Origin of the sequence: Streptomyces sp. NPDC102451, assembly GCF_044765485.1 — a bacterium.
In the GTDB taxonomy this organism is placed as follows: Bacteria; Actinomycetota; Actinomycetes; order Streptomycetales; family Streptomycetaceae; genus Streptomyces.
In genome coordinates this window covers 114874-169353 of record NZ_JBIWKD010000005.1, presented here as the reverse complement: position 1 = coordinate 169353, position 54480 = coordinate 114874, and the positions used below count along the sequence as shown (strand labels likewise).

The 54480-nt window shown below is 69.5% G+C and carries 59 protein-coding genes, 2 tRNA genes and 1 riboswitch (2 of these 62 cut by a window edge); of the genes, 25 read left to right on the top strand and 36 right to left on the bottom strand.

What is annotated here, in order from left to right:
- The 3 genes from ACIRD8_RS13675 to ACIRD8_RS13665 form a co-directional block, all read right to left on the bottom strand.
- A protein-coding gene (locus ACIRD8_RS13675) for a multidrug efflux SMR transporter (RefSeq protein WP_329205818.1) crosses the window boundary here: on the bottom strand, positions 1 to 221 show its 5' portion. 100 nt of this gene lie to the left of the window's left edge; only the first 221 of its 321 coding nucleotides appear in the window; it begins with the start codon at positions 219 to 221; the stop codon falls past the left edge of the window.
- 45 nt (positions 222 to 266) lie between these two features.
- Positions 267 to 335, bottom strand: a riboswitch (guanidine-III (ykkC-III) riboswitch).
- 66 nt (positions 336 to 401) lie between these two features.
- Complete coding sequence (locus tag ACIRD8_RS13670; protein ID WP_051834804.1) at positions 402 to 737, bottom strand: co-chaperone GroES; 336 nt, start codon at positions 735 to 737, stop codon at positions 402 to 404.
- Positions 738 to 813: 76 nt separating this feature from the next.
- Positions 814 to 1161, bottom strand: a complete 348-nt coding sequence (locus tag ACIRD8_RS13665) for a DUF3618 domain-containing protein (protein WP_403989926.1) — start codon at positions 1159 to 1161, stop codon at positions 814 to 816.
- Positions 1162 to 1290: 129 nt separating this feature from the next.
- Between ACIRD8_RS13665 and bcp the strand changes: the two genes are divergently transcribed.
- The 5 genes from bcp to ACIRD8_RS13640 all read left to right on the top strand — a co-directional run bounded on the left by bcp (position 1291) and on the right by ACIRD8_RS13640 (position 4993).
- Positions 1291 to 1758 (top strand): thioredoxin-dependent thiol peroxidase, encoded by a 468-nt coding sequence (bcp, locus tag ACIRD8_RS13660; RefSeq protein ID WP_403989924.1) that lies wholly within the window; start codon positions 1291 to 1293, stop codon positions 1756 to 1758.
- Between the two features lie 129 nt (positions 1759 to 1887).
- On the top strand, positions 1888 to 3384 hold the full coding sequence (gene proP, locus ACIRD8_RS13655; protein WP_403989922.1) for a glycine betaine/L-proline transporter ProP: 1497 nt from the start codon (positions 1888 to 1890) through the stop codon (positions 3382 to 3384).
- A 144-nt stretch (positions 3385 to 3528) separates the two neighbouring features.
- Positions 3529 to 4188 (top strand): HNH endonuclease signature motif containing protein, encoded by a 660-nt coding sequence (locus ACIRD8_RS13650; RefSeq protein WP_403989920.1) that lies wholly within the window; start codon positions 3529 to 3531, stop codon positions 4186 to 4188.
- Entirely contained in the window at positions 4185 to 4847 is a 663-nt protein-coding gene (locus ACIRD8_RS13645) for an HNH endonuclease (RefSeq protein WP_403989918.1), read from the top strand. Before ACIRD8_RS13650 ends, ACIRD8_RS13645 begins: the two co-directional genes overlap by 4 nt.
- Before the next feature lie 62 nt (positions 4848 to 4909).
- A tRNA-Leu gene (locus ACIRD8_RS13640) sits at positions 4910 to 4993 on the top strand.
- A gap of 48 nt (positions 4994 to 5041) precedes the next feature.
- Here the strand turns inward: ACIRD8_RS13640 and rdgB are convergent.
- The 4 genes from rdgB to ACIRD8_RS13620 form a co-directional block, all read right to left on the bottom strand.
- Positions 5042 to 5644 (bottom strand): RdgB/HAM1 family non-canonical purine NTP pyrophosphatase, encoded by a 603-nt coding sequence (gene rdgB, locus ACIRD8_RS13635; protein WP_403989916.1) that lies wholly within the window; start codon positions 5642 to 5644, stop codon positions 5042 to 5044.
- 21 nt (positions 5645 to 5665) lie between these two features.
- Complete coding sequence (locus ACIRD8_RS13630; protein ID WP_403989914.1) at positions 5666 to 6058, bottom strand: hypothetical protein; 393 nt, start codon at positions 6056 to 6058, stop codon at positions 5666 to 5668.
- Between the two features lie 102 nt (positions 6059 to 6160).
- On the bottom strand, positions 6161 to 6898 hold the full coding sequence (rph, locus tag ACIRD8_RS13625; protein WP_203186528.1) for a ribonuclease PH: 738 nt from the start codon (positions 6896 to 6898) through the stop codon (positions 6161 to 6163).
- A 147-nt stretch (positions 6899 to 7045) separates the two neighbouring features.
- Entirely contained in the window at positions 7046 to 7318 is a 273-nt protein-coding gene (locus ACIRD8_RS13620) for a PTS glucose/sucrose transporter subunit IIB (RefSeq protein WP_275117140.1), read from the bottom strand.
- Between the two features lie 182 nt (positions 7319 to 7500).
- Here ACIRD8_RS13620 and ACIRD8_RS13615 point away from each other — a divergent pair, with 182 nt between their 5' ends.
- Both ACIRD8_RS13615 and ACIRD8_RS13610 read left to right on the top strand, forming a co-directional pair.
- Positions 7501 to 8760, top strand: coding sequence for a PTS transporter subunit EIIC (locus ACIRD8_RS13615; protein ID WP_403989911.1), 1260 nt, complete (start codon positions 7501 to 7503; stop codon positions 8758 to 8760).
- A 254-nt stretch (positions 8761 to 9014) separates the two neighbouring features.
- Entirely contained in the window at positions 9015 to 10280 is a 1266-nt protein-coding gene (locus ACIRD8_RS13610; protein ID WP_403989910.1) for a PTS transporter subunit EIIC, read from the top strand.
- An 83-nt stretch (positions 10281 to 10363) separates the two neighbouring features.
- On the opposite strand, the gene ACIRD8_RS13605 is transcribed toward ACIRD8_RS13610, so the two are convergent.
- On the bottom strand, positions 10364 to 11116 hold the full coding sequence (locus ACIRD8_RS13605; RefSeq protein WP_403989908.1) for an MBL fold metallo-hydrolase: 753 nt from the start codon (positions 11114 to 11116) through the stop codon (positions 10364 to 10366).
- A 172-nt stretch (positions 11117 to 11288) separates the two neighbouring features.
- Between ACIRD8_RS13605 and ACIRD8_RS13600 the strand changes: the two genes are divergently transcribed.
- The gene (locus tag ACIRD8_RS13600) at positions 11289 to 11783 is read left to right on the top strand and encodes a type II toxin-antitoxin system PemK/MazF family toxin (RefSeq protein WP_403989906.1); all 495 of its coding nucleotides are present in this window, start codon (positions 11289 to 11291) and stop codon (positions 11781 to 11783) included.
- Positions 11784 to 11869: 86 nt separating this feature from the next.
- On the opposite strand, the gene ACIRD8_RS13595 is transcribed toward ACIRD8_RS13600, so the two are convergent.
- The 7 genes from ACIRD8_RS13595 to clpS all read right to left on the bottom strand — a co-directional run bounded on the left by ACIRD8_RS13595 (position 11870) and on the right by clpS (position 16686).
- Entirely contained in the window at positions 11870 to 12820 is a 951-nt protein-coding gene (locus ACIRD8_RS13595) for a PLP-dependent cysteine synthase family protein (RefSeq protein WP_403989904.1), read from the bottom strand.
- A complete protein-coding gene (locus ACIRD8_RS13590) occupies positions 12820 to 13107 on the bottom strand; it encodes a MoaD/ThiS family protein (RefSeq protein WP_403989902.1) in 288 nt (95 codons plus the stop codon). The genes ACIRD8_RS13595 and ACIRD8_RS13590 overlap by 1 nt, the downstream gene beginning before the upstream one ends.
- A 114-nt stretch (positions 13108 to 13221) precedes the next feature.
- Positions 13222 to 13335: a putative leader peptide gene (locus ACIRD8_RS13585; RefSeq protein ID WP_315985687.1), complete on the bottom strand. Its 114-nt coding sequence runs from the start codon at positions 13333 to 13335 to the stop codon at positions 13222 to 13224.
- 118 nt (positions 13336 to 13453) lie between these two features.
- Positions 13454 to 13888, bottom strand: coding sequence for a Mov34/MPN/PAD-1 family protein (locus tag ACIRD8_RS13580; RefSeq protein WP_099172876.1), 435 nt, complete (start codon positions 13886 to 13888; stop codon positions 13454 to 13456).
- Between the two features lie 113 nt (positions 13889 to 14001).
- A complete protein-coding gene (locus ACIRD8_RS13575; protein ID WP_403989900.1) occupies positions 14002 to 15432 on the bottom strand; it encodes an amino acid permease in 1431 nt (476 codons plus the stop codon).
- Positions 15433 to 15748: 316 nt separating this feature from the next.
- Entirely contained in the window at positions 15749 to 16336 is a 588-nt protein-coding gene (locus tag ACIRD8_RS13570; protein WP_403989898.1) for a DUF2017 domain-containing protein, read from the bottom strand.
- A 41-nt stretch (positions 16337 to 16377) separates the two neighbouring features.
- Complete coding sequence (gene clpS / locus ACIRD8_RS13565) at positions 16378 to 16686, bottom strand: ATP-dependent Clp protease adapter ClpS (protein ID WP_403989896.1); 309 nt, start codon at positions 16684 to 16686, stop codon at positions 16378 to 16380.
- 88 nt (positions 16687 to 16774) lie between these two features.
- On the opposite strand from clpS, the gene ACIRD8_RS13560 reads away from it, so the two are divergent.
- Positions 16775 to 18103, top strand: a complete 1329-nt coding sequence (locus tag ACIRD8_RS13560) for a nicotinate phosphoribosyltransferase (RefSeq protein ID WP_403989894.1) — start codon at positions 16775 to 16777, stop codon at positions 18101 to 18103.
- 126 nt (positions 18104 to 18229) lie between these two features.
- A complete protein-coding gene (locus ACIRD8_RS13555) occupies positions 18230 to 18814 on the top strand; it encodes an isochorismatase family protein (RefSeq protein WP_403989892.1) in 585 nt (194 codons plus the stop codon).
- Between the two features lie 16 nt (positions 18815 to 18830).
- Here the strand turns inward: ACIRD8_RS13555 and ACIRD8_RS13550 are convergent, their stop codons facing one another.
- Together ACIRD8_RS13550 and ACIRD8_RS13545 are read right to left on the bottom strand one after the other, a co-directional pair.
- Positions 18831 to 19175: a hypothetical protein gene (locus ACIRD8_RS13550; RefSeq protein WP_403989890.1), complete on the bottom strand. Its 345-nt coding sequence runs from the start codon at positions 19173 to 19175 to the stop codon at positions 18831 to 18833.
- A gap of 122 nt (positions 19176 to 19297) precedes the next feature.
- A complete protein-coding gene (locus ACIRD8_RS13545; protein ID WP_403989888.1) occupies positions 19298 to 21697 on the bottom strand; it encodes an immune inhibitor A domain-containing protein in 2400 nt (799 codons plus the stop codon).
- A gap of 380 nt (positions 21698 to 22077) precedes the next feature.
- On the opposite strand from ACIRD8_RS13545, the gene ACIRD8_RS13540 reads away from it, so the two are divergent.
- Entirely contained in the window at positions 22078 to 22368 is a 291-nt protein-coding gene (locus ACIRD8_RS13540) for a hypothetical protein (RefSeq protein ID WP_403989886.1), read from the top strand.
- Positions 22369 to 22386: 18 nt separating this feature from the next.
- Here ACIRD8_RS13540 and ACIRD8_RS13535 read toward each other — a convergent pair whose 3' ends face one another.
- Together ACIRD8_RS13535 and ACIRD8_RS13530 are read right to left on the bottom strand one after the other, a co-directional pair.
- Positions 22387 to 23043, bottom strand: a complete 657-nt coding sequence (locus ACIRD8_RS13535; protein ID WP_403989884.1) for an RDD family protein — start codon at positions 23041 to 23043, stop codon at positions 22387 to 22389.
- A 96-nt stretch (positions 23044 to 23139) separates the two neighbouring features.
- Positions 23140 to 24675 carry an RDD family protein gene (locus tag ACIRD8_RS13530; RefSeq protein WP_403989882.1) on the bottom strand — a complete coding sequence of 512 codons (1536 nt, stop codon included), beginning with the start codon at positions 24673 to 24675 and terminating at the stop codon, positions 23140 to 23142.
- A gap of 217 nt (positions 24676 to 24892) precedes the next feature.
- Between ACIRD8_RS13530 and ACIRD8_RS13525 the strand changes: the two genes are divergently transcribed.
- Positions 24893 to 25375: an SsgA family sporulation/cell division regulator gene (locus tag ACIRD8_RS13525; RefSeq protein ID WP_403989881.1), complete on the top strand. Its 483-nt coding sequence runs from the start codon at positions 24893 to 24895 to the stop codon at positions 25373 to 25375.
- 17 nt (positions 25376 to 25392) lie between these two features.
- Here the strand turns inward: ACIRD8_RS13525 and ACIRD8_RS13520 are convergent, their stop codons facing one another.
- A complete protein-coding gene (locus tag ACIRD8_RS13520; protein WP_403989879.1) occupies positions 25393 to 26760 on the bottom strand; it encodes an FAD-binding oxidoreductase in 1368 nt (455 codons plus the stop codon).
- 97 nt (positions 26761 to 26857) lie between these two features.
- On the opposite strand from ACIRD8_RS13520, the gene ACIRD8_RS13515 reads away from it, so the two are divergent.
- Positions 26858 to 28501: a hypothetical protein gene (locus ACIRD8_RS13515; RefSeq protein ID WP_403989877.1), complete on the top strand. Its 1644-nt coding sequence runs from the start codon at positions 26858 to 26860 to the stop codon at positions 28499 to 28501.
- A 63-nt stretch (positions 28502 to 28564) separates the two neighbouring features.
- On the opposite strand, the gene hppD is transcribed toward ACIRD8_RS13515, so the two are convergent.
- Positions 28565 to 29710, bottom strand: coding sequence for a 4-hydroxyphenylpyruvate dioxygenase (hppD, locus tag ACIRD8_RS13510; RefSeq protein WP_403989875.1), 1146 nt, complete (start codon positions 29708 to 29710; stop codon positions 28565 to 28567).
- Between the two features lie 122 nt (positions 29711 to 29832).
- Here hppD and ACIRD8_RS13505 point away from each other — a divergent pair, with 122 nt between their 5' ends.
- The 8 genes from ACIRD8_RS13505 (at position 29833) to ACIRD8_RS13470 (ending at position 36270) form a co-directional block, all read left to right on the top strand.
- The gene (locus ACIRD8_RS13505) at positions 29833 to 30306 is read left to right on the top strand and encodes an Lrp/AsnC family transcriptional regulator (protein WP_403989873.1); all 474 of its coding nucleotides are present in this window, start codon (positions 29833 to 29835) and stop codon (positions 30304 to 30306) included.
- Between the two features lie 16 nt (positions 30307 to 30322).
- On the top strand, positions 30323 to 30970 hold the full coding sequence (locus ACIRD8_RS13500; protein WP_403989871.1) for an ABC transporter permease: 648 nt from the start codon (positions 30323 to 30325) through the stop codon (positions 30968 to 30970).
- Entirely contained in the window at positions 30963 to 32234 is a 1272-nt protein-coding gene (locus ACIRD8_RS13495; RefSeq protein ID WP_403989869.1) for an ABC transporter ATP-binding protein, read from the top strand. The genes ACIRD8_RS13500 and ACIRD8_RS13495 overlap by 8 nt, the downstream gene beginning before the upstream one ends.
- The gene (locus ACIRD8_RS13490) at positions 32231 to 33082 is read left to right on the top strand and encodes an ABC transporter permease (RefSeq protein WP_403989867.1); all 852 of its coding nucleotides are present in this window, start codon (positions 32231 to 32233) and stop codon (positions 33080 to 33082) included. Before ACIRD8_RS13495 ends, ACIRD8_RS13490 begins: the two co-directional genes overlap by 4 nt.
- Entirely contained in the window at positions 33079 to 34047 is a 969-nt protein-coding gene (locus ACIRD8_RS13485) for a glycine betaine ABC transporter substrate-binding protein (protein ID WP_403989865.1), read from the top strand. Before ACIRD8_RS13490 ends, ACIRD8_RS13485 begins: the two co-directional genes overlap by 4 nt.
- 87 nt (positions 34048 to 34134) lie before the next feature.
- Entirely contained in the window at positions 34135 to 34752 is a 618-nt protein-coding gene (locus ACIRD8_RS13480; RefSeq protein ID WP_403989863.1) for an ArsR/SmtB family transcription factor, read from the top strand.
- A 13-nt stretch (positions 34753 to 34765) separates the two neighbouring features.
- On the top strand, positions 34766 to 34948 hold the full coding sequence (locus tag ACIRD8_RS13475) for a hypothetical protein (protein WP_403989861.1): 183 nt from the start codon (positions 34766 to 34768) through the stop codon (positions 34946 to 34948).
- 2 nt (positions 34949 to 34950) lie between these two features.
- Positions 34951 to 36270 carry an MFS transporter gene (locus tag ACIRD8_RS13470; RefSeq protein ID WP_403989859.1) on the top strand — a complete coding sequence of 440 codons (1320 nt, stop codon included), beginning with the start codon at positions 34951 to 34953 and terminating at the stop codon, positions 36268 to 36270.
- Here the strand turns inward: ACIRD8_RS13470 and ACIRD8_RS13465 are convergent.
- The 6 genes from ACIRD8_RS13465 to ACIRD8_RS13440 all read right to left on the bottom strand — a co-directional run bounded on the left by ACIRD8_RS13465 (position 36200) and on the right by ACIRD8_RS13440 (position 42244).
- Positions 36200 to 37006: a hypothetical protein gene (locus ACIRD8_RS13465; protein WP_403989857.1), complete on the bottom strand. Its 807-nt coding sequence runs from the start codon at positions 37004 to 37006 to the stop codon at positions 36200 to 36202. The two genes, ACIRD8_RS13470 and ACIRD8_RS13465, sit on opposite strands and share 71 nt — an antisense overlap.
- Before the next feature lie 94 nt (positions 37007 to 37100).
- Positions 37101 to 37742, bottom strand: coding sequence for an IclR family transcriptional regulator (locus ACIRD8_RS13460; protein ID WP_403989855.1), 642 nt, complete (start codon positions 37740 to 37742; stop codon positions 37101 to 37103).
- Positions 37743 to 38240: 498 nt separating this feature from the next.
- Complete coding sequence (locus ACIRD8_RS13455) at positions 38241 to 40022, bottom strand: DEAD/DEAH box helicase (RefSeq protein ID WP_403989853.1); 1782 nt, start codon at positions 40020 to 40022, stop codon at positions 38241 to 38243.
- Between the two features lie 124 nt (positions 40023 to 40146).
- Positions 40147 to 40536 (bottom strand): type II toxin-antitoxin system death-on-curing family toxin, encoded by a 390-nt coding sequence (locus ACIRD8_RS13450; RefSeq protein WP_403989851.1) that lies wholly within the window; start codon positions 40534 to 40536, stop codon positions 40147 to 40149.
- A complete protein-coding gene (locus ACIRD8_RS13445; RefSeq protein WP_403989849.1) occupies positions 40533 to 40733 on the bottom strand; it encodes a CopG family transcriptional regulator in 201 nt (66 codons plus the stop codon). Before ACIRD8_RS13445 ends, ACIRD8_RS13450 begins: the two co-directional genes overlap by 4 nt.
- A gap of 47 nt (positions 40734 to 40780) precedes the next feature.
- Positions 40781 to 42244: an MFS transporter gene (locus ACIRD8_RS13440; RefSeq protein WP_403989847.1), complete on the bottom strand. Its 1464-nt coding sequence runs from the start codon at positions 42242 to 42244 to the stop codon at positions 40781 to 40783.
- A gap of 186 nt (positions 42245 to 42430) precedes the next feature.
- Between ACIRD8_RS13440 and ACIRD8_RS13435 the strand changes: the two genes are divergently transcribed.
- The 3 genes from ACIRD8_RS13435 (at position 42431) to ACIRD8_RS13425 (ending at position 43947) form a co-directional block, all read left to right on the top strand.
- A tRNA-Cys gene (locus ACIRD8_RS13435) sits at positions 42431 to 42505 on the top strand.
- Positions 42506 to 42698: 193 nt separating this feature from the next.
- Positions 42699 to 43256 (top strand): hypothetical protein, encoded by a 558-nt coding sequence (locus ACIRD8_RS13430; RefSeq protein WP_403990712.1) that lies wholly within the window; start codon positions 42699 to 42701, stop codon positions 43254 to 43256.
- A 133-nt stretch (positions 43257 to 43389) separates the two neighbouring features.
- Positions 43390 to 43947: a hypothetical protein gene (locus ACIRD8_RS13425; RefSeq protein WP_403989845.1), complete on the top strand. Its 558-nt coding sequence runs from the start codon at positions 43390 to 43392 to the stop codon at positions 43945 to 43947.
- A 41-nt stretch (positions 43948 to 43988) separates the two neighbouring features.
- Here ACIRD8_RS13425 and ACIRD8_RS13420 read toward each other — a convergent pair whose 3' ends face one another.
- Positions 43989 to 44240, bottom strand: coding sequence for a DUF397 domain-containing protein (locus ACIRD8_RS13420; protein WP_403989843.1), 252 nt, complete (start codon positions 44238 to 44240; stop codon positions 43989 to 43991).
- Positions 44237 to 45058, bottom strand: a complete 822-nt coding sequence (locus ACIRD8_RS13415; RefSeq protein ID WP_403989841.1) for a Scr1 family TA system antitoxin-like transcriptional regulator — start codon at positions 45056 to 45058, stop codon at positions 44237 to 44239. Before ACIRD8_RS13415 ends, ACIRD8_RS13420 begins: the two co-directional genes overlap by 4 nt.
- A 78-nt stretch (positions 45059 to 45136) precedes the next feature.
- On the opposite strand from ACIRD8_RS13415, the gene ACIRD8_RS13410 reads away from it, so the two are divergent.
- Entirely contained in the window at positions 45137 to 45559 is a 423-nt protein-coding gene (locus tag ACIRD8_RS13410; RefSeq protein WP_403989839.1) for a hypothetical protein, read from the top strand.
- Positions 45560 to 45563: 4 nt separating this feature from the next.
- On the opposite strand, the gene ACIRD8_RS13405 is transcribed toward ACIRD8_RS13410, so the two are convergent.
- The 7 genes from ACIRD8_RS13405 to ACIRD8_RS13375 form a co-directional block, all read right to left on the bottom strand.
- Positions 45564 to 46547, bottom strand: coding sequence for a MarR family transcriptional regulator (locus tag ACIRD8_RS13405; protein WP_403989837.1), 984 nt, complete (start codon positions 46545 to 46547; stop codon positions 45564 to 45566).
- 374 nt (positions 46548 to 46921) lie between these two features.
- Entirely contained in the window at positions 46922 to 47560 is a 639-nt protein-coding gene (locus tag ACIRD8_RS13400; protein WP_403989835.1) for a hypothetical protein, read from the bottom strand.
- A 152-nt stretch (positions 47561 to 47712) separates the two neighbouring features.
- Complete coding sequence (locus ACIRD8_RS13395) at positions 47713 to 50088, bottom strand: hypothetical protein (protein ID WP_403989833.1); 2376 nt, start codon at positions 50086 to 50088, stop codon at positions 47713 to 47715.
- Positions 50089 to 50107: 19 nt separating this feature from the next.
- On the bottom strand, positions 50108 to 50539 hold the full coding sequence (locus tag ACIRD8_RS13390; protein ID WP_403990709.1) for a hypothetical protein: 432 nt from the start codon (positions 50537 to 50539) through the stop codon (positions 50108 to 50110).
- Positions 50540 to 50654: 115 nt separating this feature from the next.
- Positions 50655 to 51593: an aldo/keto reductase gene (locus ACIRD8_RS13385; RefSeq protein ID WP_403989831.1), complete on the bottom strand. Its 939-nt coding sequence runs from the start codon at positions 51591 to 51593 to the stop codon at positions 50655 to 50657.
- 183 nt (positions 51594 to 51776) lie between these two features.
- A complete protein-coding gene (gene mycP, locus ACIRD8_RS13380) occupies positions 51777 to 53075 on the bottom strand; it encodes a type VII secretion-associated serine protease mycosin (protein ID WP_403989829.1) in 1299 nt (432 codons plus the stop codon).
- Between the two features lie 26 nt (positions 53076 to 53101).
- Positions 53102 to 54480: the 3' portion of a translation initiation factor IF-2 gene (locus ACIRD8_RS13375; protein WP_403989827.1), read on the bottom strand. It continues 76 nt past the right edge of the window; 1379 of the gene's 1455 nt are visible here — the last part of the coding sequence; its start codon lies beyond the right edge, outside the window; the stop codon is at positions 53102 to 53104.

The following is a 54480-nucleotide window of genomic DNA, read 5'->3' as shown; positions in this document are numbered from 1 at the left end:
CCCAGCACCGCCGCACCGGCCGCGCCGATCCCCACCCACACGCCGTACGCCGTACCGATCGGCAGCGTCTTCGCCGCCTGCGACAACAGCATCATGCTGGCCACGATCCCCAGACCGGTGAACACACTCGGCCACAGCCGGGTGAACCCCTCGGTGTACTTCATCCCGATCGACCAGCCCACTTCCAGCAGACCGGCGATGATCAGCAGAACCCACGCCACGACGGCACCTCCACGACGAAACACGCAAAACACGTGACCAACACGGGTGCGTCGTCTTTGCGGAAACCCGGTACGGCGCGTCTCGTCGGGGTCCCACCACCGTAACAAGCCCCCAGGACAGCCAAAAGGCCTGGTGACCACGGTCACCAGGCCCACTCACCACGCCCCTGCGGGTGCTGCCTACAGATACAGCCCGGTCGAATCCACCGACCCCTCGAAGCGGTCCGCCGCCACCGCGTGCAGGTCCCGCTCACGCATCAGCACGTACGCCACACCCCGCACCTCGACCTCGGCACGGTCCTCGGGGTCGTACAGCACCCGGTCCCCCGGCTCCACGGTCCGCACGTTCTGCCCGACCGCGACCACCGCCGCCCACGCCAGACGCCGGCCGACCGCCGCCGTCGCCGGAATCAGGATGCCGCCGCCCGACCGCCGCTCACCCTCCGGCGAATCGGACCGGACCAGCACACGGTCGTGCAGCATCCGGATCGGCAGCTTGTCGTCGGTGGTGCTCATACCGTTGTCGCTCACGCGCAGAAACCTACCTGCCCCGAGCCGCTCCGCACGCCCCAGGGCCGCCGGGAACCGGGCCTCAGCGCCTCTTGCGCCGCACGGACCGGGACGACCGGGAAGACCGCGACGACACCGTCAGCAGCGCGACCGCACCGGCCACCACCAGCGCAGCCGGAATCACCCGCTCCAGCCGCGGCGAACCGTCCTCCGCCACGAACTGAGCCTTCACGTCCGAGACCGAACGGTTCACCGCGACGAACGCACGCCCGGCCGTCCGGTCCACCGTCGACGCGACCTTGGCCTTCGCGTCACCGATCATCGTCTTCGGGTGCACCCGCACCCCGATCTCGTCCAGCACCACGGCAAGCTGCTCGCGCCTGCTGATGATGTCCGCCTCGATCTGCGCAGGGGTCCTGGTATCCGACACTGCGCCGCCTCCGTGGTCGTCGTCGGGTAAACCTTCATCGACAGTCTGTCAGCTCGGGCGCCCCCACACCCGGCGGCACCCCCTATTACGCTCGGTGCGACACAGCCCGCGTGCCACTCGAGGAGAAACATGAGCGAGCGACTCCAGACCGGCGACACCGCCCCCGCCTTCACCCTTCCGGACGCCGACGGCAACGAGGTTTCGCTCGCGGACCACAAGGGCCGCAAGGTCATCGTCTACTTCTACCCCGCCGCACTTACCCCCGGTTGCACCAAGCAGGCCTGCGACTTCACGGACAACCTGGACCTCCTCACCGGGGCCGGCTACGACGTCATCGGCGTGTCGCCGGACAAGCCGGAGAAGCTCGCGAAGTTCCGCGAGCAGGAGAACCTCAAGGTCACACTGGTCGGCGACCCCTCCAAGGAGACCCTTGCGGCCTACGGGGCCTTCGGCGAGAAGAAGCTCTACGGCAAAGTGGTGACAGGCGTGATCCGCTCCACGATTGTGGTCGACGAAGAGGGCAAGGTGGAGAGGGCCCTCTACAACGTCAAGGCGACCGGTCACGTCGCCAAGATCATCAAGGACCTCGGAATCTGACCCCACTTCGTGGGGTTCTCGGCCCAAATGGGTGTGAGCGAGATCGCAATCATCCGTTGATTCGGTTTGCAACCGCCATGACTGCGCAGAAGCCTTTCCTGGAACACCGTTCGACGAAAGGAACCGGCCATGGCGGCCTCCGACCCCCACCAGGCGGCCGACCCTGATGCGGTCAAACGCCACCCAGGGCTCTTCCGGGTCATCCGGAAGCGCCAGAACCCCCGGCTCCGTCGGACCGACATCACCATCACCGACGACCAGGCGGTCAAGCGCGCGGTGAAGGCGGCGTCACTCGGTAACGCCATGGAGTGGTTCGACTTCGGCATCTACTCCTACCTGGCCGTCACCATCGGGCATGTCTTCTTCCCCTCGGGGAACGACACCACCCAGCTCCTCTCGTCGTTCGCGACCTTCGCCGTGGCCTTCCTCGTCCGGCCCCTCGGCGGCATGTTCTTCGGCCCGATGGGCGACAAGATCGGCCGCAAGAAGGTCCTGGCCCTCACCATGATCCTCATGGCGATCGGCACCTTCGCGATCGGTCTCATCCCCTCCCACGACACCATCGGCGTCTGGGCCGCGGTCCTGCTCATCTTCTTCCGGATGCTCCAGGGCTTCTCCACCGGCGGCGAGTACGGCGGCGCCTCGACCTTCATCGCCGAGTACGCCCCCGACAAGCGCCGCGGCTTCTTCGGCAGCTTCCTGGAGTTCGGCACCCTCGCCGGCTACGTCGGCGCCGCCGGGCTCGTCACCCTCCTGTACGCCCTCCTGGACACCGCCCAGATGGAGTCCTGGGGCTGGCGCATCCCGTTCCTCGTCGCGGGCCCCCTCGGCCTCGTGGGCCTCTACCTGCGACTCCGCCTGGACGAGACCCCCGCCTTCCAGAAGCTGGAGGGCGGCACCGCCCACGCCACGGAGGCCGCGGACCACGTCGAGTCCACCGCCAAGGGCGACCTCGCCAAGATCTTCCGCCAGTACTGGCCGACACTGATCCTCTGCATCGCCCTGGTCGGCGCGTACAACATCACCGACTACATGCTGCTGTCGTACATGCCGACGTACCTCTCGGACGAGCTCGGCTACAGCGAGACCCACGGGCTGCTCATCCTGCTCGGCGTCATGGTCTTCCTGATGCTGATCATCAGCCAGTTCGGCAAGCTCTCGGACCGCTTCGGCCGCAAGCCGCTGCTGATGGCCGGAATGCTCGGCTTCCTGTTCCTGTCCCTGCCGGCGTTCCTCCTGATCCGCCAGGGCAGCATCCCGGCGATCATCATCGGCATGGTGATGCTGGGCCTCTCCCTGGTCTGCATGCTGGGCACGATGTCCGCCGCGCTCCCGGCCCTGTTCCCGACCAACGTCCGCTACGGCTCCCTGTCGGTCGGCTACAATCTCTCGGCCTCGATCTTCGGCGGTACGACCCCGCTGGTGATCACCGCCCTGATCAGCTGGAGCGGCTCGAACCTCATGCCGGCGTACTACGCGATGGCGGCGGCCCTGGTCGGCGTGATCGCGGTGGCCTGCATGAAGGAGACCGCCAACCAGCCCCTGGCCGGCTCCCCGCCCTCGGTGGAGACGGAGGAGGAAGCGGCGGAACTGGTCCACGCGCAGAGCCCGGACCCGAAGTTCTGACACACGTCCCCACGGAAGGACCCGTACCGCCACAAAGCGGTACGGGTCCTTCCGCATCTCATCGCATTCTGGACGTGACCATCCGATAAACGGTTCGTTGCTCCGTATGAGGCCGCGAACGCGCGGCCGGATGCGGAGGGGGACATGCCCGCAAGCCCGTACACACGCGAACGCCTCGCAGAGGCGGCCTCGTCCTCGCGGACGCTCTCGGAGGCACTGACGAAGCTCGGGGTGAACCCGAAGAGTTCGACACGGCGGTACCTTCGCGAGCGCATGCGCAGACTCGGGGTGGACACTCGCCACTTCGAGAGCGAAGGGGTGCGCTGGACCAAGGAAGTCCTTCAGGAGGCGGTCACAGTGTCAACCACCATGTGCGAGGTGCTGCAACGACTCGGCCTTGAGGTGGTGGGGGGACAGCACACTCACATCAGCCGCCGCGTCAAGGCTCTGGGGATCGACACATCGCACTTCGCGGCACCCTCGAGGAAGGGTGAGGTACGCCGTCGACGTCCGGAGGAACTGCTCGTCGACCGGACTCAGACACTCGTTCGCCGCATACCGGGTGAGCGACTCAAGCGAGCCATGATCGCCATGGGTACCCCCGAGCGCTGTGCCCAGTGCGGCACTGGGCCTGTCTGGCGACACCAGCCCCTGCCGCTCGAGGTCGATCATGTCGACGGCAACTGGCGGAACAATCAACCTCAGAACCTTCGGCTGCTCTGCCCCAACTGTCACTCGACGACCGACACATACCGAGGTCGCGCCAAGAGGCGGCGCACACCGATGCAGAGTGAGGACCGATGAGTTCGGGCAGCCGCTACACACGGGAGCTGCTGGCCGAAGCAGCCGACAAATGCGCTGACATCCAGGAAGTCATCAACTTCCTGGGCACCCGCCCCTACGGTCAGCTCAGTCGCCATCTGTTCGATCGCTTCGAGCATTTCGGGATCGACGTGTCCCACTTTCCCCGCCGCGCCTACCTCAGAGCAGGGAAGCGGCCCTCCGCAACAGAGCTCGCAGCTGCTGTGGCTGCTTCCGTTTCCATCGCCGACACCCTCCGACGGCTGGGCCGCACGGACAACACGAGCCAGCGGAAGCAGTTGCGCGCCTGGCTTGCCGAGGACGGGCTCACCACCACGCACTTTCTGGGGCAGGGGCATCAACGGGGGCAGGTCGGAACCACCCCGCTGAAGTCCGCTGACCACATTCTGGTGAAGCACGACGGCCGCCACCGCACGAAGACGGTGCAGCTCCGGCGCGCCCTGCGTGAAGTCGGCCTTCCGGAGGACTGTGCCGAGTGCGGAATCGGCACAGTCTGGCAGGGCGAGCCCATGACGCTGGAGGTGGATCACATCAACGGTGACTGGAGCGACGATCGCAGAGAGAATCTGCGGCTCCTGTGCCCGAATTGCCACGCGGTGACCCGCACGTGGTGCAGAGGCGGCACCCACGCGAGACGTTGAAAGACTGTCCCTGATACCCACCGCACTCCCCCCGTGGAGGGCAGTAAGCTGAGATCAGCTACGCGGCCGTAGCCAAACTGGTATCGGCGGGTGTTTTAGGGGCATCTGGGAGAAATCCTGTGTGGGTTCGAATCCCACCGGCCGCACACCGAAGAGGAGGGGCCGTCCCGACCGGGACGGCCCCTCCTCACGTTTCAGCCCACCAGCTCCCGCACCACCGGCACCAGCGCCCGGAAGGCCTTCCCCCGGTGGCTGATCGCGTTCTTCTCCGCGGGGCTGAGCTCCGCGCAGGTCCGGGTCTCGCCGTCGGGCTGGAGGATCGGGTCGTAGCCGAAGCCGTACGCGCCCGCCGGCGTGTGGCGCAGGGTGCCCGTGAGGCGGCCCTCGACCACGCGTTCCGTGCCGTCGGGGAGGGCCAGGGCCGCGGCGCAGGCGAAGTAGGCGCCGCGGTGCGGGTCGGAGATGTCGCCGAGCTGGGCGAGCAGCAGGTCCAGGTTGGCCTTGTCGTTGCCGTGGGCTCCGGCCCAGCGGGCCGAGAAGATGCCGGGGGCTCCGCCGAGTACGTCGACGCAGAGGCCGCTGTCGTCGGCGACGGCCGGGTGGCCGGTGGCCTGGGCCAGGGCGTGGGCCTTGAGGAGGGCGTTCTCGGCGAAGGTGACGCCGGTTTCCTTGACGTCGGGGATGTCGGGGTACGCGTCCGCGCCGACGAGGTCGTGGGAGAGACCCGCGTCGGCGAGGATCGCGTGGAGTTCGGTGATTTTCCCGGCGTTGCGGGTGGCGAGGATCAGGCGCGTCATGCGTCGATTATCGCCGCCGGGTCAGGGGGTGCAGACCTTGCCGATCTCGGTGGCGGCGTCCGTGACGGGGGTGATGTCGGGGGTGGCGTCGCCCTTGTCGATGGATTCGCGGACGTTGGTGACGCCGGCCTGGAGGTCGTCGACGGCCTTGCTCAGGTCGGCGTTGTCGGTGGTGTCGCCGAGGTCCTTGAGGTCCTTGTCGATCTGATCGAGGGCCTCCGAGGCCTGCGTCGGGTCGTTGGAGGCGTTGGATATCGCCTGCTGGAGGCTGTCGACGCTGGTGGCGATGGCGTCGGCGGTGCGGACGCAGTCCAGGGCCTTGTCGACGGCCCCGCAGCCGACGGCGGCGGTGAGGGTCAGCAGGGTGGCTGTGACGGCGAGTGCGGTGCGTTGGTGACGGCGGCGCGAGGCCATGGTGCGGTCCCTCCCCGGGGGCGGATGCGTGGACGGACGCACGGTTCGACCCGTGCGCCCGTACCCGTCACGACGCTGTGCGCTGCGTATTTGGTTGCTTCTTTACTCGCCGAGTGTGCGGGCGAGTGCCTCTTCCTGAAGCTTGGCCAGGTCGGTGCAGCCGGCGGTGGCGAGGTCGAGGAGGGCGTTGAGCTCGTCGCGGTCGAAGGGCTCGGCCTCGGCGGTGCCCTGGACCTCGACGAAGCGGCCGTCTCCGGTGCAGACGACGTTCATGTCGGTGTCGGCACGGACGTCCTCCTCGTAGCAGAGGTCGAGGAGGGGGACGCCGTCGACGATGCCGACGCTGATCGCGGCGACGGTGCCGGTGAGGGGCTTGCGGCCGTGCTTGATGATCTTCTTGCCCTGGGCCCAGGCGATGGCGTCGGCGAGGGCGACGTAGGCGCCGGTGATGGCGGCGGTGCGGGTGCCGCCGTCGGCCTGGAGGACGTCGCAGTCGAGGACGATGGTGTTCTCGCCGAGGGCCTTGTAGTCGATCACGGCGCGCAGGGAGCGGCCGATGAGCCGGCTGATCTCGTGGGTGCGGCCGCCGATCTTGCCGCGTACGGATTCGCGGTCGCCGCGGGTGTTGGTGGAGCGGGGCAGCATCGAGTACTCGGCGGTGACCCAGCCCTCGCCGCTGCCCTTGCGCCAGCGCGGGACGCCTTCGGTGACGGAGGCGGTGCAGAAGACCTTGGTGTCACCGAAGGAGATGAGTACGGAGCCTTCGGCGTGCTTGCTCCATCCGCGTTCGATGGTGACGGGGCGGAGCTGTTCGGGGGTGCGGCCGTCGATACGAGACATGCCGTCGAGCCTATCGGCTGGGGCGGCGGGGTCCGTTCGGGTGCACCGGGGTGCGTCCCGGGTGCACGACAGGCCCCGCTCCGGGCCGGTCGGGGGCGGAGCGGGGCCTGCGTGGGACTCGGGTGGGCCGGCTGTTGCGTCAGCCGGTCACATCATGTCTTCGATGTCGGCGGCGATGGGGTCGGCGTCGGTGCCGATGACGACCTGGATCGCGGTGCCCATCTTGACGACGCCGTGGGCTCCGGCGGCCTTGAGCGCGGCTTCGTCGACCTTGCTGGGGTCGTGGACCTCGGTGCGGAGGCGGGTGATGCAGCCTTCGATCTCGTCGATGTTCTCGATACCGCCGAGGCCGGCGACGATCTTCTCTGCCTTGCTGGCCATGTCCTTCTCCCTGGTCTGTGCGTGCGCGGGGCGGCCCACCGTGGGTCCGTTTCGTCACGGTAACGCACGGTTGGCCCAACTTCACGGGCGGGTAACCGCGCGGTCCTCAATGATGACGATCACCGGCGCCCTGCCCTCCAGCAGGGTTCCGCACCGTATCGCGACTGGTCTACACCAGTTTGCAGCACCCGCCAAACCTGGCGTGTTCCGGGAGGATGCCGATGAGTTCGAACGCGGCTACGCAACCGCAGCGGAAGTGGTGGAACGGGCCGGTCCAGGGCTTGCAGAAGGTCGGCCGCAGCCTCCAGCTGCCGGTGGCCGTGCTGCCCGCGGCTGGCCTCCTCGTCAGCCTCGGCAACCTCTTCGACTCCTCGCTGCACGGTGCCTTCTGGGACAAGTTCGCGAAGGTCCTCCTCAACGGCGGTACGGCGATCCTCGACGGCGAGGTGGGCCTTCCGCTGCTCTTCTGCATCGGTGTCGCGATCGGCTTCGCGAAGAAGGCGGACGGCTCCACGGCGCTGGCAGCCGTCGTCGGCTTCCTCGTCTACCGGGGCGTGCTGGCGGCGTTCCCGGTGGACGACTCGGTGACGGAGGCCGTCCCCGACGGGGTGCCGCAGAACCCGGGTGTCCTGGGCGGCATCATCATCGGGCTGCTGACCGCCGTGGTCTGGCAGCGCTACCACCGCACCAAGCTGGTCGACTGGCTCGGCTTCTTCAACGGGCGCCGCCTGGTACCGATCCTGATGGCGTTCCTCTGCGTGATCCTGGGTGTGCTCTTCGGGCTGCTGTGGCAGCCGGTGGGTGACGCGCTGACGTGGTTCGCCAAGCAGCTGATCGATCTGGGCGCGTGGGGCGCGGCGATCTTCGGTTTCGCGAACCGGCTGCTGATCCCGATCGGCATGCACCAGTTCCTGAACACGTTCTTCTGGTTCCAGGCGGGCGAGTTCACGGGTGCGGACGGCAGCACCGTGCAGGGCGACATCTCGCGCTTCTTCGCGGAGGACCCGTCGGCGGGCCAGTTCACCTCGGGGTTCTTCCCGATCATGATGTTCGGGCTGCCGGCGGCGGCGCTGGCCATCGCGCACACCGCGCGGCCGGAGCGGCGCAAGGAGGTGTCCGGGCTGATGCTGTCCGTGGCGCTGACGTCGTTCGTGACCGGGGTGACGGAGCCGCTGGAGTTCTCGTTCCTCTTCGTCGCCCCGCTGCTGTACGGGGTGCACGCGATCCTGACCGGGGTCTCGATGGGGGTCACCTGGGCGCTCGGTGTGCACGCGGGGTTCAGTTTCTCGGCCGGGCTGATCGACTACGTCGTCAACTGGCACCTGGACACGAAGCCGTGGCTGATCATCCCGATCGGGCTGTGCTTCGCGGTCGTCTATTACGTGATCTTCCGGTTCGCGATCACCAAGTTCAACCTCCAGACTCCTGGGCGCGAACCTTTGGAGGAAGAGAAGAAGATCGAGGAGGACCTCACGAAGTAGGCCCTCCTCCGGCCCTCGCGCGACCCCCGGACCCATGGTCCGGGGGTCTTCGTCGTGTGACCCAGGGTGGCGGTGGAACTACGCCGCATACAGGGGGGTATTCGTAGGTTCCTTATCTCACCCTCACCGTGCTAAAACTGGTCTACACCACTGAGTGGTACAGACCACGCGGCCGTATTTCCGTCGCCGCGTTCCTCGAGTCGCCGCCCCCCGAACCCTTCACACGGCGGCGCCTTGCCTACCGGAGGAAGTTCATGAGTACGGACACCGCTGCGGCCGCGCCCGCAAAGAAGCGGGGCGCCGGTGTGATGGCCGTCCTGCAGCGCATCGGCCGCAGCCTCATGCTGCCGGTCGCGGTCCTGCCCGCGGCCGCGCTGCTGGTCCGGCTCGGCAATGCCGACATGCTCGGCCGCGAGTCGTTCCCCACCGTCATCACGAAGCTGGCCGGCTACATGGCGGCCGGCGGTGGCGCCATTCTCGACAACATGGCCCTGCTGTTCGCCGTCGGCATCGCGATCGGCTTCGCCAAGAAGTCGGACGGCTCGACGGCGCTCGCCGCCGTGACCGGCTACCTGGTCTTCCAGAAGGTGCTCGCCACCTTCACCGACAGCAACCTGCCGCAGGTCGCGAGTGTCGCCGACGGCAAGATCGTCATGAGCGACGCCCCGGTCAACGCGGGTGTGCTCGGCGGTGTCGTGATGGGCATAGTCGTGGCCCTGCTGTACCAGAAGTTCTACCGGACGAAGCTGCCCGACTGGGCGGGCTTCTTCAGCGGCCGTCGCCTGGTCCCGATCCTCTCCGCCTTCGCGGGCCTGGTCATCGGTATCGTCTTCGGTCTCATCTGGCCGGTGCTCGGCACGGGCCTGCACAACTTCGGTGAGTGGCTCGTCGGTTCCGGCGCCGTCGGCGCGGGCATCTTCGGTGTCGCCAACCGCGCGCTGATCCCGGTCGGCATGCACCACCTCCTGAACTCTTTCCCGTGGTTCCAGGCGGGCGAGTACAACGGCGCCCACGGTGACATCGCCCGCTTCCTGGCCGGCGACCCGAACGCCGGGCAGTTCATGACCGGCTTCTTCCCGATCATGATGTTCGCCCTCCCGGCGGCCTGCCTGGCGATCGTCCACTGTGCCCGTCCCGAGCGCCGCAAGGTCGTCGGCGGCATGATGTTCTCGCTCGCGCTGACCTCGTTCGTCACCGGTGTGACCGAGCCGATCGAGTTCACGTTCATGTTCATCGCCCCGGTGCTGTACGCGATCCACGCGGTGCTGACCGGTGTCTCGATGGCCCTGACCTGGGCGCTCGGCATGAAGGACGGTTTCGGGTTCTCCGCCGGCCTCGTCGACTTCGGCCTGAACCTGGGAATCGCGTCGAAGCCGTGGCTGCTGGTGCTGGTCGGCCTCTGCTTCGCGGTCGTCTACTACGTGGTCTTCCGGTTCGCGATCACGAAGTTCAACCTGCCGACGCCGGGCCGCGAGTCCGACGAGGAGCTCGCCGAGCTCCAGAAGGCCGAGGCCAAGTAGTCCGGCCCGCCTTCGTACGAACGGCGAAGCCCTCATCTCCCGTGCGGGAGGTGGGGGCTTCGCCGTGCCGTCGTGGCCGGGGCCTAGATCTCGTACACCGCGCCGGGGGCCGCCAGCTCGACCGGGCCGTCGTAGACCTCGCGTGCGTCGGAGAGGTTGCGTTCAGCGTCCGTCCACGGCGGGATGTGGGTGAGGACCAGGCGTCCCGCTCCGGCGCGCGCGGCGTACTCGCCTGCTTCGCGGCCGTTGAGGTGGAGGTCCGGGATGTCCTCCTTGCCGTGGATGAACGATGCTTCGCAGAGGAACAGGTCGGATCCCTCGGCGAGTTCGGCCAGCGCCTCGCAGGTTCCGGTGTCGCCGGAGTAGGTGAGGGCGCGCCCGTTGTGCTCGACCCTGATGCCGAAGGTGTCGACGGGGTGGCAGAGCTTCTCCGTACGGACCGAGAAGGGGCCGATCTCGAACGAGCCGGACTTCAGCGTGTGGAAGTCGAAGACTTCGCCCATGGCGTGGTCGGACGGGGTGTCGGCGTGGGCCGTGGTGAGCCGGCGCTCGGTGCCCTCGGGTCCGTACACGGGGATCGGGGCGGGGCGCCCGCCGTCGAAGCGGTAGTAGCGGACGACGAAGTACGCGCACATGTCGATGCAGTGATCGGCATGGAGGTGGCTGAGGAAGATGGCGTCGAGGTCGTAGAGACCTACATGGCGCTGCAGCTCGCCCAGGGCGCCGTTGCCCATGTCGAGGAGCAGCCGGAAGCCGTCGGCCTCTACGAGGTAGCTCGAGCATGCCGAACCCGCGGACGGGAACGAGCCGGAGCAGCCGACGACGGTGAGCTTCATGGAGCGTGAACCTCCGAGGCGTGGGAACGGGGAGGGTTCGTGCGGTCCGTCGAGCGTAAGGCGCGAAACAGCTGGTCGCTCCTCCACGGCCTGCCGTTGTGGGGGAACTCACCTGTGCTGTCACCGGTTCGATGGAAGCCCGGGTGTCGGTGGGCGCCGGTACGGTCTGGATATGAACACGTGGTGGTGGGTGGCACTGGCCGCCGTCGTCCTGCTGGCGCTCGTGGCGACGGTCTCCGACGCGCGGGGGCGGGGCGGGCGCGGTCCGCGGCGGCCGGGCGGGCGGACGCGTCCTCCGGGTCGTCCTCCGGGGCGGGCTCCGGAGCGTGCCCCGGGGCGGAAGAAGGGGCGTCCGCACGGGGTGCCCCGGCCGGGGGAGATCTGGTGGGCGGATGTGCCGTTCGAGGACGGGCCCGGGTCCAAGGACCGGCCGTGTCTGGTGCTGTCGGTGCGGGGCGGCACGGCGGTCGTCGCCAAGATCACCAGTAAGCATCATGAGGAGCGGCCGGGGGTGATCGCGCTGCCGCCGGGGGCGGTGGGGGACGCGCGGGGCCGGCAGAGCTTCCTGGAGACGGATGAGCTGCGGGACGTGGCGGTGTCGGGGTTCCGCCGGAAGGCGGGCGAGCTGGACGGGGAGGTCTGGGGGCGGGTGCGCGGGCTGGGGTGAGCATGCGGGAGGCGCGGGCCGGGGTTCGCTCCCGTCCCGCGCCTCCTGGGTGCGCGGCCGCCGGTGCCGGGCGGCTCGATGGCCCCTCAGGCCCAGAGCTGGCCGTGCAGGGTTTCGATGGCTGCCTCTGTCGTGGGGGCGGTGTAGACGCCGGTCGACAGGTACTTCCAGCCGCCGTCGGCGACGACGAAGACGATGTCCGCGGACTCGCCGGCCGCGACGGCCTTGCGGCCGACGCCGATGGCGGCGTGGAGTGCGGCGCCGGTGGAGACGCCCGCGAAGATGCCCTCCTGCTGGAGGAGCTCGCGGGTGCGGGTGACGGCGTCGGCGGAGCCGACGGAGAAGCGGGTGGTGAGGACGGAGGCGTCGTACAGCTCGGGGACGAAGCCCTCGTCGAGGTTGCGCAGGCCGTAGACGAGGTCGTCGTAGCGCGGTTCGGCGGCGACGACGGCGACGTCCGGCTTGTTCTCCCGGAGGTAGCGGCCGACGCCCATGAGGGTGCCGGTGGTGCCGAGGCCGGCCACGAAGTGGGTGATGGAGGGGAGGTCGGTGAGGATCTCCGGTCCGGTGGTGGCGTAGTGGGCGCCGGCGTTGTCCGGGTTGCCGTACTGGTAGAGCATGACCCAGTCGGGGTGCTCGGCGGAGAGCTCCTTGGCGACGCGTACGGCGGTGTTGGAGCCGCCCGCGGCGGGGGACGAGATGATCTCGGCGCCCCACATGGTGAGCAGGTCGCGCCGCTCCTGCGAGGTGTTCTCCGGCATGACGCAGACGATGCGGTAGCCCTTGAGGGTGGCCGCCATGGCGAGCGAGATGCCGGTGTTGCCGCTGGTGGGCTCGAGGATGGTGCAGCCGGGTGTGAGCCGGCCGTCCTTCTCCGCCTGCTCGACCATGTGGAGCGCGGGGCGGTCCTTGATCGAGCCGGTGGGGTTGCGGTCCTCGAGCTTGGCCCAGATACGGACGTCCTCGGACGGGGACAGCCGCGGGAGGCGGACCAGGGGCGTGTTGCCCACGGCCGCCAGCGGGGAGTCGTACCGCATCAGCGCATGCCGCCGGCGACGGCCGGGAGGATCGTGACGTTGTCGCCGTCGGCGAGCTTGGTGGAGATGCCGTCGAGGAAGCGGACGTCCTCGTCGTTGAGGTAGACGTTCACGAAGCGGCGGAGCTGGTCCCCGTTCGCGCCGTCGACGAGTCGCTCACGGATGCCGGTGTGGCGGCTCTCCAGGTCTGCGAAGAGGTCGGCGAGGGTCTCCCCGCTGCCTTCGACCGCCTTGGCGCCGTCGGTGTAGGTGCGGAGGATGGTCGGGATGCGGACCTCGATGGCCATGGCGTGGGCTCCTGTCGAATGCGGGGAGGTGGCGTGGGGCGGCGCGCGTTGGTGCCCCCGCGCGGGGGTGGTGCGTACGTGATGGCGCTCGGACCGCGGCTCAGGCCGTGCGGTTCACGGGCAGGCGGCAGCCGGACACATCGCGCTGGACAGCCTGCACAGGTCGACGTGCAGCCGCGCGACGAGCAGTGTGCCCGGGGCCTTTTCGCTCACGTCATGGGGAACCATGCGCTCATCGTATCGATTCCCCACCCGGGATCCGGAGTGTGATCCCACATGGTGGACGATGAGCGTTCGCGATGTGGGACGGACCTGTCAGGTCCGCGCGGTCCGGCCGCCCCGTGGGTCAGACGGCCGTGGGGTACGCCTCGACGATCTCGACCTCTTCCTCGGTGATCTCGCCGTCCACGATGCGGTACGAGCGGAACTGGAAGGGGCCCGCGTCGTCGGTGTCCGCGGTGGAGACCAGGACGTAGTGGGCGCCGGGCTCGTTGGCGTAGGTGACGTCGGTGCGGGAGGGGTAGGCCTCGGTCGCGGTGTGGGAGTGGTAGATGATCACCGGCTCCTCGTCGCGGTCGTCCATCTCGCGGTAGAGCTTCAGCAGGTCCGCGGAGTCGAACTCGTAGAACGTGGGCGAGCGCGCGGCGTTGAGCATGGGGATGAAGCGTTCGGCGCGGCCCGTCCCGGCCGGACCTGCGACCACGCCGCACGCCTCGTCGGGGTGGTCGGCGCGGGAGTGCGCGACGATCTGGTCGTGGAGCGCCTGGGTGAGGGTCAGCATGGGGCCCAGGATAAGCAGACGGGCCCTCCCGTACCGAGGGGTGGTACGGGAGGGCCCGGATGTCGGACACGGCCGTTGGGGCGGCCGGTGTCCCGGAGGCGCCGTGGCGGGGTTCAGCGCTTGGCGAAGGCGGTGCTCTCGGGGTTGCGGGCCTTGAGCACCAGGTAGGAGACGCCGAGGATCAGGCCCCACACCGGTGCGCAGTACAGCGAGATCCTGGCGTCCTTGTCGATGGCCATCATGATGATGACGAGGCCGATGAAGGCGAGGGCGAACCAGCTGCTGAAGGGCGCCCCGGGTGCCTTGAAGGTGGACTGGGGCAGTTCGCCGCGGTCGGCCTTGGCGCGGTAGCGGATCTGACAGATCAGGATCATGATCCAGGCCCACATGCCGGAGATGGTCGCGAAGGAGACGACGTAGTTGAACGCGTCGCCGGGCCACTGGTAGTTGATCCAGACGCCGACGAGCATCAGCGCGGCGGAGAAGGTGGTGCCGACCAGCGGCAGGCCGTTCTTCGTCAGCTTGGTGAAGGCCTTGGGGCCCTGTCCGTTGAGCGCGAGGTCCCGCAGCATGCGCCCGGTGGAGTACATGCCGGAGTTGCAGGAGGAGAGCGCGGCGGTGAGCACGACGAAGTTGACGATCGCGGCTCCGATGCCGAGGCCCATCTCCTCGAACGCGGCGACGAACGGGGAGACGCCGGGCTCGAAGGTGCTCCACGGGACGACGGAGAGGATCATGATCAGCGCGCCGACGTAGAAGACGGCGATGCGCCACGGCACGGTGTTGATGGCCTTGGGCAGGACGGTCTTCGGGTCCTTGGACTCGCCGGCGGTGACGCCGACGAGTTCGACGGCGAGGAAGGCGAACATGACGATCTGGAGGGTCATCAGCGTGCCGCTGATGCCTTCGGGGAAGAAGCCGCCGTCGTTCCACAGGTTGGCGACGGTCGCGGTGTCGCCGGCGTCGGAGAAGCCGACGGTGAGCACTCCGGCGCAGATGAGGATCATGCCGAGGATCGCGGTGACCTTGACCATCGAGAACCAGAACTCGAGCTCACCGAAGAGCTTCACCGAGATCAGGTTGGCGCCGTACAGAATGATGGTGAACACCAGTGCGGACAGCCATTGCGGGATATCCCACCAGTACGTCATATAGGTGGCCGCGGCGGTGACTTCGGTGATTCCGGTGACGACCCAGAAGAGCCAGTACGTCCAGCCGGTGACGAATCCGAAGAACGGGCCCAGGAATTCACGGGCGTACTCCGAGAAGGAGCCCGACACCGGGCGGTACATGAGGAGTTCGCCCAGGGCGCGCATGATGAAGAAGATGACCAGGCCCGCGATGGCGTACGCCAGGATGAGGCTGGGCCCGGCTCTGTCGATGGCTTTGCCCGCGCCGAGGAAGAGGCCTGTCCCGATGGCTCCGCCGATGGCGATCATCTGGATCTGGCGGGCCCCCAGTCCTCGCTGGTAACCCTCGCCCGCCGGGGCGTCGACGACCTCCTGGCCGTCCGGCTGCCCGTTGTCGACCTGCGCCGATGTCATGTTGCTGCGCCTTTCTCCACGCCGATCCGCGCCGTCGTCGGCGTCGGATCAGGTCCTGATCCCCCCGGATATGGATGGAGTGCCGCCGGCGTTCGGCCGGCTCGTAGCGCCCCCGGGAACAGGGGTGGCGTCCCCGGCGGTCGTGAAGATTTACCACGGACCCCGGGGGAAGCCATCGGACATTATGTGGCGCACACCACAGGAAAAAGCGGACAAGCGTTTCCAGGCGCTGCAAAGAGAGCTGATCAGGTGACGGGATCGTTATTCGGATTTGAGCATCCGTTGAGCGAACGCCGCACCTGATCCGACCAGGGCGCTAGTCGGGCATCAGCGTCTCGACGAGGGTCTCCTGGAGTGCCCCGAGCCAGAGATAAGCCATCACCATCGGCTTGCGCGGGTCGCTGTCGGGGAGCCGGTAGAGCGAGCCGTCCTGGCCCTCGTCCTCGTCGGAGACCTCCAGGCGGGTGCCGATGGTGAGCCGGAGGTCGTTGAGGGACCCCAGCCAGTGGTGGCACTCCTCGGGGGTGAGGCTGAGCACCGCCCCGCTGTCCGCGACGGGCGAGAGCGCGTCGAGCGACCGTACGACGGCGAGGGCATCCTCGCGCTTACGGGTGCGCAGGTCGTTCTCGGTGAAGCGGCGGAACTCGGCGGAGGCCTCGCGCAGCTCCTTGTCCTCGTCCCCGTACGCCTCGGGGAAGAGGCGGGCGAGCGCGGGGTCGGAGGGCGGTTCGCTGGGCCCCTCGGCGAAGAGGGCGGCGAGCGGGTCCTCGCCGTCGGCCGGCTGGTCGCCGGGGCCGATCAGTTCGAGCAGCTGGACGGCGAGGGAGCGCAGGATGGCGATCTCGACCTCGTCGAGGGCGACGGACGCGCCGCCGCCTGGGGTGGCCTCGAAGTGGCCGGCCATGAATTCTCCGATGGTGGGTCGGACGGAGGGGCAGCGGTGGGTCAGTTCCGGTCCTGGGTCAGCGTGGCCCAGAGGCCGTAACCGTGCATGGCCTGGACGTCGCGTTCCATCTCCTCGCGGCTGCCGCTGGAGACGACCGCGCGGCCTTTCTGATGGACGTCGAGCATCAGCTTGTGCGCCTTGTCCTTGGAGTAGCCGAAGTAGGCCTGGAAGACATACGTCACATAGCTCATGAGGTTGACCGGGTCGTTGTGCACCAGCGTCACCCAGGGGACATCGGGCTCAGGGACGGCGTAGGTCTCCTCGGCCGATTCGGGACGTTCGATCTCTACGGGGGCAGCAACGCTCACCTACCCCATGCTGCCACCAGAGAGGGGTCGGCGCACAAACGACGCCCCCATCTCGTCACTTTGACGAATAGGGAGTAGCATCCCCGGCATGAACTCAGCGGACCTTGGGCGACGGGTCGGTGTGCCGTCGACCGCGCTCTTCACCGACCAGTACGAGCTCACGATGGTGCAGGCCGCACTGAAGGCCGGCACCGCGGACCGGCGCTCCGTCTTCGAGGCCTTCACCCGCCGGCTGCCCGAGGGGCGGCGCTACGGCGTCGTCGCCGGCACCGGGCGGGTGCTGGACGCGGTGGAGAACTTCCACTTCGACGACGAGATGCTCACCTTCCTGCGCGACCAGAACGTCGTGGACGCCCCCACCGTCGACTGGCTGGCCGACTACCGCTTCAGCGGTGACATCTGGGGTTACCCGGAGGGCGAGGTGTACTTCCCTGGCTCGCCGCTCCTGCGGGTCGAGGGCTCCTTCGCCGAGTGCGTGCTGCTGGAGACCGTGATCCTGTCGATCCTGAACCACGACTCGGCGATCGCCGCCGCGGCGTCCCGGATGTCGGCCGCCGCGGGTGGCCGCAGGCTCATCGAGATGGGCGCGCGCCGCACCCACGAGCTGTCCGCGGTGGCCTCCGCGCGTGCCGCGTACGTCGGCGGCTTCCACACCACCTCGGACCTGGCGGCGGGTTTCCGCTACAACATCCCGACCGTCGGGACGAGCGCGCACGCCTTCACGCTGCTGCACGACAGCGAGCGGGACGCCTTCCGGGCGCAGGTGGACTCGCTGGGCCGGGGCACCTCGCTGCTCGTGGACACGTACGACGTCACGGAGGCGGTCCGTACGGCGGTGGAGGTCGCGGGCCCGGAGCTCGGGGCCGTACGCATCGACTCGGGTGACCTGCTGCTCGTCGCGCACCGGGTCCGGCAGCAGCTGGACGAGCTGGGCGCCACGGAGACGAAGATCGTGGTGACGTCCGACCTGGACGAGTACGCGATCGCCTCGCTGGCCGCCGCGCCCGTCGACACCTACGGGGTGGGCACGCAGCTGGTCACCGGCAGCGGGCACCCGACGTGCTCCATGGTCTACAAGCTGGTGGCGCGTGCGCGGTCCGCCGATCCGGCCGATCCGCTGCTGCCGGTGGCGAAGAAGTCGCTGGGCGCGAAGTCGTCGAGGGGCGGCCGCAAGTGGGCCGCGCGCCGGCTGGACGAGGCCGGGGTGGCGGAGGCCGAGGTGATCGGCAGCGGCGAGGTCCCGGCGGAGCTGGCGGACCGGCAGCTGCTGGTGGAGCTGGTCAGGGGCGGCGAGGTCGTCGGCCGGGAGCCGCTGGAGGCCGCGCGGGAGCGGCACATCGCGGCCCGGTCGGGGCTTCCGATGTCGGCGATGCAGCTGTCCCGCGGGGAGCCGGTGCTCCCCACGGAGTACGCCTGAGGGCCCCGGGTAGACGTGAGGCCTGCCCGCCCCCTCCCGCAGGGTGCGCCGAGTCTCTAGGCTCGGTGGCATCCCCACCGCATCCGCACGCGGAACCCGCCGAACCCCCACCGAAGGACAACCGTCATGCATCGCGCCTTGATCGTCGTTGACGTTCAGAACGACTTCTGCGAGGGCGGCAGCCTCGCGGTGGCGGGCGGCGCCGATGTCGCCGCCGCCATCACCGACCTGATCGGTGAGGCCCAGCCCGGCTACAGCCATGTGGTGGCCACCCGGGACCACCACATCGACCCCGGGGACCACTTCTCCTCGGCGCCCGACTTCGAGCACTCCTGGCCGCCGCACTGCGTCGCCGGCACGGAGGGCGTGGGCTTCCACCCGAACTTCGCGCCCGCCGTCGCCTCCGGCGCGATCGACACCGTCTTCGACAAGGGGGCGTACGCCGCGGCGTACAGCGGCTTCGAGGGTGTCGACGAGAACGGCACCGGGCTCGCCCAGTGGCTGCGGGAGCGGTCCGTGACGGCTGTCGACGTCGTCGGCATCGCCACGGACCACTGTGTGCGGGCCACCGCCCTGGACGCCGCCCGAGAGGGCTTCGCCACGCACGTACTGCTGGACCTGACCGCCGGTGTCGCCGAGGGGACCACGGAGCGGGCCCTGGGGGAGCTGCGGACCGCCGGGGTGGAGCTGTCCGGCAAGCCGGTCGTCTGACGCGCCCCGGCGGCGCTCAGGCCGCCGGGCGGGCCGGGCCCGCGTAGCCGGCGGACCCCAGCAGCGCCCGTATCGGGTGCCAGAGCTCCTGGCCGGTCTGCGGCGCCGTGCGCCAGAGCAGCCCGTCCGGGTGGTGCAGGACCGCCGTTATCTCGTCCGGGGTGGGCGGGTGCGCGTTGCCCCTGAGGTAGACGGCCCGCAGTCCCAGGTTGCGCAGCCTGGTCAGGGCGCGCGCCCGGTTCGCCGCATGCACCAGCACCCGGACGGGCTCTCCGGAGCCGGTACCCCCGGCCGGGCCGTTCAAGGTCAGTGCCACCACCACAGTGCCGTTGGGCAACCTGCAGAAACCTCCGCCTGCCATGCTTCGCGCTCCCCCGTAAGACTTCGTGTCAATAAGGATCGGTAGGACGCACCTAAACACGACCGGCCGCCGCCCCGCTAGAGGGCGACGGCCGATCACGCTTTGACCAGGTGTTTTTCGGACTACTTGCCCGAGGGGCCGACCTTCACGGTGATCGTCGAGCCGCTGAGCGGCTCGTTCACGATGGAGATCCGGGTGTTGGTGTCAGAAACCTTGACACTGCCTGTCGGGTTTTCCTTGTACCAGTAGGTGCCCTTGCGGTCGTCGAAGACCGGGACGCCCAGCGACGGCTTGATCTTCAGCGCGACGTCCGCGTTGTGCAGCGTGAAGCCCTTGTTCGGGTACCAGCTGAACGGCGCGTCGAAGGGCTGGATCTTGTTGCGCAGGACCGTGCCGTTCGTCCACTTCAGCGGCTTGGCGTGGGAGTCCACCGGCAGGATCAGGCCGGTGCCCTCGTGCTGCGAGGTGTTGTTGTCCTTCTGGGAGGTGTCCCAGAGCCACACCATCAGACCGTTCTGGTACGAGTAGTGCTCGACCCAGTCCGGGCGGGTGGTGGAGAAGCCGAAGTTGTACGGGCCGACCTCGAGGGTCTTGTCGTACGAGACGTACTGGCGGTTCTCGGCGATGTAGTACTGCGGGTAGTCGTTGGTGAACGACTCACCGATCCGCGAGAAGCCCTTGGCGGTCCAGCCGTTGTCGTCGCCCTCGGCGTCGTCCGAGAAGAGCACGGCGCCGTCGGCGGTGACGGTGATGGCGTCGGCCGCGAAGCCCTTGCCGCCCGCGCCGCCGTCCGTCTGGTAGCGGAAGCGGAGGTCGATCTTCTTGCCCGCGTAGGCGTCCAGCGGGAAGGAGAGCTTCTTGTACGCGCCGGAGACGTCGGTCAGGGCCGGCTTGTCACTGGCGTCGCGCGGGATGGCCTTGCCGTCGGCCGTGCCGTCGAGCGCGGTCCAGCTGGTGCCGCCGTTCTCGGACACCTCGGTGTAGAGGTAGTCGTAGTCGGCCTCGATGTCGTACCAGCCGGACAGGTCCAGCGAGGCGGACGTCTTGCCAGTCAGGTCGACTGAGCGGGTCAGGGTGTTCGACAGGTCGTCACCCATGTCGCTCCACCACTGCTTGGAGCCCTCCGCGGGCTTCGTGACCGTGGTGGTGACGGCCTTCTCGGGCAGCTCGACGACGAGCGCCTGCTTGTCCTTGGTGTTGTACTCCGAGACCCCCAGCTTGTGGGTCGACTTCGTGGCGGCCTTGGCCGTGTCGTAGTCGAGCCAGCCGAGCTGCAGCTTGTCCCAGGCGGTCATGTCGCCCGGGAGGTTGCCTATCTCGCCCTGGCCGGTGCCGAGCCAGGAGCCCGCCGACATCAGGGACCAGAAGCCGACCGAGTTCTCGCCGCCGCCGGAGGTGTCGTACAGGTCCGGGAGGCCGAGGTCGTGGCCGTACTCGTGGGCGAAGACGCCCAGGCCGCCGTTCTCGGGCTGCGCGGTGTAGTCGCCGACCCAGATGCCCGTGTCGCCGATCTGGGCGCCACCGGCCTTGTTGCCCTCGGGGCCCGTCGCCCCGGCGTTCGTGCCGTACGCGTACCAGCGGTGCGCCCAGATGGCGTTCGTGCCCTCGGCGCCGCCGCCCGCGGACTCGTCCTCGCCGGCGTGGACCAGCTGGAAGTGGTCGATGTAGCCGTCGGGCTCGTTGAAGTCGCCGTCGCCGTCGAAGTCGTAGCGGTCCCACTCGTCGTACTGGGCGAGGTCCGCCTTGATCTGGGCCGGCGTGCGGCCCTTGGCCTTCTGGTCGGCGGCCCAGGCGTTGACGCCGTCACGGACGGTGTCCCAGACGTTGGCGCAGTTGGTCGAGCCGCAGTAGTTGGAACCGTAACGGGCCTCGTTGTAGGGCACCTTCACCCAGTCCGAGACCTCGCCGTCGACCGAGTAGCGCCCGGAGGACGTCTTCTCGTAGTACGTCTTCAGCGAGTCCTTGCCCTTGCCCTCGCCGAAGTACAGGTCCTGGAAGTGCTGCTGGCTGTAGTCGGCCTGCCAGGCGGTGCTGTTGTCCTTCGCCGGGTCGGGCTCGGCTATCTCGTTGTGCAGCGGGCCCGGTGTGCCGCCGTACTTCTTGACGGGCGGCTTCGGGCCGTCGCCGTCGGGGTCGTACATCGTGGTGTCGTCGACCTGGTCGCCGAACTCCACCAGGACGGTGAATATCTTGTCGGTCTTCTCCCGGCCGAGCTCGACGTACTTGCTCTTGCCGAGCTTGACGACCTTGGAGCCGCCCTTGGCGGTCACCTTCTTGTCGCCGGACAGGACCTGCTCCAGCGCGGCCTGGCGCTGTGCGTCCTGCGCCTCGCTGAACGGCCCTTCCAGGTTGTGCTCGTCCGCCTTGACCGGTGCGGGATCGCGCCGGTCCACAACGGTGGCGCCCGATCCTGACGCCTTGTCATCCGCCTGTGCCGTGGCGAAGGCGGATGCCGTCGCGGCGGTGGCCGCCAGGCACACGGCTACGGCGGTGGCGCGTAGCGCCCGTCTCTGAGTGGTCACTTGATGCAGTCCTCCCCGGCGTTCGCGTCCGCGGCCAGGGGGTGAGTGCGGGCCGCGCGCGTTCAACGCGTCACAAGTGACGACATTCGATCGGAGTTATGAGAGAAAAGACAGATCTTGACTTGCACATACCAAGTGCACTATGTGGGAGGCCTCTTCCGCTATCCGGACGCAGATCCCGGCCGGTCGGGCCGCCGACCGGCGCGCCCACGACATATGCGGGCGACAACGTGACTCCGTGCGCCCCCCGTGCACCGGTACCGTGGGTTAGGTCACGCTTACTACCCGTTCCTCACGGGCATCCACCGTCGTAGAGTCGATTGACAGTGCGAACGTGTTGAGAGACTTCCCTATCCGACACCCCGAGGACGGATAACGCCATGCCGCGTCCGACTGCCGCACAGTTCTTCTACGGTTCGGCCACCGTCGTCATCTCCGCCCTCGCGTTGCTGCTGCTGTTCCGCACGGAATCGGGCATCGGCGTCGCCGTGGTCGGCACCGTGGCACTGGCGCTCGGCCTGCTGGTCGCCATGGTCCTTCCGACACGTACGAGGCCGGCCCGGCCGGCGACGGCACCGCCCACCGCCGCCCGCACGCATCGCACCATCGAGGACATCGAGATCGCCGCCGCCCGCCGGGAGCACATCGGCGAACACTCGCTGCACCGCTGACACCGCAGGCACCGCCGCTCAGGTGTTGACGACGACGGTCTTGCCCGCCTTGTCCTGCAACGCCTGCCGGTAGGGCTTGTCCGTGAACATCAGCACGATGTTGATGAGCCACCACAGGCACGGGCAGCACAGCAGCGCGGGGAGCCAGAGCACGACGGCCCGCATCAGCGAGGAGCTCGTGTCGGGGACCGAGCCGTCGTTGAGCATCGCGACGCGCATCTTCAACAGCCGCTTGCCGAGCGTCCGGCCGTCCTTGTGGGTGAAGTACGTGTCGTACGCGACGTAGACCACCAGGCCGATCAGCGACCACACCAGCTGATGACCGCTGTAGGTGTTGCCGATGGCGTTGCCGAAGTCGTCGTTGCCGTCGTCCGACGAGACGTCGACCGCGCCGCCGAAGGGCAGCGAGATCAGATACAGCGGGATCGAGATGATGAGGAAGTCGATCAACCGCGCCAGGATCCGTTTGCCCGGCTCCGCCAGCGGCGGCATGCCCGCCAGCGGATCCGCGCCGCCGTAGGGTCCGCCGCCGCCGTAGGGGTCGTGCGGCGGGGGCGGGGGTGGAGGCTGCCCGCCGCCGTAGGGCGAACCGCTCGGCGGGGGCGGAGGCCCCTGCGGCGGCCGCTTCGAGAAGGGGTCGTCGTCGGGCGGCGGAGGCGGTGGTTCGTTACTCATGGGGGCAGTGCACCCCGGCCCGGGAAGGCCCGCAACGGCTGGGGTCTCTTCGGGGGACGGGGCGTCAGCACACGGGCGTACGGGCCGTTCGCGAGGTCAGCCCGACGGCTCCCGGCCCGCGACGAAGGTGCGGGCCGCCTTGTCGTGCCAGCACTGGCGCCATGGACGGTCGACCAGACACCAGAGCACGTTGAGCACACCGACGGCGAGCAGGCCCAGCACCCCGTACACCAGCCAGCGGCGCAGCGCCGCGCCCACGGTCGGCGAGTCGTGGGACTCGATGTCACACACCTCGATGCCGCAGAGCTTCTTGCCCAGCGTGCGGCCCCACTTGGCGGTGGGCAGCGCCTCCAGGACGGAACCGAGGACCAGGAAGGCGACGAGCACCCCGCCGAACAGACCGGCCGTGGTGGAGTCCAGGAGCCAGACGGTGACCGTCTCACCGGACAGCTTCGCCGCCTCGATCTTCCGGTCGATGTGGTCCAGCGCCTGGGTGACCAGCGGGAAGCCGACGGCGCCGACGAGCGCGCCGAGGACGACCGAGTCGATGATCCGGGCGGCCAGCCGCTTGCCGAGACCCGCCGGCCTGGCCGCGGCCTGGGACCGGACGAGCTGCTGGAAGGGGTCATCGACCGGGGGCTTCCAGGGCACCACCGGCTGCTGGTGCTCGGGCCTGGCGCCCTGCTGCTGGGCGGGCACCGGGCTCTGCTGCTGGGGCCGCGGCTGCTGCGGGCGGGCCGTCCGCTCGGGCTGGGCGAGCTGGTGGACCTGCTGGGCCCAGGACGCGGACCCGCCGCCGGGGCCCGGTGTCAGGGGGGTGTTCAGCCCCGGCGCCTGCGCCTGCGCCTGCGGCGGGGTGGGCTGCGGTGCGGGGGCGGGGGGCTGCGGAGTGCCGCCCGGAGGCACGGCGCGGATCGCCATCGTTCCGTCGGCGGGGGCGGGGCCCTCCTCGCGCGGGCGCGGGGGGCGGCCGCCGGGGCCGACGGCGCGGATCGTGACCGTACCGTCGGTGGGCGGGCGGCGGCCCGCGTCGCTGCCGCCGGGCCGGTCCATGCGGATGGAGACGGTGCCGTCGGTCACCTCGTCGTTGCCGTCCCGCATGCCGGGCAGGGCACCGCGCGTCGGGTCCGGGGTGCCGGGCTGCCGGGGGTCGGGCGCGCGGTCGGCGCGGTCGCCCTCCGCCGGGGCGGGGACGGCGGGCGGTGCCGCGGGGCCGGGTGCGGGCGCCTCGGGCGTACGCGGATCCTTGCCGCCCCACGAGACGCGGTGGTCGCGTTCACCACCGAAGCCGGTCTGCCGGGAGGTGTCGGCCTGCCAGGCGGTCGCCGGCCGGGGCCGGCTCGGTGCCACGTCCGCCTCACCGCCGGTCCCGGCGTCCGCGTCCCGCGCGTCGACCTCGTCGAGGTACATCGGCCCGGTCTCGTCCACCGGAGCCGGTGGCTGCGGTGCCGCGTCGGGCGCCGGGGCGGGCGGCGGCGCGGGGGTGGTCTCGCCCTGCTGGGGCGCGGGCCGGCTGGTGCCGGGGACCCACGAAGCGCCGTTCCAGTACCGGACGTATCCGGGGATGGACGGGTCGGGGTAGTACCCCTCGCGGGGGCTTTCGTCACCGGGTGCCGGGGTTGGGGCGCTCATCACCGTGGTCCCGTATCTCTTCGAGGCCTCAATACAAGGGTCCACATCTATCAGACCGCCGAGCACGCCCGGGCCTGTCCTGCCGTTTGGACCACTTTCAGGGTCCGGGGAAGTTTTTCTGGGAAGTCGCGTCATAGACATCCGGGAGGGCGCTCTCTCCTTCTGCGGACCGGTCAAGGGACCGGCCACTACGAGCATCGGAAGGTCGTGCACCCTCATGCAGAACGCCGTGGAACGCGAGTTGGAAGTGAAGCTGGTCCTGTCGCCCGAGCGGTCCGTCCCCGTACCCGCCCGGCTCTCCTACTTCACCGACGACCCGTACGCCGTGCACATCACCTTCCACATCGGCTCCGAGTCGCCCGTGCACTGGACGTTCGCCCGTGAGCTGCTGGTGGAGGGCGTGTTCCGGCCGTGCGGGCACGGGGACGTACGGATCTGGCCGACCAAGGTGGAGGACCGGGGCGTCATCTGCGTCGCGCTGACCTCGCCCGACGGCAATGCCCTCCTTGAGGTGCCGTCGGCGGCGGTGGCCGCCTGGGTGGAGCGCACCCTGCGGGTGGTGCCGCCGGGGACCGAGAGCACGCTGCTCGGGCTGGACGGGGCCCTCGCCGAGCTGCTCACCCCGCTGCCGGCCGACGACCTGTGGCTGGGCGACCCCTGGTCCCCGTCCCCGGACGAGACGCAGGACGGGGAGGCCTGAGCGGTGGCGCGCGGGCGTCAGAACAGCTTGCCGGGGTTGAGGAGCCCCAGCGGGTCGAAGGCGGCCTTGATGCCGCGCTGCACCTCGACGCCGACCTCGCCCAGTTCGCGGGCGAGCCACTCCTTCTTCAGTACGCCGACCCCGTGTTCGCCGGTGATGGTGCCGCCCAGTTCGAGGCCCAGCGCCATGATCTCGTCGAAGGACTCGCGGGCCCTGCGGGACTCGTCGGCGTCGGTGTGGTCGAAGCAGACGACGGGGTGGGTGTTGCCGTCGCCCGCGTGGGCGCAGACGCCGATGGTCAGCCCGAACTTCTCGGCGATGGCCGCCGTCCCCTCGATCATCGCGCCGAGCTTCGAGCGCGGCACGCACACGTCGTCGATCATCGTGGCGGACTTGACGGTCTCCAGGGCGGGGAGGGACAGCCGGCGGGCCTGCAGCAGGAGTTCGGACTCGGCGGCGTCGTCGGCGGGCACGACCTCGGTGGCGCCGGCCGCCGTGCACAGCTCCCCGACGGCGGCGAGGTCGGCCGCCGGGTCGGGTGTGTCGAAGGCGCAGAGCAGCAGCGCCTCGGTGGTTTCGGGGAGGCCCATGGAAGCCATCGCGTTGACGGCGTGCACCGTCGTACGGTCCATCAGTTCGAGGAGTGACGGGGTGTGCCCCCGCTCCATGATCCGGCACACCGCGTCGCAGGCGGCCGCCGCCGACGCGAACTCGGCGGCGAGCACCAGCTGCTGCGGGGGCTGGGGCCGCAGCGCGAGCACGGCCTTGACGACGATACCGAGGCTGCCCTCCGAACCGACGAAGAGCCGGGTGAGGTCGTAGCCCGCGACGCCCTTCGCGGTGCGCCGTCCGGTGTTCAGCAGCCGCCCGTCGGCCAGGACGACCTCGAGGCCCAGGACGTACTCGGCGGTGACGCCGTACTTCACGCAGCACAGGCCGCCGGACGCGGTGCCGATGTTGCCGCCGATCGTGCACATCTCCCAGCTGGAGGGGTCCGGCGGGTAGTACAGCCCGTGCTCGTTGACGGCGCGGGACAGCGTGGCGTTGACGACGCCCGGCTCGACGACCGCGATCCGGTCGACCGGGCTGATCTCCAGGATCCGGTCCATCTTCACCAGGGAGAGCACGATGCAGCCGTCGGAGGCGTTGGCGGCGCCCGACAGTCCGGTCCTGGCGCCCTGGGGGACGACGGGGATCCGCAGGGCGGTGGCGGTCCTCATGACGTGCTGGACCTCCTCGACCGTGCGCGGGAGCACCACGACGGCGGGGGAGCCGGCGTCGCAGAAGCTCGCCATGTCGTGGGCGTACGAGGCGGTGACGTCCGGGTCCGTGATCAGTGCCTCGGCCGGGAGACCCGCGCGCAGTCGTTCGAGAAGAGCGTCCATGATCCAAGCGTGGCACCCGGGGCCAATGGTGTGAACCCGTCTGCGTCACCCATCACGGAGCGCGATGCGATCTTCGTACTGACGCAGAGTGATGGCCATGGATGCCAAGCCGCAGCAGAACCCGGAGCCGCTCCCCTCCACCCTGCCGCCCCAGGGTGCGACGTCCGTCCCGCCGCCTCCGGCGCCGATGCGCACCACGCTGCGCAGGGCGGCGTTCGGCGCGATGGCCGGCGCCGTGCTCGTGGCCGGCGCGGTGATCGCCGTACCGGACGACGACGGGGAGGCCGCACCGCCCATGCCGGGGCCCGTGGCACGAGCCGAGGCCGCGGCGGCGGCCGGCTCCCCCGCCTCCCTGTCCGATCTGACCGCCCTCATCGGCGACCGGCAGAAGTGGGTGGAGACGCACCCCGCGGACGCCCCGTCCTGGGCGGTGCTCGGCACGGCGTACGTGGAGTGGGGGCGGCGGTCGGCGGACGCGGCGTACTACACCCGGGCCGAGCAGGCCCTCCAGCGGTCGCTGGCCGCGCAGCCCGGTGAGCGTGGGAACGTGCGGGCCTGGGTGGGCCTCGGGGCGCTCGCCAACGCCCGGAACGACTTCCTCGCCGGGAAGAAGTGGGGCGAGACGGTCCGCGCGCGGCAGCCGAAGGAGTGGACGGCGTACCCGGTGCTGATCGACGCGTACAACGGCCTCGGCGAGTACGCGGCGGCGGCCAAGGCGACGGAGAAGTTCGGCACCCTGCGCAAGGGCGCCCCGGCCCTGGCCAGGACGTCCGAGATGTACCGCAACCAGGGCTGGCGCGAGGACGCCCTGGCCACCGCCCAGGAGGCCGCGGACCACGCCGGCACCCCGGCCCAGAAGGCGGCGGCCCTGCACCGTCTGGGGGAGCTGGCCGCCGAGCGCGGGGAGCCGGCGGAGGCCCTCGCGCAGTACGACGCCGCCCTGCGCACCGACCGCGGTCACCTCCCCTCCCTGGCGGGCCGGGCGCGCGCCCTGGCGGCCCTGGACCGTACGGACGAGGCGCCGGCGGTGTACCGGACGGTGATCACGAAGCTCCCCCGTCCCGCATACGTGCTCGAACTGGGCGAGCTGTACGAGTCGCTGGGCCTCGACGGCGACGCCCGCACCCAGTACACGAAGCTCCGTGAACTGCTCACGCAGGCAAGGACGGCCGGGGTCGACGAGTCCCTGACCGAGGCCCGCTTCGAGGCCGACCACGGTGACCCGGAGGCGGCGGTGGAGCTGATGCGCACCGCGTGGGCGGCGCACCGCCGCAACGCGGAGGTGTCGGACACCCTGGCCTGGTCGCTGCACCGGGCGGGGCGCAGCGAGGAGGGCATGCAGTACGCGGAGCGGGCGGTGGAGACGGGCGTGCGGGACGCCTCGTACGCCTATCACCTGGGGGTGATCGAGAGCGCCCTCGGCCAGGACGGGCCGGCCCGCGGCCATCTGGAGGAGGCCCTCCGCACGAACCCGTACTTCTCGCCGCTGGCCGCGCCGCTCGCTCGGGAGGCCCTGGACGCGCTGGGCGAGCCTGCGGCGGGCGGGCCGGAGGCCGTGGAGCCGTCGGGGCCGGAGTCCGCGGGCGAGCCCGAGCCGTCGGGGGAGCCCGGTCCCACGGCCTCCCGGGAGCCCTCGCAGCAGCCCCTGGACGAGTCGCGCCGGGAGCCGAAGGCGGAGTCCGGGCCCGCGCCGGCGGGGTCGGCACCGGCGAAGCCCGGGGCGGCCTCGGCGACCCCGTGACCGCGTGCGGAAGGGGCCCTTCTCCCGGCGTCGTCCGGGAGGAGGGCCCCTTCGCCGTGGTGCCTACAGGTTGCCGCGCTTCTCCTGCTCGCGCTCGATCGCCTCGAACAGGGCCTTGAAGTTGCCCTTGCCGAAGCCCATCGAGCCGTGCCGCTCGATCATCTCGAAGAAGACCGTCGGACGGTCCTGGACCGGCTTGGTGAAGATCTGCAGCAGGTAGCCGTCCTCGTCACGGTCGACGAGGATCTTGAGCTCGCGCAGCGTCTCCACGGGCACGCGGGTCTCGCCCGCCCACTCCCCCAGGGTGTCGTAGTACGAGTCCGGGGTGTCCAGGAACTGCACGCCGGCGGCGCGCATGGCGCGCACGGAGGCGACGATGTCGTTCGTGGCGAGCGCGATGTGCTGGACGCCCGCGCCGCCGTAGAACTCCAGGTACTCGTCGATCTGCGACTTCTTCTTCGCGATCGCCGGCTCGTTGATCGGGAACTTGACCTTGAGCGTGCCGTCGGCGACGACCTTCGACATGAGGGCGGAGTACTCGGTGGCGATGTCGTCGCCCACGAACTCCTTCATGTTGGTGAAGCCCATGACCTTGTTGTAGAAGGCCACCCACTCGTTCATCCGGCCGAGCTCGACGTTGCCGACGCAGTGGTCGATGGCCTGGAAGGTCCGCTTGGCCGGGGGCGCGACGATCGGGTCCACGGCCGCGTAGCCGGGGAGGTACGGCCCGTCGTAGCCGCCGCGCTCGACCAGCGTGTGGCGCGTCTTGCCGTACGTGGCGATGGCGGCCAGAACGACTGTGCCGTGCTCGTCCTTGACCTCGTACGGCTCGGTGACGCCGCGCGCCCCGTGCTCGACTGCGTACGCGTAGGCCGCGCGGGCGTCCGGGACCTCGATGGCGAGGTCGACCACGCCGTCGCCGTGGGCGTGCACATGGTCGGCCAGGAAGGTGCCCCACTCGGTGGACGCCTTGATCACGGAGGTGAGGACGAAGCGGGCGGAGCCGTTGGTCAGGACGTAACTCGCGGTCTCGCGGCTGCCGTTCTCCGGCCCGGAGTAGGCGACGAGCTTCATGCCGAAGGCGGTCGAGTAGTAGTGCGCCGCCTGCTTGGCGTTGCCCACCGCGAAGACCACCGCGTCCATTCCCTTGACCGGGAAGGGGTCGGCCTGCCGGGCGGTGTCGGGGGTGGTGTGCACAGTCTCAGTCATGTCCGAAGGTTCCCGCCGCTCCGCAAGGTGCGCAACAGTTCGCGTATCCACTGGTCAATCCGTACACCCGGACGCCAGGATGGGCGGGCTGTCTGTACAGGCTGACCACCGGGAGGCGGATCATGGCGATCGATCGACTGGACGGCCGGCTCATCGTGCTGCTGGCCCGCGAGCCCCGCATCGGTGTGCTGGAGGCGTCGCGGCGGCTCGGGGTGGCGCGCGGGACGGTCCAGGCACGCCTCGACCGGCTTCAGTCCAATGGCGTCATCCGGGGCCTCGGCCCGGACGTGGATCCGGCGGCGCTCGGCTACCCCGTGACGGCGTTCGCGACGCTGGAGATCAAGCAGGGGCAAGGCGCCGACGTACGCGCCCATTTGCGTGGCGTGCCGGAGGTGCTGGAGCTGCACACCACCACCGGGCACGGGGACATGCTCTGCCGGCTGGTGGCCCGTTCCAACGCCGATCTCCAGCGGGTGATCGACCGCGTGGTCGGTTTTGATGGCATTGTCCGGGCTTCCACGGCGATCGTCATGGAAAACCCGGTGCCGCTGCGTATTATCCCGCTGGTTGAGCAGGCTGCAGGGGACACCGACTGAGCCTACGGAGCAACATGTGAACTTCTGGGAGTATGTGAGCACCCGCCACCAGCAACTGCTCACTGACACGTATCAGCACGCCAGCGCCGTCTTCCAGTGCATGGTCATCGCCACTCTCCTCGGCGTCCTGATCGGTGTCGTCAGCTATCGGAGCGGCTGGGGCGGCTCGCTGGCGATCACGTCCACCTCGGCGATCCTCACCATTCCGTCGCTCGCCGCGATCGGTCTGCTGATCCCCCTGGTCGGGCTGGGGGTCCCGCCCACCGTGATCATCCTGACCCTGTACGGGCTGCTGCCCATCGTCCGTAACTGCATCGTCGGGCTGCGCGGGGTCGACCCGTCCCTCGTCGACGCGGCGAAGGGCATCGGCATGTCCCGGACCCGGCGACTGCTCAAAGTGGAACTGCCCCTCGCATGGCCTCCGATCCTCACCGGCATCCGGGTCTCCACCCAGATGCTGATGGGCATCGCCGCCATCGCCGCCTACGCCTCGGGCCCCGGACTCGGCAACGAGATCTTCCGCGGCCTCGCCTCACTCGGAAGCGCCAACGCCATCAATCAGGTCCTCGCCGGCACGATCGGCATCGTCATCCTCGCCCTGCTCTTCGACGCCGCGTACGTCCTGCTCGGGCGGCTCACCATCTCCAGGGGGATCCGTGTCTGAGACCGTCACCACGCCCGCGGACTCGACCCCGGCCCGCCCGGCGAGCACCTCGGGCGCCACCATCCGGCTGGAGAACCTCACCAAGTCCTACCCCGGCAGCCCCTCCCCGGCCGTGGAGGACGTGTCCATGGACATCAAGGCCGGGGAGACCGTGATCCTCGTGGGCCCCTCGGGCTGCGGGAAGTCCACCACGCTGAAGATGATCAACCGGCTGATCGAGCCGACGTCCGGGCGGATCAGGATCGGCGACGAGGACGTCACCGACATGGACCCGGTGAAGCTGCGCCGCAAGATCGGTTACGCCATCCAGTCCTCGGGACTCTTCCCGCACATGACGGTCGCGGAGAACATCGCGCTCGTACCGAAGATGACGGGCTGGTCGAAGTCCGGGGTGAAGGACCGGGTCGAGGAGATGCTCGACCTCGTCGGTCTCGACCCCCGGGAGTTCCACGGCCGCTATCCGCGTCAGCTCTCCGGCGGCCAGCAGCAGCGGGTGGGCGTGGCGCGCGCGCTGGCCGCGGACCCGCCGGTGCTGCTGATGGACGAGCCGTTCGGGGCGGTCGACCCGATCACCCGCGACCATCTCCAGGACGAGCTGATCCGCCTCCAGCACGAGCTGCACAAGACGATCGTCTTCGTCACCCACGACTTCGACGAGGCGATCAAGCTGGGCGACCGCATCGCGGTGCTGCGGGAGCGGTCGCACATCGCGCAGTTCGACACCCCCGAGGCCATCCTCACCAACCCGACGGACGACTTCGTCTCCGGCTTCGTGGGCGCGGGCGCGGCCCTGAAGCGGCTGAACCTCACCCGCGTACGGGACGTGGGGATCGCCGACTTCCCCACGGTGACCGTCGAGGACCCGCTCCAGTCGATCTTCAACAAGCTGCGGGACGGCCAGCACAACGAGCTGCTGATGCTGGACCGCCGCAACCGTCCGTACAAGTGGCTGCGGCGCGGCGACCTGATGCGGGCCAAGGGTTCGCTGGCCAGGGCCGGGCAGCTGGTGCACGACACGGTGACCCGGGACGCCACCCTGCACGACGCACTGGAGGCCGTGCTGACCGACAGCGGCGGGCGGGTCGCGGTGACGGGCCGGCGCGGCGAGTTCATCGGCGTCGTCGACATGCAGACCCTGATGAACTCCGTGCAGGAACTCCTGGAGGCGGACCGCCTCGCCGCGATGGAGCACGAGCACGATCTGGAGGAGCTGCGCTCCCACCGGACGGAGCAGGAGCTCGAAGGGGGTGACGGCGGACTGTGACCCCCAGTCATCAGGCTCCCCCCAAGGGGGAACGGCCGCCCGGGGAACACGACGTGGGCGGCAAGGCCTTCCGTGACGAAGAGGCCGAGCCCACTCCGTCGTCCGCGCCGGCGCGCCGTATCACCTGGAAGAAGCTCGTGGTGGTACCGGCCGTCTGCGCGGTCGTCCTCGTGGTGACCTACCTGTGGATCTCCAACGTCGACCTCGACTCGATCGCGGAGAACTCGCTGGCCGGCGACAACGTGCAGGTCCGCTGGTGGCAGCACGTCAGGCTGACCGCGATCTCCACCTTCTGGGTGCTGATCATCGCGATTCCGCTGGGCATCGCGCTGACCCGCCGCGGGATCAGCAAGGCGGCCCCGGTCGTCACCGCGATCGCCAACATCGGCCAGGCCACTCCCGCGATCGGTCTGCTGGCCCTGCTGGTGATCTGGCTGGGCATCGGCCCGTCGACGGCCATCACCGGCATGGTGATCTACGCCGTCCTGCCCGTGCTCTCCAACACCGTGGCCGGCCTGAACGCGATCGAGCCGACCCTCGTGGAGGCGTCCAAGGGCATCGGCATGTCGGCGATGGGCACCCTCACCAGGGTCGAGCTGCCGCTGGCCGTCCCGCTGATCCTCGCCGGCGTACGCACCGCCCTGGTGCTCAACGTGGGCACGGCGACCCTCGCCACCTTCGGCGGCGGCGGCGGACTCGGCGACCTGATCACCTCGGGGATCCAGACCCAGCGCATGCCCGTGCTGGTGCTCGGTTCCGTACTGACGGTGGTGCTAGCCCTGCTGGTGGACTGGCTGGCATCGCTGGTCGAACTGTGGCTGACGCCGCACGGACTGGAGGAAGCGTGAGGGTACGTACGGGCCTGGCATCGGCGGCCGCGCTCGCCCTCCTGCTCACGGGGTGCGGGCTGAAGAGCGGATCACCGCTGGTGGACGAGGTGGAACCGGGATCGCTCGGCAAGGGACAGCCCCTGAAGGGCGCCTCGCTGACGGTGACCTCGAAGAACTTCAGCGAGAACATCATCCTCGGGCAGATCATGGGCCTGGTCTTCAAGGCGGCCGGGGCCGAGGTCCTGGACCGGACGAACCTGCCGGGGTCGATCAGCGCGCGCGAGGCGGTCGTCAAGGGGGAGGCCGACGCGCTGTACGACTACACGGGTACGGCGTGGATCACGTATCTGGGCCATGCCAAGCCGATCGTGGACCCGCAGAAGCAGTACGAGGTGGTCCGCGACGAGGACAAGGGCAACGGAGTGACCTGGCTGCCGCCGGCCACCCTCGACAACACGTACGCCCTGGCCATCAGCAAGAAGAACAACGCCAAGTACAAGCTGAAGAACCTCTCGGACGTGGCCGCGCTCGCGAAGAAGGACCCGAAGGCCGTGACGGTCTGCGTGGAGAACGAGTTCGCCTCGCGCGACGACGGGCTCCCGGGCATGCAGAAGCACTACGGGATGAAGCTGCCCGCCGCGAACATCAAGAAGATGGACGCGGGGATCATCTACACCCAGGTGAATTCAGGGGGCTGCCTGCTGGGCGAGGTGTACACCACCGACGGCCGCATCAAGGCGATGAACCTGGACGTCATGGAGGACGACAAGCAGTTCTTCCCCAACTACAACGCCGCCCCCGCCATCCACACGGCGACCCTCGACAAGTACCCCGAGATCGCCGAGCTGCTGGCCCCCATCACCGAGAAGCTGACGACGCCGCTCGCGCAGGAGCTGAACTCCAAGGTGGACGTGGACGGGCAGGACCCGCACGAGGTGGCGAAGGACTGGCTGGTGAAGGAAGGATTCATCAAGGAGGGCTGAGCGGAACGGGGGCTTCCTGACGACGTCCAAAGAAGACGTTGCAAAAAACGTGTTGCAAAGCAGTCTTTGCAACTCTATGGTCGTCGCATGCCACCGAACGAGCCGGAGAACGCCCCCTCCCCGCATGCCGACGACCTGACGCTCCACCACGTCGACACCCGCACCCTGCGCGGTCTCGCCCACCCGCTGCGGATCCGACTGCTGAACGCCCTCAGGGAGTTCGGCCCGGCCACCGCCTCCGGACTCGCCGACCGGCTCGGCGAGTCCAGCGGGGCCACCAGCTACCACCTGCGTCAGCTCGCCTCGTACGGCTTCGTCGAGGACGACCCGGAGCGCGGCAAGGGGCGTGAGCGGTGGTGGAAGGCCGTCCACATGGGCACGGTCTTCGGGCACGGCGAGAACTTCCTGCAGCACCCGGACCCCGAGGTGCGTGGCGCCTTCGGAGTCGTCCTCCACGAGGTCGCCGGCACGCACACCCAGGAGCTGAACACCTGGCTCGGGACCATGCACGAATGGCCCGAGGAATGGCGTCGGTCCTTCGACCTCAGCGACTTCAAGGTGCGCCTCACCCCGGAGCTCTCCCTGGAGCTCGCGCAGAAGGTCCACGAGCTGGTGAACAGCTACCGGGGCCGTGTCCCCGACGACGCCGAGGGCTCGGCCGTGGTCCGCACCCACCTGCACATGTTCCCGCGCTCCACCGACTGAGGGGATCACCGTCATGCACAGCGACGTCCACCACCTGCTGCACACCTACCGCGCCGCCGAACTCCATGACGCGGCGGCCGAGTTCCGTCCCGTACGCCCGGGCCTGCGCCACCGGATGGGCTGGACGATGGTCGAGCTCGGCCTCCGGCTGGCACAGAGCCGGCCGCACCCCGTACGCACCGCACGAACGGCCTGACGGTGGACGGGGGGAAACCGACGCGGGACCGCATACCGCTCACCGCCGTCCTGGCGGCCAACTCGATCTCCACGGCGGGCACTTCGCTCACGCTCATCGGCGTACCGTGGTTCGTCCTGGAGACCACGGGGAGCGCCGGCCGGGCCGGAGTCGTGGCCTTCTGCGCGACCCTGCCGATCGTCGTCGCCGCCGTGATCGGCGGCCCCGTCATCGACCGGATCGGCCGGCGCCGGGTCTCCATCGCCTCCGACACGGTCTGCGGCGCCGCCGTCGCCGCCGTCCCGCTGCTGCACCACGCGGGCGCGCTCCACTTCTGGATGCTGTGCGCGCTGATGGCGCTGAACGGGCTGGCCCACACCCCCGGCAACACCGCGCGCTACGTCCTGGTGCCCGACCTCGCCGAGCACGCCGGCACCACGCTCGCCCGCGCCGCCAGCCTCTTCGACGCGGTGTCGCGCGGCGCCCGCATGGTGGGCGCCGCACTGGCGGGCGTACTGATCGCCGCCACGGGCGCCGAGACCGTGCTCCTGCTGGACGCCGCCACGTTCGGGCTGTCCGCCCTGCTGGTCGCGGCGGGCGTACGAGGCGTCCGCTCGGCGGAGCCGGACAAGACCGCGGCCCCGGTGTCACTCCGCACCTACCGCGGCGAGCTGCGGGAGGGGTACGCCCATCTGCTGGGCAACCGGCTGCTGCTCGCCGTGGTCCTCATGGTGATGTTCATGAACGGCACCGACCAGGGCTGGTACGCCGTCCTGCTGCCCGTGCACGCCGAGGGCGAACTGGGCGGGGCGACCGACCTGGGGCTGCTCACCGCGCTCTTCGGTGCGGGCGGGCTGACCGGAGCCCTGCTGTACGGGGCCGTGGGGCACCGCTTCTCGCGGCGGACGGTGTTCTCGGTGTGCGTGGTGCTGTGCGGCGCCCCGAGATTCGTGGTCGCCGCTCTGACCGGGACGACACTGCCGCTCGCGGTCACGATGGCGCTGGGCGGGATCGCGGGCGGCATGCTCAACCCGATCCTGACGACGGTGACGTACGAACGCGTCCCCGAGGAGCTGCGCAGCAGGGTGTCCGGGGCCCTCACGGCGGGCTGCGAGCTCGCCATGCCAGTGGGCGGGCTGGCCGCGGGCCTGCTGGTCGAGGGGATGGGCACGACGGGGGCGCTGCTGGCGATGGGCGGGGTGTACTTCCTGGCGACGCTGAGCCCGCTGGTCTTCCCCGCGTGGCGCAGCATGGAAAGACCGGAGCCGCAGGTCAGCAGCCCGGAACCGAGCCGCCCTGCTCCAGGGCCCGCAGCGAGGACACCGCGCTCTTCAGAGTCGTGACGGCGACCAGCCGCAGGCCCTCGGGTCGCTCGGCCTTCGCCTGCTTGCACTCGGCCTTCGGCACCAGGAAGACGGTCGCGCCGTCGCGCCGGGCGGCCTGCGTCTTCAGTGAGACCCCGCCGACCGCGCCGACCGTACCGTCGGCCTCGATCGTCCCCGTGCCGGCGATGGTGCGGCCGCCGGTCAGGCCGCCCCCGGAACCGTCGCCGTCGCCGGTGCCGTCGCCGGAGAGTTTGTCGATGATGCCGAGCGAGAAGAACAGGCCCGCGCTCGGACCGCCGACGTCGGCGAGATGCAGGGTGACGTCCACCGAACCGGGCTTCATGTCCAGGTAGTTCAGGGCCGCGTCGACGGCGACGTCCTGCGACTCCTTCATGTCCTTGAGGTTGTGCTGCTCGATCTCCTTCTCGGAGTCGCCGGTCGGATAGACGGAGTCACGCGGCATGACCGCACGGTCCGTCCTGAACCAGCTGTCCACCACCTCCCCGATGCCGATGTCCGCGGTCGGCGCGGTGGCGAGGATGGTGGTCATCAGCAGCTTGCCGTCGGTGGGGTGGGTCGGCGCGCCCTTGATCGTGATGACCGGTGTCCCCTTGTCCTTCCCCAGGACGTCGGCGGTGGTGCCGGGCTGTGCCACGGTGAACGGCAGCGGCGCGAAGGCGGCCGTACCGAACAGGGCGAGGACGGGCAGCGCACAGAGGGCGAGAGTGCGGGGGCGGGAGAGACGAATGGCCACCCGCCCAATCTATCCGCCGTACGCCTCCGGCCCCGACCGGCCCGGCGTCCTCACCGGGGCGGCCGGGGCCGGAGGCCTACGGCGGGTGCTCGTCCTAGCGCAGCGCGTCGGCGACCTCGCGGGCCGCGTCGAGGACCCTCGGGCCGACCCGTTCCGGCACGGCGTCGGCGAGCATGACCACGCCCACGCTGCCCTCCACGCCCGAGACCCCGACGAGCGGAGCCGCGGCCCCGCAGGCACCGGCTTCGAGCTCGCCCTGGGTGAGGGTGTAGCCCGGGTGGTCGGCGGTCTTCTGCCGGGCGGTGAGGATGGCCCGGCCCGCGGCGCCCCTGTCCAGGGCGTGCCGGAAGCCGGCCCGGTAGGCGACGTGGTAGTCGGTCCAGGTCGGTTCGACGACGGCGACCGCGAGCGCGTCCGCCCCGTCGACGAGCGTGAGGTGGGCGGTGGCCCCTATGTCCTCGGCCAGCGACCGCAGCGCGGGCAGTGCCGCCTCCCTGACAAGCGGGTGCACCTGACGGCCCAGGCGCAGCACGCCCAGACCCACGCGGGCCCGGCCGCCCAGGTCACGCCGGACGAGCGCGTGCTGTTCGAGGGTGGCGAGCAGTCGGTAAACCACGGTGCGGTTGACACCGAGTTTGTTCGACAACTCGGTGACGGTCAGGCCGTGATCGGTATCGGCGAGCAGTTTGAGGACACGCAGTCCCCGGTCGAGCGTCTGAGAAGTCTCCGCGGTCACGACGCCCTCTCCCTCGTGGTGAGCGGGGCGGTTGTCTCCGGGGTGCCGACGCCGGTCCCACGGCGACGCACCGAGAGGCCGCCGACTGGCCATGGCACCGGCTGCGCTCCGCGGCCACATTGCCACGGGGCGTTCATGTTTCGGGGACATTAGCGAGCGGGTCCGCTCAGCGGAAGACCTCGTCCAGAATCCGGTCTCCCTCCGGAACGGCGCGGCATAACCGCCGGTCAGCGGCGGACCGTCCGGAACGCGAACATCTACGCGCGTTCAAGTCGGGTGACGTGTCGACAACGCTCCGTGCATGACACGTGAACGATTGTTAACTCACTGTGAATAAGTGCCTCAAAAATTTTCCCGCCGACGGCGCCCGGCACCCCTCGTACGCCCCCTCAGGAGCGGAGCACGCCCCCGCACTCCGACGCCCTGCCCGGAAACAGCGCGGCCCCGGTGCGCGCTCGGATCAACCGCTCGCGCACCGGGGCCGTCGTCGGGCCGGGCTCAGCGCATCCGGGTGGCCCACTCCTGGACCTTCTTGATCCGGTCCTGGATCTGCCCGGCCGTCGCCTCCGCGCTCGGCGGGCCGCCACACACCCTGCGCAACTCGGTGTGGATCACCCCGTGCGGCTTGCCGCTCTGATGCGTGTACGCCGAGACCATCGTGTTGAGCTGCTTGCGCAGCTCCAGCAGCTTCTTGTGCGTGACCACCGGCCGGTTCTCGGCCGCCTTCTCCAGCAGGTCCGCCTCTTCCGCCGGCTTCTGCCTGCTGTGCGCGATCTGCCGGGTCTGCCGCTTCTGGAGCAGCAGCTGCACCTGGTCGGGTTCGAGGAGGCCCGGAATGCCCAGGTAGTCCTGCTCCTCCTCGCTGCCCGGGTGCGCCTGCATGCCGAACTCGGCGCCGTCGTACAGCACCCGGTCGAAGACCGCGTCGGACTCCAGGGCCTCGAAGGGCAGCTGCTCCTCGGTCTCCTCGTCCTCCAGCCGCTCCGCGTCCGCGAGGAGCTGGTCCTCCTCGGCGAAGGGGTTCTCCTCGTCGCTGCCCTTCTTCGGCTTGTCGAGCACGTGGTCGCGCTCGACCTCCATCTCGTTCGCGAAGTCGAGGAGCATCGGGATGGTCGGCACGAAGACGGAAGCGGTCTCGCCCCGGCGCCGCGACCGTACGAAACGGCCGACCGCCTGGGCGAAGAACAGCGGCGTCGAGATGGTCGTGGCGTACACACCGACCGCGAGGCGCGGGACGTCGACGCCCTCCGACACCATCCGGACCGCGACCATCCAGCGCGACTCGTCCTGGCTGAACTTGTCGATCTTCTTCGACGCCGCCTTCTCGTCGGAGAGGACCACGGCCGGGGACTCGCCCGTCACCTTCTTCAGGATCTTGGCGTACGCGCGCGCCGACTCCTGGTCCGTCGCGATGACCAGCCCGCCCGCGTCCGGAATGCCCTTACGGACCTCGGTCAGCCGCTTGTCGGCGGCGGACAGCACGTTCGGGATCCACTCGCCGGTGGGCGCGAGCGCGGTGCGCCAGGCCTGCCCGATGGCGTCCTTGGTCATCGGCTCGCCGAGCCGCGCCGCGATCTCGTCCCCGGCCTTGGTGCGCCAGCGCATGTTGCCGCTGTAGCTGAGGAAGATCACGGGGCGGACGACCCCGTCGGCCAGCGCGTTGCCGTAGCCGTAGGTGTAGTCGGCCGAGGAGCGGCGGATGCCGTCGTTGCCCTCCTCGTACGCGACGAAGGGGATCGGATTGGTGTCGGAGCGGAACGGCGTACCGGTCAGCGCGAGCCGCCGCGTCGCCGGGTCGAACGCCTCCTGGCAGGCCTCGCCCCAGGACTTCGAGTCACCGGCGTGGTGGATCTCGTCGAGGATCACGAGCGTCTTGCGCTGCTCGCACCGGTTGCGGTGCAGCATGGGCCGCACCCCGACACCGGCGTACGTGATCGCGACCCCGTGGTACTCCTTGCTCACGGGCCCGGCGCTGTACTCCGGGTCCAGCTTGATGCCTATGCGGGCGGCGGCCTCCGCCCACTGCTTCTTCAGGTGCTCGGTGGGCGCCACGACGGTGATCTGCTGCACCACGTGGTGGTGCAGCAGCCATGAGGCGAGGGTCAGCGCGAAGGTGGTCTTCCCGGCGCCGGGCGTCGCGACCGCGAGGAAGTCGCGCGGCTGCTCCTGGATGTACTTCTCCATGGCACCCTGCTGCCAGGCGCGCAGCTTTCCGGCCGTCCCCCAGGGGGCGCGGCCGGGAAAGGCGGGTGAGAGGTGGTGGGAGGCGGTAGTAGTCACGGTCTCCGGTTCGGGGCACTCGGGTACGTGGGCGGCTGCCGATACGACAACCGGGCCACCCTACCGGCGGGGGGAGCGGAACCCTCCCTGGACGGCGCCGCCCCGGCGCATAATGCGACAGCTCTCACACCTCGACGACGACCAGTTCCCGCAGCCCTTGGGCGATGGCCTTCACCTCGTCCGTCTCGCCGGTCGCCACCGCGATGACCAGGCGTTCCGCTGCGTCGATGTCGGGGCGCAGGTCCACTCCGTTCATCGCCAGGAAGGAGACGCAGGACAGCCACGCCGTGCGCTTGTTGCCGTCGAAAAGTGGATGGTTGACCGCAAGGGACTGGAGGAGCGCGGCGGCCTTGTCGATCACATCCGGATACGCCTCTTCCCCGAACATGGCGGCGGAAGGACGGTGTGCCGCGGATTCCAGGAGCCCGACGTCCCGCACGACGACCTGCATGTCGTCACAGGCGTATCCCGCGATGACGAGGATGTCCTCGGAGGAGAGATAGACGCAGGTCACTTGAGCCGCTCCATGAGCTCGCCCCACTTGGCGGCCTGCTCCTTGGCGGTCTTACGGACGATGGCCTCCTGCGCCGTCCGGGCGAGGTAGTCGTCGACAGCCTTGAGCAGTATCGCGTGCATGCTGGTGCCCTCCTGCTCGGCCCGCTGCTTGAGTGCCTCGGTCTGGTCGTCGCGAAGGCGCAGGTTCATAGCCATACCAGAACGGTACCACCGCGTGGGGTCAGACTGGTACCACCCGCTCGCTACCGGGGCTGGGTGCGGCCCGCCACCCACACCCCCGCCAGCGCCACCGCCGCCATCGGCAGGAACACCACCATGAACGCGCCGGGGTGCGCCGCCCCCGCGCCGCTGCCCACCGCCCCGTGGGCGGCCGCGCCCACCGAGCCACCGCTGAGCGCGGCGAACGCCGCGCCGCCTGCGGCGAGCAGCAGCGCGTTGGACAGGCCGTCCGAGATCTGGAGGGCCGCCGAGTTGGCACCCGCCTCCTGCGGGGCCGACAGCTTCAGCAGCAGCACGCTCGTCGACGCGATCACCATGCCCATGCCGAAGCATCCGAAGCCCCAGACCACAGCCAGCGTCCACACCGGCACGGACTCGATCAGCACGGCGGGCGCGGCGAGGATCGACAGCGTCACGAGCACCATGCCGGCGACCATGAGGGCACCCCGGTGCGGCTCCAGCCGGGGCCGGGCCAGGACGTACGAGCCGAGGGCCCAGGTCAGACCGCCGGCGGCCAGGGAGAGGCCGGCCAGGGTCGGGGAGAGTCCGCGCTGGGTCACGAGCATCAGCGGGACGAAGGACTCCGCGACGATGAACGAGCCGGCCGACATCCCCCGCAGCAGGATCACGGCGGGCAGCCCCCGCGCGGCCCGCACGGTCCCGGCGGGCAGCAGGCCGCGTACGGCGGGGACGAGCAGCGCGGCACCGGCCAGCGCCGGGACCAGGGAGAGCCACCGCAGCTCCTGGCCCGCGTACTGGAGCAGCCCGGCGCCCGCCGATATCCCCAGCGCGAGCCGGATGCGGCGCCGGTCGAACGGCTCGGCCGCCGCCTCCGCGTCCGCGGCCCCTCCCGCCATCCGCCGTATCGCGGGCAGCGCGAGGCCGAGCGGCAGGAGGATGAGGACCGGGATGCCGACGAAGACCCAGCGCCACCCGAGGTGCTCGGTCACGGTCCCCGAGGCGAGCGGCCCGACGACGGACGGCACGATCCAGGCGGCGGAGAACCCGGCCATGATGCTCGGCCGGATCCGCTCCGGGTAGGCCCGCCCGATGACCACGTACAGCGCCACGATCACGAGCCCGCCGCCGATGCCCTGGACGGCCCGCCCCAGGATGAAGGTCCACATGTTCGCCGCGGTCCCGGAGAGCAGCAGCCCGGCTCCGAAGGCGCCGATCCCGGTGGCGAGCGGGGCGAGCGGCCCGCGCCGGTCGGCCCACTGCCCGGAGAGCACCATGGCGAAGAGGCTGGTGGTGAAGTACGCGGAGAACGCGAACGCGTAGAGCGGGATGCCGTGCAGCTCACGGGCCGCGACCGGCATCGCCGTGCCGACGGCGGTCGCCTCGAAGGCGATGAGCAGGACGACGGAGACGATGCCGATGCTGAGCGCCCGGTAGGTCCGCCCGAGGACGCCTTCGGCCGGTTCGACGGCGGAGGTCTCGACGAGGGCGGCGGTGACCTCGGCGTCACGGGGTTCCAGGGCAGTCATGCGCCCCAGAGTAAGGGCCATTCGCCCAGGTGACCCCTGTCGGTGGGCGGTATCCGGCTGGTCCCTTCGACGTAGGCCCGTGAGCTGTTTCATGAACGCGGCATGGCAGTCACGTTGCGGCCCACCCACTTCCCTTGGCCCGGCCACGCCGGACCCGTACGGTCGACAGCAGATCAAGAAACGCACGGCCGTGTGCCCGAGAGGTTCAGGGGCTCGACTGCAACTCGAGTTACACCGGTTCGAATCCGGTCACGGCCTCCACGCGGGAGAACCCGAAAGGGAACGGCCGCCCCCATGGCGCGGGGGCGGCCGTTTTCGTGCGCCCAGGACGGATTCCGGGCCGCAGGTGCGCATACCTGCTTCATGTCCCTCCACCTGAAGACGGACATCTGATCGAATGTCCGGGGACGGCGCCCGCCGCGACGTCTCCCCGAACCCTGAAAGGCCTCTCGCGTTGTCTGCCCGTGGAACTCTCAGGCGTCACCGGTTCATCAGCACAGTGGTATCCCTGTCGGCCACCGTCGCCCTCGCCTCAACCCTGTCGGCGTGCTCCGGCAACGACGCGCCCAAGAAGGCGTACACCGTGCCTACGTCGCTGTGCGGGACCCCCGTGGACCCCGCGCTGGTGAAGGCCGTGCTGCCCGGCGGTGACTCCATCTCGTCGGCCACCTCGAGGCTGAGCGGCGGAGCGGTACGCTGCAACGTGTCCGTGGATGGCAAGGCGGCCCTGAGCCTCACCCAAACATGGTGGAGTGAGGGGCAGACCACAGCGGCGGTCTCTGCGGGCTACGCGGGCACGGACAACGGGGCGTTGTCGGACGACGGGCGCTTTGTCTACACCGCGAAAGCCGGCGTCGGCAAGACTTCTTCCTGCACCTCGTCGGAGCACCCGGAGCAGGACCTCTATGCGGTGGTCCAGGTCTCCGAATCCGGCATCGACGACCAGACGGTCATGAAGAATCTGATCGTCGACTACACCGGGGCAGTCGAGCGGTCGGCGGCCTGTGAGTGACCTTGCCGCACGGTGAGGGCCAGGAGAGCCGCGCCCGTCCCCGCATTCGGCCCCACGGCCTGATGGGCCGTGGGTGTAGGGCCACGGCATAATCTGGCGCCTTGTCCGGGCGCGGGATCACGGGAGTTCACGCATGGCAGTCGTCGCCTTCTTGTTCGTCATAGCCGCCGCGTTCCTCGTCGTCGCGCTGGTCGGCCCCTACCGGCTGTACTGGCGGGCCCGGCCGCACGCACCCCGACAGCCGTCGGACGGCGCTCTCGCTGCGGGGCGGGTCGTCGCGTTCGGGGTAGCCGGGGTCTTCGTCTTCGGCGGCTGCTCGGTCCAGGCGAGCATCGACAAAGGCACCTGGAGTGCGAGCGAGGTCCGGGAGGCCGCCGAGGACGCGGCCGAGTCCATGGCCGCCGACACCCAGATCCGCCGTGACCCGACAGACGGCTACACCTCACTGATCGAGGCAGCCGTCCTGAAGGCCGGCGAGAACCTGGGGCCCTCGTACAGGGTCTCGGTGGAGCGGGCCGGCGAGGGGCACGACTACGAGATAACGGCAGCCGGGAGCGACACCACCGTCTGCATGCACGTCGCGGAGGAGGCATCCTCGGAGGGTGGCGTCTTCGTCCCGGGCGCGGACGGCAGCAGCGACTCCATCCCTGAGTACGAGCTGACCGCCACCGTCGACGACGGCGCCTGCTGAGCGTCCAGGCGGGCCGGTGCCGCGACGGACCAGGGGCGCGGTCAGCCCCTGGCCGCACCCGCCACGAATGCGGTCCAGGCGGCGGGGGTGACGGTGAAGGTGGGGCCGTCGGTGACCTTGGAGTCGCGGACGTGGACGGTGTGGGGGCAGGTGGCTACTTCGACGCATGCCCCGCCCTCGTTGCTGCTGTAGCTCGACTTGTGCCAGTCGTAGGCGACTTCGAGGCACTCGCCGCCCTCGTTGCCGCTGTAGCTGGACTTGAACCAGGTCAGTCCGGGGGCTTCGTGGCTCACAGATGTCTCACCTTCGTCTCGATGACCTCCGCGGACTTCCAGGGGTTCAACGCCTGGGCCCGAAGGATGCCGAAGAGGTCGAACATGTCGCCCACCTGCTCCGGCTTCGCGATCAATCTATCTCCGCCGTGCGCCTCCACATACAGAAGACTGCGGCCTTCTGCGGTGGACATCAACTTCATCGACCCCATCAACCCCGCGTGCGTGTGCTGAGCCGACGGCATCACCTGCACCGTCAGATGGTTGAACCGCTCCACGCAGTCCAGCACATGCCGCAATTGCTCCTTCAGCACCTCTGGCCCACCGAGCGTCCGGTCCAGGACCGACTCCTCGATGACATACCCGATGCGCGGCGGCGGCGTGCGCGACAGCACCGTCTGCCGCTCCAGCCTCGCTCCCACGTGCCGGGCGATCTCGTCCTCCGTGTACGCCGGTACGCGCGAGCGGTACAGCGCGTGCACGTACGCCTCCGTCTGGAGCAGGCCCGGGATCAGCATCGTCTCGTACGCGCTGATCACTCGCGCATTCCGCTCCAGCTTCGCCCAGTCCAGGAACTTCGGCGGGTACTTCTCCTCGTCCACCAGCTCGCAGCACGCCTTCAGCGCCCCGCTCGCACCGAACACCCCGTCCGCGTCGATCAGCAGGTCGCGCGACGGAATGCGTTCCGCCCGCTCCACCGCGCCCATCAGCGACTCCGAGATCAGCAGCTGCTCCGCCGCCTCCTTCTGCGTGAGACCCGCCCGCACCCGGTGGATGCGGATCAGCTCCCCCACCAGCCGCCGCCCGCGCGTCGTCTCGCCACTCGTCCCCACAGCCATCACCACCCTCCCCACATCGCATCGATGTGGATCGCGTCCTGCTGGTCACGCTACGCAGTCAGCGCGATGCTCATTGCCATGACGAGCAAGAAGCTCCCCGAATGGGTACCCGCATCGGGGCTCCAACTCCGCCTCATCGGCATTCACTTCGACGCCATCCGGCTGCGCGGCGTCCGAGGGGAGGCGGTGCTGCACCACCTCGCCGCCCTCACGGACGGCGATCCGGGGCCCGTCGTGCGGGAGATCGCGGGGGCGCGGTGGACGTACTTCCTGCTGGAACCGGGCGCGAGCCAGGACTTCGACTGGCCGCCCGGCGCGAAGTGCTTCGGCCCGGCGGCCCGCGACCAGTACGTGGGGATTCCGGCCGCCCACGGCAACACGTATCCGCTGAGCTGGCGGTGCGGGCCCCCGCAGGACGGGGACTTCGTGGACGCGGAGCTGCTGTACGGGCTGGTGATGACCCAACTCGCCCCGGAGGAACTGCACGTGACCGACGCGTGAGTGCTCAGGGAGTGCGCATCAGGTTGCGGAGACCGGCGACGAGAGCCGGGACGTCGCGTTCGATCTCGGCGGGCGTTGCATCTTCGGTCGACGTGGTCCCGCAGGGGCGGCACAGGCCGTCCGGGAGGGCTTCGGCCGGGCCGGGGCGGCCGCATTCGGTGCACTCGACCAGGAGCTCGCGTGCAGGACGAGAGGCAGGCGAGCCCGGGGCCGGTACGGGCTGCTGGGGCGGCATCTTGTCGGTGAGGCGGCGGCGTACCAGGCCGACAGGGGAGGCGATGGAGTCGGGGAGCCCGGCGGTGAGCGCCGAGGTCAGGTAGTCGGCGCTGACCCCGCGTGCGAACCAGGCGGCGGCGAGCGGTTCCAGCGCGGCGCAGTCGGCGGCGGAGAGCGCCAGGCGGGGTTCGCGGCGGCCGAGTTCGGCGAGGGTGCGGTAGGCGGGCGAAGGGGCGGCGGTAACCGTGGGAGTGCCTGCGCCCGGCTCTTCCTGCGGCTCCGTGGGCGGGTTCGCGGTGGGGCGCTCCGCAGCGCGCTGTTGGGGTACGACCGCCGGTTCGGCGGCAGGTGCCTGCTCCGGAGCGGTGGCGGCCTCGCCTGCGAGCTCGGCGTTCCACCACTCGTTGTCGTGGGCAGTACGGGACCAGTAGGTGAGCGTCACCCATCGGCACTGACCGGCGCCTTCCACCCGGCAGCGCACGCGACGCAAGTGCCCGGCCACGGCGAGGGCGCGCAGCGCGGTGCCGATGGCCATCTGGCCGTACAGGGGCAGGTCCTTGGCCAGCGACTTGATGTCCATGGCAGCGCCGTCGGGGAGGTGGTCGACGTACCCGGCGACGTAGCGCTCGCGCTCGGGCAGGGAGGCGAAGGCCCTTGCATCGGTGGGGCCTTGGGCCGGGATGGTCTGCTTGCCGTAGCCGGGGTGCGCCTTGCGGTACGGGCGCGAGGCTGCGGGCGCGGGCGGGGCGGAGATAGGCTGCTGGATAGCCACGAGATCGTCTTTCTTGGTGTTCGATCTTGGGTCAGACCCCGGCCGGTGCGGCAAACACCCGTCGGGGTCGTCTCGTTGTGGGCACCGAAAGCAGCCGCGACTCTCCGCCGCAACTCGATCACGATTAGTCATACTTGCTGGCCGTGACGGGGTGGGAGGGAGGGGAGGTTTTCCCAAAAGCCCTTACCTACCCCCCGGATGAACAACACCGCTCGAACCTCGGCCCTCGCGTCTGAGCCCTCGAAGCCCGAAGCTCAAGCGTCGACCCCGCAGGCATCCCCGGCCCCCCGAACGAGTGATAGCGCCACGTACGGCGCTCGGGCTCCGAGATTCGGGGCCCGAGCGTCGGGTCACCATCCGACCCCGCTGAGCGTCTACTTCGGCGTGAGATCGGGGGTCACGGGCAGTCCTGCGTTGTTCTCGCAGCCGAGTTCCTTCACCAGCTTGAGCGAAACGGCATGCAGGATGGTCATGTTCAGGTTGCGGTACTCACGATTGTCCGGAGCATCGCTCTCGCCACGCCCGAAGCCGCCATGGACGCGCAGGGGCGTCTTGTCCGAACCCTTCAGTTGAGGGGTGACGCACTCGAAGTACAGGGCGGCGTTGCTGCGTCCAACAGAGGACTGGACGCCCATGGTGTAGAGCTCCTGGCCGGCCGGGAGCCCTTCGTCCTCCACGTCCTGGGGGGCATACATGGAGAACTTCACCCCTCCGCTGTCGGTCTGTTTGGCACCTTTCGGACTGAGCTCACAGAGCGTGTTCCCCGCACCCCAGGAACGCCCTGATCCATACGCTTCCTTGAGCGCGGCGACAGTCTTCTCCATGCCCTTGGGGCTCTCCTCGAAGAAAAGCTTGTCCCCGGTCACCTTTTCGACCATCCCCGCCAGAGAACCGGAGAACACATCCCCGCACACCTGCTCGGCCCCGACGAACGGGTCGTACTGCTTCTCCTCCTCCGCGGCCTGTTTCCCCTCGTCCGCGGCGCACGCCATGCTTCCGGCGCTCAGGACCATCACCAGACCGGCGGCCGTCAGCCATCGTCTCACCCGTGCACACCCACTTCACTCATGCCTACGCCTCTTCTCGCCATCGTCTACTGCCGCGGTCGGCGACCGGCCGACTCCGGGTGCACATACGGCACAGAGCACCCGCCCCAATCCCTCGCTCAGGCCTCCGGACTCACACCTTGGACGCGTGCACGGAGATTCCCGTCGCCGTAGCCGAGCATCCTGGAGTCGTCCAGGTCCTCGGCCAGGTCTCCGCCCGTGCTGGCGTCGAGCTTTTCGATCTCGTCCTTGTGCCGAGCGACGAATGTGTCGACCGGAGTCTCCGTATAGGTCTCTCCCGCCTTGTAGACGGCCGCCTGCTGGTCGGCGGTGAGATCGTCGACCTTCTCCTTGTTCTTGTCGACCGCCTCCTCCCCCATACCGCCGACCACGTCCCCAATGAGCGTCTCTGCGGCTCCGGTCGCCACATCGGTGAACATCGGTACCAGCAGTGCACCCGCGCCGATGACCGGGGCGGCGGGCAGGAAGAAAGCGGCCGTCGCCACTCCGGCACCCAGCGCGGCGGTGCCACCGAACTCAGCCCAACCGGACCGTTGCTCCGCGGCCTTCTCGAAGTCCTCATGCGCCTTGACACCCTCGGCCACGACCTGGTCCGCACGCGCCTGGTCCAGCATTCCCTGGACCTCGGATCCGATCTTCACCGTCCGTCGGACATCGCCCGTGTCGATCTCGCCGTCCTTGCCGACCTGCGCCTCCAGTGCACTGGTCGTGTAGATCTGCTCGGCGGCACTCAAGGACGCGTAGGCGTCGGGGTGGTGTCCCAGGGCGCCCAGGAACTGCCGTGCGATGTCCCGCCCGTTGGAATCGAGGGTGTCGGAGAAGTCGAGATGCCCCTCCCGGCTCCCGGCTGGAGCGAAGACGCTGTCGTCCTTGTTCTTGTCCATCGCCCAGTTGATGTCATCTATGTAACCGGCGCCCATCGCACCCAGGCTGTCGGACAGCGATCCCTGGGTCTTCAGCAGTTTGGCGTCCGAGTACTTCTCCATCACGTCCCGCATGATCGCGGCATTGTCGTCGTCCCGCACCACGCTCGCGTCCGGGTGCCCCGCCGGGTAGCCGAGGGTGGCCGCCTCCAGAGCGTGCCCCAGCGCGTCGGGCATGTGGTTCAGAGAGCCCTTGAGCTCGTCCTCGCCGAGAGTGTTGACGTCCGGGAACGACTCCCACTTCTCGTTGCCGAAGAAGTCGAGGTAGTTCTTGATCGGCTCGTCGCCGTTCTTGCCGAGGTCCGCCGTGGCGCCCTTGTTGATCGTGCCGTCCTCGTTGTACGCGGTCGGCGGGTCGTTGAAGAAGTGCTTCGCGGCGTCCGGGCTGTTGCCGAGCGCCTCCAGCATGGCGGTCGCCGGGTCGTAGCCGGCCCCGTTCACGCCGGACGGGTTGAACGGGTTCTTGAACGGGCTGTTCACCATCTTGTTGTCGGCGAACATGTACGGGTCCTTCTGGTGCAGCTGCGCTACATGCTCGGCGATCGGGTTCAGGAACGCCTTGTCGTAGTTCCCGTACCGCATGATCCCGCCGAGCAGCTGGTATCCGTACGGCCCGCTGTAGTCGTGCTTGGCGAGCGGGATCTGTTCCGTGCCCATCTTGCGGAGTTCCGGACCCCACTCCGCGGTGAACGCCTTGTCGTGGGAGGCGGTGGCCAGGTTGAGACCCAGGTTCTTCTGCAGCGCCTGGACGTCCTTGAGCCTCTGCTCGTCGACGTCGAAACCCTCGTACGTATCCGTCGAGAGCTGGCCGAAGAACGCCAGCGACTTCTCCGGGCCGAGCTTCTCGTAGAAGTTCTTCGAGAACTCCACCGACTTGCTGTTGTCCGCCAGCAACTCGTTGAGCGCCTGAAGTTCCTTGTGTGTCAGCTCACGCCCCTTGCCCGCCAGCGCGGCGGCCCTGGCCGCCTCCTCCTGGTCCATCTTCGTGTACTTCGGGGCGCTGAAGTCCTTGCGGTCGGTGACGTTGGCCTCAAGGGAGTTCTTGAAGGACACATCGGTGTCGTTGCAGTTGTCGACGATCAGGTCGACCTTCTTCTGCCAGGCAGCGATGTTTTCCTTCTCCTGCTGCACCAGCGCGGGATAATCGGGGTCGTGGGCCTTCTGCTGGGGAGGAATGTCCGCGACCGGGTGGCGCGCGGTGACCTTCCCGTTTCCGTCCACCTTGATCCCGGCCGCCGGACCTTCGTGGTCCCGGATGTTGATCAGGTCGTCCTTGGCCTTCTTGATGGCCGTGTAGCCCTCTTCGAGGATCTGCTTCACGCCCTTGGCCTCGGCTGCGGCGTCCCCGACCTCCTTGGCCGTCTTGCTGACGAAGGCCTTGGTGACCCCGGCGTTGAGGCCCTCCCACTCCGCCTTGTCCGCCTTGCCCTTCATCCCGTCGGTGGCCTCGGTGGCGAGCTTCTCCAGGTCGCCCGCCATCTTCGACCAGTCGTCGGCCGCGGCCTTCAGCTTGCCCACGGGGGCGTCGACTATGTCCTCGTACTTCAGCATGCGCGTGGTCCCCCGACCGCTAGTTCATGTATTCCGTGAGCTTGGAGATCGGCGCCAGATCTCCCTCGATCTTCACGTCGTCCTTCGCGTGCTGGGCCTTGGTGTAATCGAGGTGATTCGATATGTGCGCAAGGGAATCCAGCAGGGTCTTCAGGTGGGTGTTCCAGCGGTCGTGCACCTTGAGCACCGCCGAACCACTCGCGAAATTGCCGTTGGTGAGCGCGATCGCTGCGTCGAAGGTGGCGGGCCGGGCGTGATCGCCCTCCCGCGACACCTTCACCCGCAGGTCATAGGCGTCATTCCCGATTGCGCCGAGGTCGTCCCGATTGACCACCAGGTCACCGGAATTGCCCCCGCCTCCGCCTCCCTCAGCCGGGACACTGTTGATCTGCATAGCGCCCCGCGCGGCCGCGGCCGCGCGCAGTTCGGCCCATTCCTGTTCGAAGGTCACGAATTTCCCCAAGTCCGTCTCTTTTACCGCTTCGTCCACGAAACGCGGCCACCGGCCACCTCACCGTATCGTTTTCAGCGCCGGGACAGCCGTCCGGTCGGGGACCTCTGCGCCGCTAACGGGCCTGGGAGAAGCGCGCCATGTGCTCGTCATCGAGCCGCACACGGCGGGCGGCGAGGGCCTCCTCGATCTGCTCCACCCGGCTCACGCCGACGATGGGGTCGATCCCCTGCCGCATCAGCCATGCGAGGACGACCTGGTTCCTCGTGGCCGACTGCTCCCGGGCGATGTCGGCCAGGGCCGAGAGCACCCGGGTGGTGCCGGGGTGCTCGTAGGTCCCGGGAAGCGGCTTGTCCGTGCGCACGTACGCGCCCCACAGCAGCGCGCTGTAGGCCCACACGGTGAGCCCCTCCGACCGGGCGAGGTCCATGTCCTCGTCGGTGAGCATGCGGTGGCCGGCCTCCGCGACGGGGGTGAGCGGGCGCGGCTGGGCCAGTGAGTGGCGCAGTTGCAGGGCCGTCCATGGCTCCACGTGCTGCTCCCGTGCGAGCGAGCGGGCACGCTCGACGCGCCAGGCGGCGTGGTTGGCCGCCCCGATCCGCAGGGCCAAACCCTTCGTGACCAGTTCACCGAAGGCGCCAACCGTCTCCTCCAGCGGCACGGTGCGGTCCTCGGCGTGGGCCCAGAGCAGGTCGACGTGGTCGACCCCGAGGCGTCCCAGGCTCTCCTGGACGCCTGCGTGCACGGCGCGGCCGGACAGCCCTTCGGCGCTCTCCGGCCAGGAGTGCGGGACGAGCGGGTTCTGCCGGACCTTCGTCGCGATCCGCACCGCGTCGCGCAGGCCGGGGCGGGCTCGGAGCCACGCGCCGATGACGCGCTCACTGGCGCCACCGGTGCCGCTGGGATCGGCCCAGAAGGAGTAGCAGTTCGCGGTGTCGAGCCAGACACCGCCGCCTGAGACGAAGGCGTCGAGGATCGCGAAGGCGTCGTCGGGTCCGACCTGGGTGCCGAAGCCCATCGTTCCGAGGACCACCTCGGTGTTGGTGAAGTTCATGCACCCCATGCTGCGAATTGGAGCACACTCCAAGTCAAGTGCGTCAAGTCGGCCGCTGCGCGCGGGTCGTCGCGCCTCGCCGACCCCTGCCGACTGTACTGGCGGGCCCGCCCGCAGGCGGCGCGGCAGCCGTCGTGAAGGCGAGTGAGGGCCGCGAGGGACCCTCGTACGGCGTCGGTGACCTTACGACGGATACGGCGGCTGCGAATGCTGCTGGTACTCGTTCGGCTGCCGGTATGGCTGTGGGACAGCGCGGGCAGTGCTCCGGCGGCGGGAGCGGACGATCAGGCCGGCCGCTGCGACGCCGATGAGGACCGCCGCGCCGATGCCCAGGCCGATCCAGAGGGCGTTGTGGCCACCGTCGTCGGTGGCGGGTGCTGCGGCAGCCGGTTTGTCGCCCTCCTCGGAGCCGGCCGTGGGCTTGGAGGGCTCCGAGGAAGGCTCCGGGGACTCGGCTGCGGCAAGGTCGGGGAGCGGGTACTCGTCTGCGGGGCCGGGATCGCCGGGCGTCTTCAGGGCGATCCGGGGACGGACGACGCCGTATCCGACATAGTCCGTGCGCTCATCGCCACTGATAGGCCGGCCGGCCGTGTTGAGCAGAACCCGCAAGACCTGGTTGTTGGTCCAGTTCGGGTGCTTGGACCAGATGAGTGCGGCGGAGGCGGAAGCGAGGGCTGTGGCGTCACTGGTGCCGTGCGAGGTACAGAAGCCTGTCTCGCTCTTGCAGGCATGGATCATCTCCTCGCCCGGCGCGGAGAGGTCTACCTGTGGGCCGAACTGGGATTCCCCCGTCCTCTGCAGGTCCTTGCCGATGGCCGCCACACCTACAGCCCCGGGAGTTGCTCCCGGGTATTTGACACCATTGGCACCCTCGGCGTCGTTACCCACACCCGCGAAGACCAGTGATCCTTTGCCAAGCGCGTACTTCACCGAGTCCGTCAACCGCTGCGAACCTTCGCTAGCAGCCAGCGAGATATTAATGACCTTGGCACCCTTGTCGGCAGAATACCGAATGGCCGCAGGAACCGTAGTATTGAACTGTTCAATATCTTCAGCAAGGTTGGCGGCCTCGTCGGGGACCCGGACAGGAAGAATCTTTACGCCGGGCGCCAGTCCAAACGCCCCGTCTCCGTTGCGACTGTCGCCTGTCCCTGCGATCAGTCCAGCCATCCCCGTACCGTGACCGTCGTAGTCGGAGTGCTCATCGCCGGACTCACCCGGAGCGAAGTCCTTCCCCTTGAGGACCTGCCCTTGCAGATCCGGATTTGACGTATCGATCCCCGAATCGATCACAGCAACCGTGACGCCCTTCCCGGTGCTGCTCTGCCACATCTCCTCGGCCTTCATCGACGTCAGGTGCCACTGATTCGAACGGACCGACTCCGCATGGGCAACCCCTGCCGTGACAGCCACCAGCAGCGTTCCAAGCGCCGCCGAAATAGTGGCCCTTGTCCGGCCCCTGTGCACACCGCTGGCAAGCATTCGCGTCCTTATCCGGAGCCGTTCCATCACTCGATGACGGGCGGCGTTACGCGACGCCCACCCTGCTTCCATGTCTCTTCATCTTCGATCAAGTAGTCCGGACGCTCACCGCCCTCGTCGCGGCGGGGGTCTCCAGGCCGACCGCTTGACGGCGCCCGCAATCCACCTGCTGCCTGTCCAGCAACACGCCCGTTTTCGTTGCCCCGAACAAGGCCGGTGCCACCAGGCGTGAAGGGACGTTCACCTGAACGCCCCGTCTGCCGGGGCCGGCCACCGACGACTCCGCTGTTTCCACCAACCGGTGGGCGCCCGCCCATCGCCCCGCTCCGAGCGGCGCCGCCGGCGCTCATCCCTCCATGCCCCATGGGGGTCCGTCCCTGCGCCCCCTCACCGCCGACAACCGTTCCGCCGGGAAGCCCTCGGCCGGTGGGCTGGGCTACCGGCCGACCACCGGTGATGCCGGCATCACGAGGCGTGCGGCTTGCCGAGCCCGAACCGGACACGCCCTGGCCGGGCAGCGACGGCGGGCGGACACCCAGCCCTGCGCTCTTCGCACTGCCGAAGGGACCTGGAACCGACCGCGTGCCGCCGCCGAACGCGGGGGGCACGGGGAGTCCAGAAGGCAGACCGCTGTCCGGCCTACCCGTCACCGGCGGCCCTGGCTGTGACACCGGGGGCGTGGACGATGACTGTGGAAGAGTCGCTGTGCTGTTGACCTCCATGCTGACCGGGGTTTCCAGGTCGGGCGGCACGCGGAGCGCTGATGAGTCAGGAGCGCCTCGGCTTCCTGAGCCCGTTGCCTGCGAGGGCTCGGAGTGCGTGGTCACCTCGCGAACCGCGCCTTCGCCCTCGGCATCTCCCCTGCCGCCTGCTGGCCCCCATGTCTGGGCGTCATCGATGCCACCAGATCGCTCCGGCACGATCGCCCCCGGCGGAGGCGGGAACGCCGGCTTCTCCAGTGCGTCCAGCTGCGAGGCCGACAACGCGTACGACTGCGCCAGCTTCCGCATCTCCGCCACAGCCTCCTGGCGGTTCGCCTCCTTCGCCGCGATCAGCGTCTCCGCCGACTTCTGCGCAACCGCGGACGCATCCGGGTCGTTCCGCGCCGCCCGCGCCGCATCAAGGTTCGCCTGCGCCCCCGCGTGCGTACGCGGGATGGCCACCTGGGCCGAGGCAAGCGAATCCGAAGCCTGGGCCAGCCACTTCGACGCGCCCTCGCTGTAGTCGCCCAGCCGCAGCGTCGCGTTGGCCAGATCCGCGCTCCAGGTGCGGAACGCGTCCGCGCCCTCGCCCTTCCACTCGACCGTCTGCGGGCGGCCCTTGAGCTCCTTCGCGATCTTGCGAATCTCCTTCGCCGCGCTCACCAGCCGGTCCGACGCGCCCTGGATCGCCCCGCTGTTGGCCG

What these genes read in the sequence shown, in the direction of transcription:
- ACIRD8_RS13525 (WP_403989881.1), top strand. Translation starts at nt 24,893, where the DNA reads ATGCAGAACGCCGTGGAACGCGAGTTGGAAGTGAAGCTGGTCCTGTCG.
- ACIRD8_RS13560 (WP_403989894.1), top strand. Translation starts at nt 16,775, where the DNA reads ATGAACTCAGCGGACCTTGGGCGACGGGTCGGTGTGCCGTCGACCGCG.
- ACIRD8_RS13670 (WP_051834804.1), bottom strand. Translation starts at nt 737, where the DNA reads ATGAGCACCACCGACGACAAGCTGCCGATCCGGATGCTGCACGACCGT.
- ACIRD8_RS13505 (WP_403989873.1), top strand. Translation starts at nt 29,833, where the DNA reads ATGGCGATCGATCGACTGGACGGCCGGCTCATCGTGCTGCTGGCCCGC.
- ACIRD8_RS13550 (WP_403989890.1), bottom strand. Translation starts at nt 19,175, where the DNA reads ATGGCAGGCGGAGGTTTCTGCAGGTTGCCCAACGGCACTGTGGTGGTG.
- ACIRD8_RS13615 (WP_403989911.1), top strand. Translation starts at nt 7,501, where the DNA reads ATGAGTTCGAACGCGGCTACGCAACCGCAGCGGAAGTGGTGGAACGGG.
- ACIRD8_RS13410 (WP_403989839.1), top strand. Translation starts at nt 45,137, where the DNA reads ATGACGAGCAAGAAGCTCCCCGAATGGGTACCCGCATCGGGGCTCCAA.
- ACIRD8_RS13475 (WP_403989861.1), top strand. Translation starts at nt 34,766, where the DNA reads ATGCACAGCGACGTCCACCACCTGCTGCACACCTACCGCGCCGCCGAA.
- ACIRD8_RS13530 (WP_403989882.1), bottom strand. Translation starts at nt 24,675, where the DNA reads ATGAGCGCCCCAACCCCGGCACCCGGTGACGAAAGCCCCCGCGAGGGG.
- ACIRD8_RS13610 (WP_403989910.1), top strand. Translation starts at nt 9,015, where the DNA reads ATGAGTACGGACACCGCTGCGGCCGCGCCCGCAAAGAAGCGGGGCGCC.
- mycP (WP_403989829.1), bottom strand. Translation starts at nt 53,075, where the DNA reads ATGCTTGCCAGCGGTGTGCACAGGGGCCGGACAAGGGCCACTATTTCG.
- ACIRD8_RS13595 (WP_403989904.1), bottom strand. Translation starts at nt 12,820, where the DNA reads ATGCGGTACGACTCCCCGCTGGCGGCCGTGGGCAACACGCCCCTGGTC.
- ACIRD8_RS13520 (WP_403989879.1), bottom strand. Translation starts at nt 26,760, where the DNA reads ATGGACGCTCTTCTCGAACGACTGCGCGCGGGTCTCCCGGCCGAGGCA.
- rdgB (WP_403989916.1), bottom strand. Translation starts at nt 5,644, where the DNA reads ATGACGCGCCTGATCCTCGCCACCCGCAACGCCGGGAAAATCACCGAA.
- ACIRD8_RS13585 (WP_315985687.1), bottom strand. Translation starts at nt 13,335, where the DNA reads ATGGTTCCCCATGACGTGAGCGAAAAGGCCCCGGGCACACTGCTCGTC.
- ACIRD8_RS13570 (WP_403989898.1), bottom strand. Translation starts at nt 16,336, where the DNA reads ATGGCCGGCCACTTCGAGGCCACCCCAGGCGGCGGCGCGTCCGTCGCC.
- ACIRD8_RS13400 (WP_403989835.1), bottom strand. Translation starts at nt 47,560, where the DNA reads ATGGTCCTGAGCGCCGGAAGCATGGCGTGCGCCGCGGACGAGGGGAAA.
- ACIRD8_RS13555 (WP_403989892.1), top strand. Translation starts at nt 18,230, where the DNA reads ATGCATCGCGCCTTGATCGTCGTTGACGTTCAGAACGACTTCTGCGAG.
- rph (WP_203186528.1), bottom strand. Translation starts at nt 6,898, where the DNA reads ATGTCTCGTATCGACGGCCGCACCCCCGAACAGCTCCGCCCCGTCACC.
- ACIRD8_RS13385 (WP_403989831.1), bottom strand. Translation starts at nt 51,593, where the DNA reads ATGAACTTCACCAACACCGAGGTGGTCCTCGGAACGATGGGCTTCGGC.
- ACIRD8_RS13645 (WP_403989918.1), top strand. Translation starts at nt 4,185, where the DNA reads ATGAGTTCGGGCAGCCGCTACACACGGGAGCTGCTGGCCGAAGCAGCC.
- bcp (WP_403989924.1), top strand. Translation starts at nt 1,291, where the DNA reads ATGAGCGAGCGACTCCAGACCGGCGACACCGCCCCCGCCTTCACCCTT.
- ACIRD8_RS13395 (WP_403989833.1), bottom strand. Translation starts at nt 50,088, where the DNA reads ATGCTGAAGTACGAGGACATAGTCGACGCCCCCGTGGGCAAGCTGAAG.
- ACIRD8_RS13415 (WP_403989841.1), bottom strand. Translation starts at nt 45,058, where the DNA reads ATGGCTGTGGGGACGAGTGGCGAGACGACGCGCGGGCGGCGGCTGGTG.
- ACIRD8_RS13650 (WP_403989920.1), top strand. Translation starts at nt 3,529, where the DNA reads ATGCCCGCAAGCCCGTACACACGCGAACGCCTCGCAGAGGCGGCCTCG.
- ACIRD8_RS13425 (WP_403989845.1), top strand. Translation starts at nt 43,390, where the DNA reads ATGGCAGTCGTCGCCTTCTTGTTCGTCATAGCCGCCGCGTTCCTCGTC.
- ACIRD8_RS13590 (WP_403989902.1), bottom strand. Translation starts at nt 13,107, where the DNA reads ATGGCCATCGAGGTCCGCATCCCGACCATCCTCCGCACCTACACCGAC.
- hppD (WP_403989875.1), bottom strand. Translation starts at nt 29,710, where the DNA reads ATGACTGAGACTGTGCACACCACCCCCGACACCGCCCGGCAGGCCGAC.
- ACIRD8_RS13605 (WP_403989908.1), bottom strand. Translation starts at nt 11,116, where the DNA reads ATGAAGCTCACCGTCGTCGGCTGCTCCGGCTCGTTCCCGTCCGCGGGT.
- ACIRD8_RS13515 (WP_403989877.1), top strand. Translation starts at nt 26,858, where the DNA reads ATGGATGCCAAGCCGCAGCAGAACCCGGAGCCGCTCCCCTCCACCCTG.
- ACIRD8_RS13445 (WP_403989849.1), bottom strand. Translation starts at nt 40,733, where the DNA reads ATGGCTATGAACCTGCGCCTTCGCGACGACCAGACCGAGGCACTCAAG.
- ACIRD8_RS13575 (WP_403989900.1), bottom strand. Translation starts at nt 15,432, where the DNA reads ATGACATCGGCGCAGGTCGACAACGGGCAGCCGGACGGCCAGGAGGTC.
- ACIRD8_RS13600 (WP_403989906.1), top strand. Translation starts at nt 11,289, where the DNA reads ATGAACACGTGGTGGTGGGTGGCACTGGCCGCCGTCGTCCTGCTGGCG.
- ACIRD8_RS13480 (WP_403989863.1), top strand. Translation starts at nt 34,135, where the DNA reads ATGCCACCGAACGAGCCGGAGAACGCCCCCTCCCCGCATGCCGACGAC.
- ACIRD8_RS13580 (WP_099172876.1), bottom strand. Translation starts at nt 13,888, where the DNA reads ATGCTGACCCTCACCCAGGCGCTCCACGACCAGATCGTCGCGCACTCC.
- ACIRD8_RS13540 (WP_403989886.1), top strand. Translation starts at nt 22,078, where the DNA reads ATGCCGCGTCCGACTGCCGCACAGTTCTTCTACGGTTCGGCCACCGTC.
- ACIRD8_RS13630 (WP_403989914.1), bottom strand. Translation starts at nt 6,058, where the DNA reads ATGGCCTCGCGCCGCCGTCACCAACGCACCGCACTCGCCGTCACAGCC.
- proP (WP_403989922.1), top strand. Translation starts at nt 1,888, where the DNA reads ATGGCGGCCTCCGACCCCCACCAGGCGGCCGACCCTGATGCGGTCAAA.
- ACIRD8_RS13535 (WP_403989884.1), bottom strand. Translation starts at nt 23,043, where the DNA reads ATGAGTAACGAACCACCGCCTCCGCCGCCCGACGACGACCCCTTCTCG.
- ACIRD8_RS13440 (WP_403989847.1), bottom strand. Translation starts at nt 42,244, where the DNA reads ATGACTGCCCTGGAACCCCGTGACGCCGAGGTCACCGCCGCCCTCGTC.